The following is a 57,671-nucleotide window of genomic DNA, read 5'->3' on the forward strand; positions in this document are numbered from 1 at the left end:
ATCCGCGCATGCGCAGGTGCTCCTCGGCGAGGGTGAGCGGGTCGGGCTGGTCGGGGTCGGTGGGCGGGCGGTCGAGCAGGACCGTCACGTCCGGGCGCAGCCGGCCGGTGGCCCAGCCGGCCAGGCTGTCCAGCTCGGCGGCGTCCAGCTCGGCGGGGTCGGGGGCCAGGCGGCTGGACAGGAACCTGTCCACCACGACGATGGCGCCGGACCGCAGCGCCGGGAGGATCTCGCGCTCCACCACGTCGGCGCGCACTGCGGCGGCGGCCAGCGCGCGCGCTCGCGGGCCGGTCAGCTCGCCGGCGAGCAGGGCGTCGGCGCCGGGCTCGGCGGGCTCGGCCACCGGGTGGCCCTCGGCGCGCAGCCAGTCGGCCAGCCGCGCGGCCTGTTCGGCGGACTCGTCGGGGGTGCCGCCCTCGACGGCGACCAGCACGCCCGTCGGGGGGCGGCGGGGGCCCCTGCGCAGCGCGCCGAGCAGGTCGGGGAGCAGCGGTTCGGAGCGCCTGTCGTCCATCTGGTGGTAGGCGAGCACGCCGACCAGGGAGGCGATCAGGCCGGCGGCGCCGAGCACGGTGCGGGTGCCGTCCACCGGCAGCGTGGTGCCGAAGACGTGGACGGTGCGGGTCTGGACCAGGCCGACGGCGACCGGGACCACGGACATCGAGGCCAGCAGGTCCAGGCGGACGATGGACTGCACGAACGCGACCACCCGGCCGCGCACCTCGTTGGCGACCTGGGAGCCGATGATGGTCAGGCCGGTCAGGAACGCGGCGCCCGCGCAGGCGCCCACCATCGCCACCGTGACCAGCGCGACGAACAGGTGCGGGGCCAGCGCGACCAGCACCAGGCTCAGGCCGGCCGCCACGATCGCGGCGCCGAACAGGCGGTTGTGCGGCAGCCGGCGGGCCAGCCGGGGCGCGGCGCCCATGCCGGTGGCCATCCCGATGAACACCGAGACGAACAGCATCCCGTACGCCGCGTCGCCACCGCCGAGGTTGGTGGCGTACAGCTTGGCCAGCGCGATCACCGCGCCGCCGGCCGCGAACGCGCCCATGATGCCGATCACCAGCCCGCGCATCAGCGGCGTCGACCCGACGAACCGGGCGCCGTCGCGCAGCAGCGCGAGCAGGCTGGTGCCGGGCTCCCTGGCGCGGCCTGGCGAGCGGCCGGAGATCTCCGGGATGGCGGCCCAGACGGTCAGCGCGGTGAGCAGGTAGCCGCCGCCGTTGATCATCAGTGCGATGTAGACGGTGGTGGTGGGGCTGGGGTGCTCGCCGATCAGCTTGCCGACCGTGGACACGGCGGTGAACAGGCCGGACGCGACGATCACGGCGACGCCGTAGGTCATCGCCAGGCTCAGTTGGTTGGCGGTCTCGACCTGGTCCTTGCGGCGCAGCAGGTTCGGGATCGAGGCGTCCTTGGCCGGGATCCAGAACATCGAGCAGATCTCGATCAGGAACGTGGCCGCGAACAGCCACCACAGCGACCCGACCAGCGGGATCGAGAAGAACAGCCCGAACCGCGCCAGGTCGCAGATGACCATGAGCTTGCGCCGGTCGAACTTGTCGGCCAGCGCGCCGGCCAGCGGGCCGAGCACCAGCGCGGGCAGCAGCCTGGTGGCCACCACGCCGCCGAGCGCGAAGCTCTGCGCCTGGTAGCCGGTGGTCAGCTGGGTGGCCAGCGCGGACAGGGCGAGCAGTGACAGCCAGTCACCGGTGGAGGCCAGGGCGGTGACCAGCCAGAGCCGCCGGAACGAGGGGATCGCGAGCACGCCGCGCACCCGGTGGGTGACGGAGGAGGGCAGCTCGAGGGCGCCGGCGGGCGCGTGGTCCGGGCCGATCGCGCCTCACCTCCTTGCGGCGGTGGGCCGCACCGTCGGCGGCCCCCTAGGGGTGCACCCAGGGTAGCCGTCGAACCTAAGTGTGCTCTTAGGTGCTAGTGGGTGGTCAGCAGGCTGACGATGGTCTCGATCACGATCACGAGGAAGATCACGACGAATACGGCGGTGAACAGCAGCGAACCGAGGCGGCTGCGGGACCCTCGGGTCAGGCCGGTGAGGCCGGGGTCTTCGCGGCTGCGGCCCACGGGCGGGCGGAAGTCGCCGAACGCCGAGTGCACCACCGGGCCGATGGGCGAGGGCTCGGGGCGGGCGCGGTGGGGCCGGCGCGGGGTGGAGCGGCTCGGGTCGGACGAGTGCGGGGCCGCGCGGCCAGGACGGGTGGCGGACCGTTGAGGGGCGGCCTGTGCGGGCTTGCTGGCCTTGGGTTCGGCGGCCCTCGGCTCGGGTGCTCTTGGTTCCGGGGCTGGGCGTTCGGGGGCCCGGCGTTCTCGGTGTGGAGCTGACGCACGGGGTTCGGCGGGGCGGGGTTCGGGGACGTCGTCGCTGTCCAGCTCGGCCAGGAGGTCGGCGAGGGTGTCGTCGTCCAGCTCGGGGACTCGGGGGTCCCAGAGCGGGGGCAGCGTGTCGTCCGTGATCCGGGGCAGCAACGGGTCGGTGCGCTCCGATGGCCGGATGGCGCCGCCGTCGAACCGGGACTCGCTGCTCACAGCGGTCGAGGGTAACCCCGGACACGCCCGGTTCGTGGCAAGTTCGCCGAACCGGGCGGCCCGCTAACGGGTCACGCGGGGGTGGTCGCCTTTTTGCGGCGGGTGGTACGGGCGGTGCGCTTGGGTGCGGACCCGGCCTTGGCGCGGCGCTCGGCGAGCAGCTCGGCGGCGCGTTCGTCGGTGAGCGTCTCCACGCTGTCGCCCTTGCGCAGCGACGCGTTCGTCTCGCCCTCCGTGACGTATGGGCCGAACCTGCCGTCCTTGACCACCATCTGCTTGCCGGTGGCCGGGTCGTTGCCCAGCTCGCGCAGCGGCGGCGCGGCGGCGGCCCGGCCTCGTCCGCGCTGCTTGGGCTGCGCGTACAGCTTGAGCGCCTCGTCCAGGGTGACCGTGAAGATCTGGTCCTCGCCGGACAGCGACCGCGAGTCGGTGCCCTTCTTCAGGTACGGGCCGTAGCGACCGTTCTGCGCGGTGATCTCCTCGCCGGACTGCGGGTCGGTGCCGACCACCCTGGGCAGCGACAGCAGCTTGAGCGCGTCGTCCAGCGTCACGGTGTCCAGGGTCATGGACTTGAACAGCGAGCCGGTGCGTGGCTTGGGCTGCTTGGACTTCGGCGTGTCCGCGTCCGGCTCGGGCAGCAGCTCGGTCACGTACGGGCCGTAGCGGCCCTCCTTGGCCACGATCTCGTGACCGGTCACCGGGTCGGTGCCCAGCGAGCGGCCCTCCTGCGGCACCGAGAACAGCTGCTCGGCGATCTCGGCGGTCAGCTCGTCGGGCGGCAGCTCGTCGGAGAGGTTGGCCCGCTGGGACTGGCCATCGACGATCCGCTCCAGGTACGGCCCGTAGCGGCCCACCCGGACCACCACCTCGCGGCCCTCGGCGTCGCTGAACAGCGGGATCGCGTTGATCTCCCTGGCGTCGATCTCCTCCAGGTTCACCCCGACGAGCTTCTTCAGCCCGCCCGAGCGCGCCACCGAGCTCTCCGGGGCGCGGTCCTCGGACGCGCCGAAGTAGAACCCGGACAGCCAGTCGGTGCGCTGCTGGGCGCCGGCCGCGATGGAGTCCAGCTCGTCCTCCATGGCGGCGGTGAAGTTGTAGTCGACCAGCCGGCCGAAGTGCCGCTCCAGCAGCCCGACCACGGCGAACGCCACCCAGGACGGCACCAGGGCGCTGCCCTTCTTCCAGACGTAGCCGCGGTCCTGGATGGTCTTGATGATGCTGGTGTACGTCGACGGGCGGCCGATGCCCAGCTCTTCGAGGGCCTTGACCAGCGACGGCTCGGTGTAGCGGGCCGGCGGGTTGGTGGAGTGGCCCTCCGGGTTGAGCTCCTCGGCGGTCAGCGGCTGGCCCTCGGTGAGCGCGGGCAGCCGGCGCTCGGCGTCGTCGGCCTCGCCGCCGGTCTGCTCGTCCAGCGACTCCACGTAGGCCTTGAGGAAGCCGGCGAACGTGATGGTGCGCCCGGACGCGGCGAACGTGCACTCCTCGCCGGTGGCCGCGGTGCCGGTGACCCGCACGGACACCGTGGTGCCGCGCGCGTCGGCCATCTGGGAGGCCACCGTGCGCTGCCAGATCAGCTCGTAGAGGCGGAAGTCGTCGCCGTCCACCTCGTTGGCGATCTGGCCGGGGGTGCGGAAGGTCTCGCCGGCCGGGCGGATCGCCTCGTGTGCCTCCTGGGCGTTCTTGACCTTGCGGGTGTACTGGCGGGGCTTGTCCGCCACGTAGGCGTCGCCGTAGAGCTGGCGGGCCTGGGAGCGGGCGGCGGCGATGGCCGACTCGGACAGCGTGGTCGAGTCGGTACGCATGTAGGTGATGTAGCCGTTCTCGTACAGCCGCTGCGCGGAGCGCATCGTCCGCTCGGAGGAGAACCGCAGCTTGCGGCCGGCCTCCTGCTGCAGCGTGGAGGTCATGAACGGGGCGTACGGGCGGCGGGTGTACGGCTTGGACTCGACGCTCGCGACCTCGAAGGGCCGCCCGTCGAGGGCCTCGGCCAGCCGGCGCGCGCTCGCCTCGTCCAGCGCGAGTGCGTTGCCGCGCAGCTGGCCGTCGGGGCCGAAGTCGCGGCCTGTGGCGACCTTGGTGCCGTCCACGGAGACCAGCCGGGCGCCGAAGCTGCGCGGCTCGTCCGTGCTGGTCGCCTTGGGGTCGGTGCCGAGCACTGTGCCGAAGACGCTGGAGATGTCCCAGTAGCCGGCGGAGACGAACGCCATCCGCTCGCGCTCGCGCTGCACGATGATGCGGGTCGCCACGGACTGCACCCGGCCCGCCGAGAGCTTCGGCATGACCTTCTTCCACAGCACGGGCGAGACCTCGTAGCCGTAGAGCCGGTCCAGGATGCGGCGGGTCTCCTGGGCGTCGACCAGGTCCTGGTCCAGCTCGCGGGGGTTCTCGGCGGCGGCGCGGATGGCCGGCTCGGTGATCTCGTGGAACACCATGCGGCTGACCGGGACCTTGGGCTTGAGCGTCTCCAGCAGGTGCCAGGCGATCGCCTCGCCCTCGCGGTCACCGTCCGTCGCGAGCAGCAGCTCGTCGACGTCCTTGAGCGCGCCCTTCAGCTCGGTGACGGTCGCCTTCTTCTCCGGCGTGATCACATAGAGCGGTTCGAACGCGTTGTCCACGTCCACCCCGAGCCGCGCCCAGGACTCGCCCTTGAACTTGGCCGGCACGTCGGCGGCCCCGCGCGGCAGGTCCCTGATGTGACCTCGCGACGACTCGACGACATAGTTCGAGCCCAGATACGACGCGATCTTGCGCGCCTTCGCGGGCGACTCGACGATCACCAGCCGGCGGCCGCCGGCTCCGTTCGCCGTGCCGTTCCGCCGCCCGCTCGCGCCGTTGCCCGCGCCGGACTTACCGCCGCCCGAGGCCTTGCCGCTCTTCCGGGCCGCGCCCCCGCTCGTCCTTCCCGCTGCCACTTCCGCTTCCGTTCCCTTTCCTCCGGCGCTTGCTCGCAGGTTCGTCAAGCGCCACCAGCCGCCCCCCGCAAGGCAGCACTCGCCAGATTGGCACATCCGACCCGGCTCCCGCACACCGCCTTTGTTCGCGTATGCCGACCGAGGCGGAGCGTAACCTCAGCGTCAACCCGTCACACTCGTCTCGTCATCCTCAACCTCACCGCCGTTCCCGTCTAGACCGACCGTCGGTCTAGTCCGCGGCGGCTCCGAACCCGGCCAGTGCGCCTCCGATGCGTGCTCCGGCGGAGGGCCGACCAACTCGGCCAACCGGCGCAGTCGCCGTAGCCCGGACAACCGCAACGCCGGCCCGGCGCCGCGCGGACCCAGCCGCATGTTCGGCAGCCCGATCCGGGTCACCGCCTCGGCCAGTGGAGCGTGGGTCTGCGGGGCGTGCGGGTCCAGCTTCAGCAGGTACCCGGAGCGGCGGTCGGGTATACCGGCCGCGAGCACCCACATCCTCAACAACGCGCCGTCCAGCGCGAATTCCTCCGGCACCGCCTTGACCGCGCCGTGGCTCCACTGACCAGCCAGTTCGACCAGGTCGCGGCGGAACGCGGTGCGCAGGACCAGCGAGCCCGACTCGGTGCCCGCCAGCTCGGTCTGGATGCCGCGCGCGGCCGCCTCGGCGGCCAGTGGCCGGGCCCGGCCCGGGTCGGTGAGCACGATGCTCAGCCGGGCGGTGTCGCTGGCGCCGAACCGGACCACCTGGGCCGGCCCGCAGAGCAGCCCGGCGAGGTCGTCCAACCGGACGTCCCGCGCCTCGGCGGAGAAGAAGGAGAGCTGCGCCACGGCGAGCACGGTAGAACACCCGTTCGATGGTTGGGTGAAGACGCGCCGGTGCGGCTCATCCATCTGACGAGGCGGCGGACGGCCGGCGAAAATGAGTCACAGATCACACCTGATACGGGGTGCCGCACGCCACGTTTCTGCGCCATAGCGTGCCGACGCACGTGCGAGTGCACGTTCACGCAGGTAGAGGGCTCGCTCGCACACCCACTCTGTGCCTCGCACACGCGCTGAAACAGGTGTGCGGGGTACGAAGTCGGTGTGTGGGCGCCCACCCGAAAACGCCGCGCCGCCCGCCCCCTGGGTGGGGACGGGCGGCGCGGCGGGTGCGGTTAGACGTGGGACTCGGCGGGGGCGTCCGCGATGGACGTGGACCGCCGCTTGGAGACCACGATCGCCGCGACGATGATCGCCACCGCGATGATGGCGATGGCGTACCGGAACGGCGCCGAGGCGTCGGTGCCGACGGAGAACGCCACCACCGCCGGGGCGATCAGCACCGAGACCAGGTTCATGACCTTGATCAGCGGGTTGATCGCCGGGCCGGCGGTGTCCTTGAACGGGTCGCCGACGGTGTCGCCGATGACGGTGGCCGCGTGGGCCTCGGAGCCCTTGCCGCCGTGGATGCCGTCCTCGATCAGCTTCTTGCCGTTGTCCCAGGCACCGCCGGAGTTGGCCAGGAAGATGGCCATCAGGGTGCCGGTGGCGATGGCGCCGGCCAGGTAGCCGGCCAGCGGGCCGACGCCGAGGCCGAAGCCGACAGCGATCGGCGCGAAGATCGCCAGCAGCCCGGGGGTGGCCAGCTCGCGCAGCGAGTCCCGGGTGCAGATGTCGACCACCCGGCCGTACTCCGGCCGCACGGTGCCCTCCATGATCCCGGGGTTGTCCCGGAACTGGCGGCGCACCTCGAACACGATCGCGCCGGCCGCGCGGGACACCGCGTTGATGGCCAGCCCGGAGAACAGGAACACCACGGCCGAGCCGATCACCACGCCGACCAGCGTGTTCGGGCTGAACACCTGGAAGTTGAACGAGCGCGGCAGCTGGGCGAGCGTGACCCCGGTCTGGTCCAGGGCGGTGGAGATCGCGTCGCGGTAGGAGCCGAACAGCGCGGTCGCGGCCAGCACGGCCGTGGAGATCGCGATGCCCTTGGTGATCGCCTTGGTGGTGTTGCCCACCGCGTCCAGCTCAGTGAGGATGTCGACGCCCTCGCCGGTCACGTCGCCGGACATCTCCGCGATGCCCTGCGCGTTGTCGCTGACCGGGCCGAAGGTGTCCATGGCCACGATCACGCCGACCGTGGTGAGCAGGCCGGTGCCGGCCAGCGCCACCGCGAACAGCGCGACCGTCACCGAGACGCCGCCGAGCAGGAACGCGCCGAACACCGCCGCGCCGATGACCAGCGCGGTGTACACGGCGGACTCGTAGCCGATCGCGATCCCGGCCAGGATGACGGTGGCCGCGCCGGTGCGGGCGGAGTCGCCGACCTCCTTGACCGGCTTGTGCTCGGTGCCGGTGTAGTAGCCGGTCAGCCACAGGATGATGCCGGCCAGCACGATGCCGACGATCACCGAGACGGACGCGATGACCTGCGGGTTCGACCCGGCGGCGTCGGTGACCACGGTGGTGTCGGTCGGGCCGTTGAGCTTGGCGAAGCTGTTCGGCAGGTAGACGAACGCGGCGATGACGCACAGCACCGCGGAGATGACCGCCGAGATGTAGAAGCTGCGGTTGATCGCCTTGAGGCCGCCCTCGCCGGTGCGCGCCTTGGTGATGTACACCCCGATCACGGCGGTGACCACGCCGATGGCCGGCACGATCAGCGGGAACAGCAGCCCGTGCAGGCCGAACGCCGCCGAGCCGAGGATCAGCGCGGCGACCAGCATGACCGCGTAGGACTCGAACAGGTCCGCGGCCATGCCGGCGCAGTCGCCCACGTTGTCGCCCACGTTGTCGGCGATGGTGGCGGCGTTGCGCGGGTCGTCCTCGGGGATGCCCTGCTCGACCTTGCCGACCAGGTCGGCGCCCACGTCGGCGGCCTTGGTGAAGATGCCGCCGCCGACCCTCATGAACATGGCCAGCAGCGCGGCGCCGAAGCCGAAGCCCTCCAGCACCTTGGGCGCCTCGCCGGCGTAGACGAACACCACCAACGCGGCGCCGAACAGGCCGAGGCCGACGGTGAACATGCCGACCACGCCGCCGGTGCGGAACGCGATCCGCATCGCCTTCTCCCGGCCGCCGTCCTCCCGCGAGGCGGCCGCGACCCGGATGTTCGCCCGGGTGGACAGCCACATGCCGAGGTAGCCGATGGCCGCGCTGAACGCCGCTCCGATCACGAAGAACAGCGAGCGTCCGATCCGCTCGCCCCAGTTGTCGGCCGGTAGCGCGAGCAGCAGCAAACACACGATCGCGCCGAAGACACCGAGCGTGCGGAACTGACGGTTGAGGTACGCCGAGGCACCCTCCTGCACCGCGCGACCGATCTCCTGCATACGCTCGGTGCCCTGGCCGGCGGCCAGCACCTCCTTGCGCAGCACGAAACCGATCACAAGCGCGGCGAGGGCGACCACGGCGACCACACAGACCACTGTGCGGTCACTCCCGGAGAGCTCCAGTGAGCTCGCCGCGAGAATGTGCCGGGACATCCGTCCTCCTGGTTGAAATCGCATTCACCAACGGGGGGACGGTGAGATCAGTACTGACCCTGGACCGATCCCTCACGTTGCTCACGTGGCGGCGCCGACTAGTTGAGCTGGTCAGCGACACCTGATGCCGCCGCAGTGTATGTGTGTGCCCTGTGCGCTCGCGGCACGGGTGTAGCAGTTCCACCCGGCCGTGCGGCCGAGAGTGACGGCCGCCATAGCCCGCCTACGGCTTGCGCCCGATCCCGCCGTACTGCGCGATGGGCTCGATGGTGCCGATCTCGACCGGGTCCGGCCGCCACTGGGTGACCGGCACCAGGCCGGGCTCGACCAGCTCCAGGCCGTGGAAGTAGCCGCGCAGCTGCTCGACGGTGCGCAGGTTGTAGGCGACGGCGCCGGTCTCGGCGTACTGCTCGGCGGCCTCCCGGTGCGCCCGGCCGGAGTCGGTGCCGTCGGCCACCACCAGGAAGCTTCCGGGTACGAGCGGGGCGGTCAGCCGGTCGATGATGCCGACGGCCTCGTCCGCGTCGGCGATGTGTCCCATGATCCCCATCAGCATCACCGCGACCGGGCGCCTGAAGTTCAGCACGTTGCGCGCGTCGGCGAGGATCCGCGCGGGGTCCTCCAGGTCGGCGTCGATGTAGGTGGTGACGCCCTCGGCGGTGGTGTTGCGCAGCAGCGAGCGGGCGTGGGTGAGCACCACCGGGTCGTTGTCCACGTAGATGATCTTGGACGCCGGGGCGACGGCCTGGGCCACCTCGTGGGTGTTGTGCATGCTCGGCAGCCCGGCGCCGATGTCCAGGAACTGCCGGATGCCGACCTCGCCGGCCAGGTACCGCACCGCGCGGACCAGGAACTGCCGGGTCTGCACGGCCACCGTGCGGATGCCCGGGTACACCCGCGCCCAGGCGTCACCGGCCTCGCGGTCGACGGCGTAGTTGTCGGTGCCGCCCATCCAGTAGTTCCACACCCGTGCCGAGTTCGGTGTCACGTAGTACTCCCTCGGGAGGTAGCGCAGCGAGAAGTCGATCGGCTCGTTCGGCATCGGTGGGGTCATCGCGTGGTCCTGACGTACATCACGCTCACGGCCAGCGCCGCCGCGACCGCCACCGCGCAGGCGGCGAACGCGGTGGTGTATCCGGACGCTTCCGGCGATCTGGTGGCCGCGTTGACCGAGCCGGCCAGGATGGCACCGACGGCCGCCGAGCCGACCGAGTTCCCGACCGCGGACGTGATGCCCAGGACGCCCGTCGTGACGCCCGAGCGCTCCGGTCCGACCTGTTCCAGCAGGACGATCTGGGCCGAGGTGTAGCAGGCCAGGTTCCCCATCGCGTAGATGCCGACGCCGATCATGAACGCGATGACCGAGGCGTTTCCCGTGGCGAACACGAGGTAGGCGCAGATGCACAGGGCGGCGCCGATGCGCAGCGTGACGTCGTACCCGATGCGGCCGCCGAGCCGGCGCAGCGGGCTGGCCGCCAGTAGCGCGCCGAGCGCGGTCGGGATGGCGTAGAGCGCGGTGTGCGGGCCGTCGAACCCGAACCCGTAGCCCACTCGTGCGGGGCTGGCCTGGCTGAACTGGGCGACCGCCGAGATCGCGCCGTAGACCCCGAACGCGACGAGGAACGTGGCCAGGTTCGGGCCCCAGACCGCCCGTTCGCGCAGCGACGCGGTGTTTACCAGCGGTTCGGCCACCCGGCTTTCGACCAGCCACCATGCGGCGAGCGCGACCACCCCGCCGGCGAGCAGCGCGACGGTGCGCGGGGCCGACCATCCGGCGGTGCCACCGCTGCTCAGCCCGAGCAGCAACGCCACCAGGCCGATTGCGAGCAGGACCCCGCCTATGAGGTCGAACCGCCCTTGCTCGGGTGTGGGGGACTCCGGGACGACGGCCCATACGCCGAGGAGCCCGAGTACCAGGATGCCGGCCGCTATCCAGAAGAACACCCCGATGCCCAGGTTCGCCGTGCCCGCCAGGCCGCCGACGGCGATGCCGCTGGCCACCCCCCAGGTGGTCATCACGTGCGTGATGACGATCGTCCGGCGTGCCCTGGCGGGCGGCATGGTGTCGCGCGCGGTCGCCGCCGGCATCTGCAGCAGGGGCATCTGGGCGCCCATCAGCGCGCGGCCGACCAGCAAGATCGCGAACGTCGGCGCCAGGGCGCATATGACCGCTCCGAGCAGCGCCACGGCCAGGCCGATCAGCATCAGCCGGCGCTTGCCATAGAGGTCGCCGAGCCTGGTCATCCAGGCGAACGCCACCGCTCCGACCAGCAGCTCGATGGTCAGGACCCAGGACACCTCGGCTATCGAGAGCTGAAACGTTTTTGCCGTCTTGACCAGCAGCGCGACGACGCCGACCTGGAGGAGGTACGTCGAGTAGCAGAGGTATCCGAGGACGAGCGCGGTGACGCGGTCCTTGACGCCCCATGACGTGTCGGCGCGGTTGTCCATGCTGTCGGTGGCGGCCATGAGCGCGCCCTACCGCCCGCCGTGGCCGGCGCGCGCTCGCCCGGTCGTCATCGACGACACCTTTCCCCGGTGAGGCCGGATAGTTGCCTTCCAAACTAGGGGTTGCCTCGCGGAACCTCCAGCGGCGTCGATCTTCCGTGGTGGGGGTGCGCGAACAACGGGGCGGCGGGTTGTCGGGGGTGCGGGCCACAATGTTGCGGTGTCCGCCTGCCCCGGTTCCTGGCCCGCCGTACCGCCGAGGGCGTCGCGCCGTGGCGACTCGCTGTTGGACAGGGTGCTGGCGGGCGTGGCGCCGGGGGAGTCGCCGCTCACGCATGTGGCCGCTTTGCCTGCTCAGGAGGCGCGCGAGGTGGACTGGCCGGGCTGGGCGCACCCGTCAGCGGTGTCCGCGCTGGGGCGGGCGGGGCTGCGCCGGCCGTGGTCGCATCAGGCCGAGGCGGCTGAGTTGGCGCACGGCGGTCGGCACGTCGTGCTGGCCACCGGCACGGCGTCGGGCAAGTCGCTGGGCTATCAGCTGCCGGTGCTGACCGCGCTGCTGGAGGACCCGAAGGCCACCGCGCTCTACCTCGCGCCGACCAAGGCGCTCGGCGCCGACCAGCTGCGGTTCGTGACGGGGCTCGGGCTGGACGGGGTGCGGGCGGCGCCGTTCGACGGCGACACCGGGCTGGCCGAGCGCGACTGGGCGCGGACGCACGCGCGGTGGGTGTTCAGCAACCCGGACATGCTGCACCGCACGCTGTTGCCTCGGCATGCGCGGTGGGGGCACTTCCTGCGGAGGCTGCGTTATGTGGTGCTCGACGAGTGTCACGCCTACCGGGGGGTGTTCGGCTCGCATGTGGCGCTGCTGCTGCGTCGGCTGCGTCGGCTGTGCGCGCGTTACGGGTCGGCGCCGACATTCGTGTTGGCCTCGGCGACGGTGTCCCGGCCGGAGGAGTCGGCGTCCCGGCTGACCGGGGTGGATGTGACGGCGGTCACTGAGGACGGCTCGCCGCGCGGCGCGCGCACGGTGGCGCTGTGGGAGCCGCCGCTGCTGGACGAGCTGCGCGGGGAGAACGGCGCCCCGGTGCGCCGGTCGGCGGGCGCGGAGGCCGGCAGGATGCTCGCCGACCTGGTGGTGGAGGGGGCGCGGACGCTGGCCTTCGTGCGGTCGCGGCGGGGCGCGGAGTTGACCGCGCAACGTGCCGCGCGGGCGCTGGCCGAGATCGACCCGTCGCTGGCCGAGCGCGTCTCGGCGTACCGGGCGGGGTTCCTGCCGGAGGAACGCCGCGCGCTGGAGGCCGCGCTGGACTCCGGCGAGCTGCTCGGCGTGGCCTCGACCAACGCGCTGGAGCTGGGCATCGACGTGATCGGGCTGGACGCCGTGCTCGTCGCCGGCTTCCCCGGCACCCGGGCGTCGTTCTGGCAGCAGGGCGGCCGGGCCGGGCGCGCGGGCCGGGAGGCGCTGGTGGTCCTGGTGGCCAGGGACGACCCGCTGGACACCTACCTGGTGCACCATCCGGACGCGCTGCTCGGGCGGCCGGTCGAGGGCTGCGTGCTGGACCCGACGAACCCCTACGTGCTGGCCCCGCAGCTCGCCTGCGCGGCCGCCGAGTCCCCGGTGACCGAGGCGGAGGTGGCCTCGGAGTCCGCGCTGTTCGGCGGCGAGCGCGCCCGTGCCGTGCTCGACTCGCTGGTCGCCGACGGGGTGCTGCGCCGGCGACCGGCCGGATGGTTCTGGCCCCGGCCGTCCGAGCGCCCCGCCGCCGAGGTGGACATCCGCGGCTCCGGGGCCGGCCAGGTCGTCGTGGTCGAGGCGGACACCGGGCGGATGCTCGGCACCGTGGACGGCGGCACCGCCCCGGCCACCCTGCACCCCGGCGCGGTGTACCTGCACCGGGGCGTGAGCTTCGTGGTCGACGAGCTGAACCTGACCGACGGCCTGGCCCTGGTGCACGCCGAGGAGCCGGACTGGACGACGTCGGCCCGCTCGGTGGTCGACGTCGCGGTGGTGGACGCCCCGCCCGTGGAGGCCCCGCCGGCGGGCGGCGTCACCGTCCGGTTGGGGGATGTCACGGTCACCTCCCAGGTCGTGTCCTACCTGCGCCGCCGTCCGAGCGGCGAGGTGATCGAGACGGTTCCGCTGGACCTTCCCGCGCAGACCCTGCACACCCGCGCGGTGTGGTACACGATCGAGGAGTCGCTGCTCGCGGATGCCGGCCTGGAGCCCGCGCGAGTGCCCGGCGCGCTGCACGCCGCCGAGCACGCCGCCATTGGGCTGCTGCCGCTGTTCGCGGTGTGCGACCGCTGGGACATCGGCGGCATGTCGACCGCGCTGCATCCGGACACGGGCATGCCGACCGTGTTCGTGCACGACGGCCATCCCGGCGGCGCCGGTTTCGCCGAGCGCGGCTATCACGACGTGGTGCCCTGGCTCACCGCCACCCGGGATGCGATCGCCGGTTGCGAGTGCCCGGCCGGCTGCCCCTCGTGCGTCCAGTCACCGAAGTGCGGCAACGGCAACACCCCGCTGGACAAGGCCGGTGCCGTGATCGTGCTCGACATCGTGCTCGCGGCGCTGTAACCCGAACCGCCGTAACCCGAACCGCCGTCGGCTCCGGCGGGGGGTCAGCAGCGAACGCCGGTGCCGACCGAGCCAGGGACGGAGCCCGCCGAGGCGAGACCGGGACGTTGGCCGAGCACGTCGAGGAGTGCGACCTGGAGGTGGTACGGGTCGGGCAGCCGCCAGCCACAGGCGGCCGGCGGCACCCGCCAGTGCACGACGCCCTGCGGCCCCTCCGACGGCGGCGCCGCCACCCAGGAGCCCCGGCTGTGCAGGACCACGTCCGGCCGCGATGCGAGCTCCGGCCGCAGCGCCTCGCCGGCGCGGACCGCGAACCACCAGCGCCCGGTCGGGGTGGCCGCAACCGGGATCACCTGCTCGGCCTCCCGGAGCTGGCCGCAGACACGACGCCCGACCAGGGCGGACACCTCGATCACGTCCACGGTGACGCCGGTCGCCAGCAGCACGGAGTACGGCCGCGCCGACCACCAGGACTCGATCGCGTCCAGGTCCAGCGTGGCTCCGGCCGCGCCGTCGGCGAGCGCCGGGACCGGGCCGGACTGATCGGCGTCAGGGCCGCCGGTCCAGCGGCCGGCCTGCCGGTATGTCCCTGGAAGTACTGGCCATCCGTGATCCGCCAACTCGATCGCGCTGACCTTCAGCTCGGTGCGGAATACCGCCCTGTAGCTGCTCCACCACGACATTGCAGCGTCCTCGTCCTTCGTCGACCACCCGGCGCATCGCTCGCTCATCTAGGTTTACAGCGCACCGGATTAGGATAAGTAAGGGGGTTGGGAGCCCGATCTCGCTAGCCGTCGTCGCCGATCGGTGTCGTGTCGACGATGAGCGCCACATTCTGGTCCAGTGAGCGGGCGAACGCCCGGGTAACCGTCGGCATCATGCCTCCTTTCTGGCTAACGCCCGTTCGCAGATTCGGGGGAACCATTCGCCGCCGGACATATCACTCTGGTCACATTTGTCACTCTGATACCGGTCCGGCGCGGGCTCGCCCGTGCGCGGTGGGGCCTGGCAGCATCGAGATCGGAGCTCGTACCTCGGTCTCCACGAACGCCTCCCATCCGGAGAGATGGCAGCTGACCAGCGGCGCGGCCATCGCGTCCGTCACTCGGGAGCCCTGGGCGCAGGCGGCGGGTTCACCGTCCGCCGCGTGGCCGGCGGCCGCCAGCGCGGCGAGGTCGGCGGCCGCTTCGGCGCGGTGCCGGCCGGACACGGCTGCCCCCAGGTTGATGCCGAACGCGGCCAGCGCGAGCAGGGCCGCGACCGCGCCGGCGGCCCATACGGTGGCCAGGCCTCGGTCCCGTTCAGTGCGGGAGCTGCCTTTCGTGCGGGTCGTGATCATGGTCGCCCGCCCGGCGTTTCCGGGTTCTGGCCGCCGGTCGTGGCGTGCTCGCCGGGATCGCCGGCCAGGGTGCCGGGTTCGAGAACGCCGACCGCGCTCGCGGACACGGTCAGCGCGGGCAGCGGACCGGCGATCCCGCTCGACACCTCGACGGTCACCAGATCGCCGACGATGCCGATCGTGATCGACGCGCCGGCCGGAGCGATCGATGCGCCGGCCGAGCGCGCCCGATCCGGCTCACCGCGCGCCACGAGACGGGCCGTCTCTCGGGCGGCGTCCAGGCAGCGCAACTGCGCCCCGGCCGCCGCGATGGCCCCGATGACCAGCGCGAGGACCATCACCAGCGAGCACAGCGCCAGCGCCGCCTCGACGGTGACGGTGCCCCGGTCGTCGCCGACGGCCCACTCCGCGCGCGCCATGGCCTCAGAAGGTGACCGAGAGGGCGCGCTGCACGATCGAGGTGAGCGCGCCGACCACCGAGTCGCCGCGAACGACGGCGTAGAGAACGGCGGCGAACGCGGCGGCGGCGATCGTGCCTATGGCGTACTCGGCCGTGGACATTCCGGCGTCACCGGCCAGGCCGGCCCGCAGCCGGGTGGTGAGCCACCGACTGAGCCTGTTCATGATTTCCTCCTTGATGTGTCCGACCGCGTCGGCGTCTCCGACACGGAAGCGTTGGGCCGGCGATCACCATTGCGTCGACAGGCCGGTGGCGAGGCCGATCACCACGGGCACCACGCCGAGGGAGAGGAACGCCGGCAGGAAGCACAGGCCGAGTGGGCCGGTGATGAGGACCCCGGCTCGTTGACCTCGGGCGGTCACCAGGTCCAGCGCGCTCGCGCGGATCTCCGCGGCGGCCGCTTCGGCCACGGCGGCCAGGCTCGCGCCACTGCGCGCCGAGCGCCGGGCCGCCCGCGCGAGCTTGTGCACGGGCGAGGAGTCGGCCACTTGCCAGGCCTCTTTGGGGTCTGCTCCGAGCGCGAGCCGGTCGGCGATCGTGCGCAGCTCGTCGGCGGTGGGGCCAGCGACCCGTGCGGCGGCGGCGCGCACGGCCGGTGCCACCGGCAACCCGGCCCGCAGGCACGCGGCCAGCAGGTCCCAGCCGCCGGCGAGCCGCAGCGGGGACACGGCCGGGGCGGTGGATCGGGCGAGCAGCCGGCGCGACAGCACGGCGGCCCCGAGCCCGAGCGGTAGCGCGAGCACCGCGCCGGTGATTCCGCCGAGCGTGCTGGCGGTCAGCAGCGCGATCGCCAGCCCACAGCCGGCGGCGAGGAGCGGCCGGCGGGTCTGCGGTGTGGGGCCGGGCGGTGTGTCCGGCGGGTAGAGCAGGAGCAGTCGGGAGCGCCCGGGCGAACTGGACGGGGCGATCACCAGCGCGGCCGCGAGCAAGAGCAACGACGTCATTCCGGCACCGCCTTCGACATGATTCGTCCGCTCCAGGTGACTCCGGCGCAAACCAGCGCGGTCCCGACGACCAGGAGTAGCTGGCCGACCGGGGTCGCGGTGAGCACGTGCCACGGGTTCGCACCGATTCCTTGGCCGAGCGCGATGCCCAGCAGCGGCAGCCCGGCCAGCACGGCGGCGCTGGCTTTGGGGCCGGCGAGCTGGGCCGTCACCTGGCCGGTCAACCGGATGCGCGCGTCGAGGTCGGCCCGTACCGCGTCGAGGAGCTCGGCGAGCGCGACGCCGTGCCGTTCGGCGAGCGCCCAGGCGCCTGCCAGTCGTTCGAGCTCGCCCGGGAGGTCGGGTTCCGCGGTGGCGTACCGCCCGAGCAGCGCGGGCACGTCGGCGCCCAGCCTCGCTCCTGTTGCGACGGACGCGAGCACCCGGTGTACGGCGGCGGTTCCGGAGGTGGCCGCGTCCGCGGCGGCGTTCGCCGGGTGAGCGCCGGCGCGGAGCTCGGTCGTCATCACCCCGAGGGCGTCCACCAGCGCAGTCAGCTCGGCCTCGGTGCGCCGCCGGCGTGCGGCGACCCGTCGGCGGTGCAGCCACAGGCCGCCGAGCATCGAGCCGGCGAGCGCCCCGGCGGGGCCCGCGAGCGCGAGGCCGAGCAGCGCCGTGGCGGTCAGTTGCAGCGGGGCGCTGGTCCGCACCCGTGCCGACCGATGGAGCAACCCACGGGCCCACGACCGGGCGCCACCTTCGTCGGTCGGCAACACCGCGGCCAGTCGGTGCCGCTCGGGTCGGGCCGGCCAGCAGCCGACCGCCACGGCGAGTGCCAGCGCGGCGCCGACCCAGGACCAGTGTGCGGCGGACGATGCGGTCACCATGGCGGGCGCACCCCTCGCTCGCGCAGCAGCACTTCCAGCGCGGGGCGTCCGTCACCCCAGCCCCGGCGGTACTCCCAGACCGGACGGATGGCCAGCTCGCCGTCGGCTCGGTCGATCACCGCGACCGCGGCGAGTCGGCGGGCGCCGTCGGCGGTTCGGACGACGTGCAGGACAACCTGAACGGCCGCCGCCAACTGGCTGTGCAACGCCGTCCTGGACATCCCGCCGAGCGCGGCCAGCGCCTCCAGCCGGGCCGGTACCTCCCGGGTGGAGTTGGCGTGCACGGTGCCGGCGCCGCCCTCGTGGCCGGTGTTGAGCGCGGCGAGCAGATCACACACCTCGGCCCCGCGTACCTCGCCGACTATCAGGCGATCGGGGCGCATTCGTAGCGCCTGGCGCACCAGATCCCGGAGAACCACCTCGCCGGCGCCCTCGATGTTGGGCGGCCGCGCCACCAGGCGAACCACGTGCGGGTGGGTCGGCCGGAGCTCCTCAGCGTCCTCGACGCACACCACTCGTTCGTGTCCGGGAACGCAGCCGATCAGCGCCGACAGCAGCGTGGTCTTCCCGGACGCGGTGCCACCGGCGATCAGGAACGCCAGCCGGGCGTCCACGATCGTCCGGAGCAGTTGCCAGCCGGCGCCGTCCACGGTCCCGAGCCGATGCAACGTGGCCAGGTCGTGCACGGCCGGGCGCAGCGTGCGCAGCGACAGGCAGGTGCCGTCGGCGGCGATCGGGGCGAGCACGGCATGCATCCGCACGCCGCTGCCGGGAAGCCGGGCGTCCACGTACGGGCTCGCGTCGTCCAGGCGCCGCCCGGCGGCGAGCGCCAACCGTTGGGCGAGCCTGCGCACCGAGGCTTCGTCGGGGAACCGCACCTCGGTGCGTTCCAGGCCGTCTCCTCGATCGACCCAGACCGCGTCCGGGGCGGTGACCAGTACGTCGGTGGTGCGGGAGTCCCGCAGCAACGGCTCGAGCGGGCCTGCTCCGGTGAACTCCTGCTGGAGCAGCCGCAACGCCGACAACACATCGACGTCCGAGACGACACCGCCCGCCTCGGCCCGCACGGCCGCCGCGACCACCGACGGCGTGACCTCGCCCCCGGCGCTGGCCAGCCGCTCCCGTACCCGGTCGACGAGCGTCGGCGCCGTCACCCCGACCCCTCCGCTCGCGTCTGGCTGTGCAGCTCATCGAGCACCGCCCTGGCGGCCACGGCGAGCGGGCCTCGGCCGGCGCCGGGGGGCGTGCCTCGATCCAACGCGCGGGCCAGCCCCGGTTGCGGGCGCATCGCGTGCAGCAGCGGCAAGCCGAGCGCGCCGGCCACGTCCCGGGGCGACAGGCCACCCGGTGCCGGCCCTCGCACCACCAACCTCACCGGCGCGCCCCGCTGGCTGAGCACCGAGGCAACCCGGGCCGCGGCGGCCGTCGAGCGCACCTCGGCGGGGACCACCAGGACGCTCAGATCGGCGTTGTCGAGCGCGGCGAGCGCCGCCTCGGTCGGGTACCGGGGCAGGTCGCAGACGACCGTCTCGCCGGCGCGCCGGCCGGCGTCCAGAACCGACGCCACCGCTCCAGGCCTGGGGCCCGAGCCGGACCGATCGCACGACAGCAGGGTGAGCTCGCCCGCGCCTCCTCCGCCCACCGCCGGGATCGGCAGCGCGGACCGCAGCGAGGCAGCCGGCACCCGTCCCTCGGACAACGCCAGGTCCGGCCAGCGCAGCCCTCGCACCTCCTCGGCGCCGAGGAGCAGGTCGAGCCCGCCGCCGAGCGGGTCGCAGTCGACCAGCATGGCCCGCTCACCGTCGGCCACCCCGGTGACCGCCACGGCCGCCGCCAGCACCGAAGCTCCGGCGCCACCCCTCCCGCCCACCACGGCGAGAACCCGGCCCCGGTTGCTGACGCCTTCGGCGGCGTCGGCCAGCGCCGATACCAGCCAGGCCTCGCCGTCCGGCAACTCGACCACCTGCTCGGCGCCGATGGCGACCGCGTGCTGCCACAGCCCGTCCGCGGTCTGCCCGCGACTGACCACGACGACCCTCGGCCGACGCGCCAGCCCGGCCCGCGCGCAGTTCTGCGCCGCCGGCTCGTCGAGCAGCACCAGCGGTGCCGACGCCCATCGCAGCCGGGCCGCCGAGGCGTCCGGCACCCGCTCCAACTCGCAACCGGCGGCCGCCGCGAGCCGCAGGACGTCGTCGAGCAACTCTCCGTCGGCGACCAGGACCAGAGCTCGTGGTTGCTCCACGGGTGCCTCCAGGTTCGGATGGGGCGGCGCGGAGGTGGCGCGCCGGGACCCCTCCACCTTCGGCGAGGGAGGGTGATCGCGGCGGCAGAGTTGATCAAGCTTGTGGATAACTGCCGGGTTGTGGACAGGTGACGGCGTGCGTGGTTCCGCGGCGCGGAACTGTCGGTGTCGCACGGCATGATTGGAAATGGGGGTCCCCCCTTGCGTGCGCGCGGGCGCGGGCGGGCGACGCGCGCGCGGACGCAGGCTGGCGCGTACAGGCGCGGACTGGCACAGGCGCGGACTGGCGCGAGCGCGGGCTGGCACGGGCTGAGCGCGGCCACGGGTTGACGCGAGAGCCCGTGCGTGCACACGGGCTATGTGGGCGCGCGCAGGCGACGGCAGCGAGATCACTGGCGCGGCCCCACTGACAACGATTGTCAAACGCGCACGGACGAGATCGCCTCCCGCGGGCCCGGACGCCGCAACCGCGCCCGCCACGAACGCACCTCGCACGAACGCACACCAAGACCCAAAACTTGACCACAACCCCGCTGGCGAAGCCGCCCTCTGTACCGCAGAATTTCGGCGCGGGGAACGAGCCCGACCGTCGAACAAGAAGGCGCGCCAATGACGACCGCCAGCGACCGCACCACCTCGGGCGCCGAAACGAAGTTCAAGCGCGTCCTGGGCCTGCCCTCACTGCTGTTCTTCGGCCTCGCCTACATGGTCCCCCTGACCGCATGGACGACCTACGGCGTAGTCACCACCACCACCGAAGGCCACCTCCCCACGGCCTACGTCATCACCACCATCGCGATGCTCTTCACCGCCTACAGCTACGGCCGCATGGTGATCGCCCAACCGATCGCCGGCTCCGCCTATTCCTACAGCTCACGAGCCTTCGGCCGCCCCGTCGGCTTCATGGTCGGCTGGGCACTCCTACTCGACTACATCTTCCTGCCGATGATCAACTACCTGGTCACCGGCCTCTACCTCGGCGAGTACTTCCCCTCCGTCCCCCGCCCCGTCTGGATCATCCTCGCGGTAATCCTCGTAACTTCCCTCAACATCCTCGGAATCAAGCTCCTGACCAGCATGAACGCAATCCTGGTCGCCGCACAGTTCATCTTCGTCGCGGTCTTCGCGGCCCTGGCCCTGCACGCCATCGCCACCGGCACCAGGGTGCCCTCGCCCCTAGCGCCCTTCTACCAACCCGGCATGAGCACCCACCTCGTCGTAGCGGGAGCGGCGATCCTGGCGCTGTCGTTCCTGGGCTTCGACGCGGTGTCCACCCTCGCCGAGGAGACGAACGACCCCGCGCGGCGGATACCCAAAGCGATAGTGCTGTGCGCCCTGGCCGGCGGGATCGTCTACATCGTCCAGTCCTACCTCGGCCACCTGATCTTCCCGGACTTCGCCTCCTTCGCCGACCACCAGGACGTGGCCGCCGCCGACGTCATGCGCTCCCTCGGCGGCGACCTGCTCAACACCTTCTTCACCGCCACCTTCGTCTCCGCCGGGTTCGCCTGCGCGATGGCCAGCCAGGCCAGCGTGGCGCGGGTGCTGTTCGCGATGGGCCGGGACGGCAGCCTGCCCAGGCGGGTGTTCGGCTGGCTGCACCCTCGGTTCCGGACCCCGGTGACGGCGAACCTGGTGGTCGGCGTGTTCGGGCTGACGGCGCTGGTCATCGACCTGGCCACGGTGTCGTCGATGATCTCCTTCGGCGCGCTGGCCGCGTTCTCCTTCGTCAACCTGTGCGTGATCAAGCACTACATGATCGACAACGGTCGGCGGGAGATCTTCAGGTACGGCGTGGTCCCGGCGGTCGGCGTGCTGGTCACCCTCTACCTGTGGATGCAGCTCAGCGGGCTGACGTTCGTGATCGGGCTGAGCTGGCTGGTCGTCGGGCTCGGTTACCTCACGTGGCTGACCAGGGGGTTCCGCCGCCCGCCGCCGGCGATGTACACCGGGGACGAAGATCAGAACTGATAGCGCCGCAGCCCGCCGTCCACCGGGATCACCGTGCCGGTGATGTAGCGGGCCAGCGGCGAGGCCAGGAAGCACACCAGGTTGGCGATGTCCTCGCCCCGCCCGTACTCGCCGACCGGGATCTCGTGCTCGGACTGCCACGCCCGGTACTCCGGGGTGTAGTTCCGCTCGATCTGCTCGCTCATGATCCGTCCGGGCGGGATCGAGTTGACGGTGATGCCGTGCGTGCCGACCTCGCGGGACAGTCCCTTGGCCCAGGCGTGCAGCGCGGCCTTCGCGGAGAACGCCCCGTTGATCCCCTCCGGCTCGGACTTGCCGGTGATGTTGACGATCCGCCCCCAGCCGCCGGCGACCATCGGTTCGAGCAGCCGACCGGTGAGCTGGCGGTGCCGGGTGAAGTTGAGCGTCAGCGCCTCGTCCCACTCCGCCTCGCCGGTGTGCCGGGTGAACGGGCGGCTGCCGCCGGCGTTGTTGACCAGGATCTGGACAGCGCCGAGCGCGTCCAGGGCACCGGACGCGATCCGGTCGGCGGCGTCGGCGGCCAGGAAGTCCTGCGCCAGCACCGTCGGCGCCGGCCCGCCGGCCTCCTGGATATCGGTAGCGAGCTCGGCCAGCCGGTCCGCGCGCCGGGCCGTGATCACCAGCCGCACCCCCTCGCGGCCCAGCGCGAGCGCGACCGCCCTGCCGATCCCGCTGCTGGCTCCGGTGACCAGCCCGGTGCGGCCGGCGATGTCGAGCTCCATGTGGAAATCCTCTCTGGCGCGTGATCGCCCATCCTGTATACCGTCATTCGTCGTACCCCGAGACGTCGACGTCCACGGGAGGGCGTAGTGAGCACAGCCGCGGAACTGGGCGCGCGACTGGACAGGCTGCCGGTCGGCCGGTTCCACCGCAGGGTGCTCTACGCGCTGGCGTTCGGCTTCTTCTTCGAGCTGGCGGACCTGAACACGTTCGCCTACGCGGCGCCGGGGCTGCGCGAGTACCAGCACCTGAGCGTGGCCGACATCGGGTACGTCACCTCGGCCAGCTTCCTGGGCATGTTCCTCGGCGCGACCGGCGCGGGCTGGCTGGCCGACCGGCTGGGAAGGCGCCGCGCGCTGATCGTCTCGGTGCTCTGGTACTCGCTGTTCTCGCTGCTCAACGCTGGTGCCTGGGAGACAACCACGCTGCTGGCGGCGCGGCTGCTCACCGGCGCGGGGCTGTCCGCGATGACGGTGGTGGCGATCACCTACCTGTCCGAGACGATGCCCAGGGCACACCGGGGCCGGATGCAGGGCGCGGTGCTCGCCACCGGGCTGGTCGGCATCCCGGTGATGGCGTTCGTGGCCCGCGCGGTGGTCCCGACCGGGCCGAACGGCTGGCGCTGGGTGTTCCTGTTCGGCGCGCTCGGGGTGTTCGCGGTCGCGCTGATCGTCCGGCTGCCCGAGTCGCCCCGGTGGCTGCTCGGCGCCGGCCAGGCCGAACGGGCCGACGCGGTGGTCACCGACATCGAACGCGACGCCGAGCGAGAGCACGGCACGCTGCCGCCGGTCCAGGTCGTCGCCGACGCGAGCGCGCCGGCCCGGATCGCGGTGCGCCGGATGTTCACCCCGCCGCTGCGCAGGCGCACCGGGATGCTGCTGGTGGCCTGGATCTTCCAGACGCTGGGCTTCTACGGGTTCGTGTCCTGGGTGCCGACGCTGCTGGCCGAGCACGGCTTCAGCGTGGCCACCAGCCTGACGTTCTCCGCGCTGACCACCATCGGCGCGGTGCCCGGCGCGCTGGCCGCGTGGCCGGTCTCGGACCGGTTCCGCCGCAAGGCGCCGGCCGCGGTGGTGGCGGTGCTGGTCGCGGCCTGCGGCATCGCCTACGGGCTGTCGTTCAACGCGGTGGCCATCGTGGCGTTCGGGTTCGCGGTGTCGTTCCTCATCCAGACCTTCGCCGCGCTGCTCTACGCCTACACCCCCGAGCTGTACCCGACGGCGGTGCGCAACACCGGCAGCGGGTTCGCCTACGGGGTGGGCCGGCTGGCCAACATCCTGGGCCCGCTGGCGGTGGCGGCGATCTTCAGCGGTGCCGGGTACGCGTGGGTGTTCGTCTACATCGGTGCGTGCTGGCTGGTGGTGGCGGCCGCGATCGCGCTGTTCGGCCCGCGCAGCGGCCAGGTCGGGCTGGAGGAGTTCGAGCTCTAGCTCGCGAATCGAGGTGGCGTTGGCGGGACCGGACACGGCATGCTGTGCGCCGCCGTGAGATGGGACGGCCCCCGCCAGGGGGGAAGGCGGGGGCCGTCGGACGGCTCAGCTCCGGGGGGTCGAGCTGAACCTATCCGGCTATCGCCGGACGATACGTACTGTAGCGCCATCTCGGCGAGTACGCCCAGATTCTTATCTTCGGCCTCCGTACCTGATCAGAGGCCTGTCAGTGACGCTGACGGTCGGCACTGACGGTGAGTCCGCTCGCCGCCGCTCTATGCTCGCTGGCGTGCCCGGCCCCGCCCCGATCGCCGCCTTCTTCGACCTGGACAAGACGATCATCGCGGGCTCCAGCACGCTCGCGTTCAGCGGCCCGCTGCGCGACCGGGGGCTGATCGGCCGGCGCGCCCTGCTGCGCAGCGGATACGCGCAACTGCTGCTCATGGTGGCCGGCGCGGACGCGGACTTCATGGAGCGGATGCGCGAGCGGGTCAGCGCGCTGTGCGCGGGCTGGGACGTGGCCGAGGTGCGCGAGGTGATCGACCAGGCGCTCGGCGAGATCCTGCACCCGATGATCTACGCCGAGGCCGCCGCGCTGATCGACGACCACCACCGCCGGGGCCACCATGTGGTGGTCGTCTCCGCGTCCGGCGAGGAGATGGTCCAGCCGATCGCCGCCGCGCTGGGCGCCGAGCACGCCGCCGCCACCCGGATGACGGTGGTCGACGGCAGGTACACCGGGGAGATCGACTTCTACTGCTACGGCGAGGGCAAGGCGACCGCCGCCAGGGCGCTGGCCGCCGAGCACGGCTACCGGCTCGAGAGCTGCTACGCCTACTCCGACTCGATCACCGACCTGCCGCTGCTGGAGGCGGTCGGGCACCCGCACGCGGTCAACCCGGACCGGGCGCTGCGCCGGATCGCGCGGGACCGGGGCTGGCCGGTGCACGAGTTCGTCGCGCCGATCCCGCTGCGCGACCGGATGCGCGACCGGGTCCGTTCGCTGCTGCCGGCCAGGGCCAACCCGGTGGCCTTCGCGGCCGCGCTCGCCGCCGGCCTGGTCGCGGTCGCGGTGCTCGGGGCGTGGTGGCGCGGGCGTCAGCCCCGTGCCGTAACCCAGAATTAACAATCCGGTCGCTGCCCGATCTGGTGAACATTTCGGACGGCGAGAGTAGCGTCGCGAGACGTAACGGACGGATGCACGAGCGTTTGCACGTACGCCGCGTTTCCGCAGTACAGCGGGGGGTTTCGAGGCCGGGGTGCAAGGCCCTGAAGGTATGACTACTCCTCGGTTGGCCGAGCTGAATCGAGCACGTTGTGTGTCTGAAACGGTGCACTTCCGGCGGCCCCTTGCTGTGACCGCGACCACCCAGTAGGAATGAGTCACGGACTTCTGGAAGGCCAGGGGCGTCGCGGAAGAGAAGTGGCGTCCACCCCATCCAGGGCTCCGGGCATGAACGCCGGGCACTCCACGCACAGCACGCCGCGGGAGGCATGTCGTCGTGGGCCTGCGTACTGGGACGCCGGACGCCGAGGCCATGGGCACGACACGTAGTGCACGCCTGGACCCCGGTCGTTCATGCGATGTCGGGCGGCGCTCCGTTTCGGGGCGCCGCCCGACTCATGTCCAGGGCCGGTGAGAACTAGGACGCCGCCTTGGCGATCGACAGCGCCTCCCGGGCGCCCAGCTCCCACGCGTCGCAGCAGTGCAGCAACCAGCGGGCCAGCCCGTCCGGTGAGCCACCGGCGAACCCGGCCGCCGCCTCCCGGTACTCCGACGAACGCCGCAGGTGCCCCACCTCCGGCACGGCCAGCCCCTTGGGGTCCAGCCCGGTGCTCAGCGCGGTGAGGCGGGCGGCGGCGCGCGCGACCACGCCGTTCCCGGCGTCGAACGGGGCCACCGCGAGCAGCTCCCCGTGCACCACGGCGACGAGCACGGGCGCCGGCGATCCGCCGGTCGTCACGATCCGCGCCAGCAGCTCCAGCCGCTCGGCCACCCCCGCGCCGGAGCGGGGACGGCCGAGCACGGACTCGCGGTCCGGTTCGGGCACCAGGTCGGCCGCCGCGAGCACGTGCAGCCGGGCCAGCGCCTGCAGCGGCGCCCGCCGCCACACCGGCAGCAGCCGGCCAAGGTCCTCGGCCACCCGCAGCGCGCCGGCCAGGATCGGATCGGACACCACGCCGTCCTCGGGCAGCGCCGTCACCGCGGCCGTCCCCGCGCCGTCCAGCGCCGCCGACGCCCTGGCCGCGCGGACGCTGGCCTCGGCCGCGGTGCTCGCCCAGCCGTGCCGGTTCGTCGGGTGCGCGTGCACGGTGGCCACCGTGTCCCGAACCCGCGCCACCGCATCGGCCACCCCGGGCAGCTCGACCAGCGGCGCCAACGGGTCGCCGGTATTGGGAGAACTCACGGCGGGCCATCCTGCCAGCCCGGACTCGGTTTCGACGGCATCGGCTGCAACCGCTACGGTCGGCGATTACCTTGCTTACAGGGTCCATGCCTGGCGCGCACCGCCAGCGATTCGTCGCGCCCCGGGCATGGGAACCACAAGTTAGGACCACCGGAATCAGCCCGGCGGCCCGTCCGACGAAGATCATATTCGGGAGGTCGGAGTTGACCGACTCCAACGTGACACTGAGCAACCTTTCTACCGAGAACCGCAGCTTCGCCCCCAGCCCGGAGTTTGCCGCGCAGGCGAACGCGACCGAGGCGTTGTATGCCCGAGCGGACGCCGACCGGGAGGCGTTCTGGGCCGAGCAGGCGGACAAGCTGCATTGGGACAAGCGCTGGGACCGGGTGCTGGACTGGGACAACGCGCCGTTCGCCCGCTGGTTCGTTGGCGGCAAGCTGAACGTGGCCTACAACTGCGTGGACCGGCACGTGGAGGCCGGCCACGGCGACCAGGTGGCCTTCCACTGGGAGGGCGAGCCGGGCGACGGCCGCACGATCACCTACGCCGACCTCAAGCGTGAGGTGTCCAAGGCGGCGAACGCGCTGACCCAGCTGGGGCTCAAGGCCGGCGACCGGGTGGCCATCCAGCTGCCGATGATCCCGGAGGCCGCCATCTCGATGCTGGCCTGCGCCCGGCTGGGCATCGCGCACAGCGTGGTGTTCGGCGGGTTCTCCCCGGCGGCGCTGCGCTCGCGGGTGCAGGACGCCGAGGCCAAGGTCGTGATCACCTCCGACGGGCAGTTCCGGCGGGGCAAGCCGGCGCCGATGAAGGAGAACGTCGACCAGGCGCTGACCGACACCCCCACGGTCGAGCACGTGATCGTGGTGCGGCGCACCGAGACCGAGGTGCCCTGGACCGAGGGCCGCGACCTGTGGTGGCACGAGCTGGTGGACGCCCAGTCCGATCAGCACACCCCGGAGGCGTTCGACGCCGAGCACCCGCTCTACATCCTCTACACCTCCGGCACCACCGGGAAGCCGAAGGGCGTGGTGCACACCTCGGGCGGGTACCTGACCCAGGCCGCGTACACCCACCGGGACGTGTTCGACCTCAAGCCCGACCGCGACGTCTACTGGTGCACCGCCGACATCGGCTGGGTCACCGGCCACTCGTACATCGTGTACGGGCCGCTGGCGAACCGGGCCACCTCGGTGATGTACGAGGGCACGCCGAACACCCCGCACGAGGGCCGGCACTGGGAGATCGTGCAGAAGTACAAGGTGTCGATCTACTACACGGCGCCGACGCTGATCCGCACGTTCATGAAGTGGGGCGTGGACATCCCGGCCAAGTTCGACCTGTCCAGCCTGCGGGTGCTGGGCAGCGTGGGCGAGCCGATCAACCCCGAGGCGTGGATGTGGTACCGCGAGCACGTCGGCGGCAACCGCTGCCCGATCGTGGACACCTGGTGGCAGACCGAGACCGGGGCGATCATGATCTCGCCGCTGCCCGGGGTGACCGAGACCAAGCCCGGGTCGGCGATGCGCCCGCTGCCGGGCATCTCGGCGAAGATCGTCAACGATGAGGGTGTGCCGGTGGGCAACGGGCAGGGCGGCTACCTCGTCCTGGACCAGCCGTGGCCGTCGATGCTGCGCACCATCTGGGGCGACGACGAGCGCTACCGGGAGACCTACTGGGCGCGGTTCGCCGAGCAGGGCTTCTACTTCGCCGGGGACGGCGCGAAGTACGACGAGGACGGCGCGATCTGGCTGCTCGGCCGGGTGGACGACGTGATGAACGTGTCCGGGCACCGCATCTCCACCACCGAGGTCGAGTCCGCGCTGGTCTCGCACCCCACGGTGGCCGAGGCGGCGGTGGTCGGGGCGTCGGACGCCACCACCGGGCAGGGCATCGTGGCGTTCGTGATCCTGCGCGGGAACGTGGCGAAGGACGAGGCCACCGGCGCCGGCGCGATCAAGGCGCTGCGTGACCACGTCTCGACCGAGATCGGGCCGATCGCCAAGCCACGCCAGATCATGGTCGTCGAGGAGCTGCCCAAGACCCGCTCCGGGAAGATCATGCGCCGGCTGCTGCGCGACGTGGCCGAGAACCGCGAGATCGGCGACGTCACCACGCTGGCCGACGGCTCGGTGATGGACCTGATCTCCGCGGGCCTGCGCGAAGGCAAGGGCGAGGAGTAATCAGCACCGGACCGGATGCCGGGGCCGGGCAGGGCGGTGTCGCCGTGCCCGGCCCCGAACCGTTCGTCATTCCCGACCGGGAGCTGCGCTGGCGCTTCTCCCGCTCGTCCGGCCCCGGCGGCCAGGGCGTGAACACCACCGACTCGCGGGTCGAGCTGTCCGTGGACCTGGCCCGCTCGCCGTCCATCCCCGACACGCCGAGGGAACGCATCCTGCGCCGGCTGGCCACCCGCCTGGTCGACGGCGTGCTCACCGTGGTCGCCGCCGAACACCGCTCCCAACTGCGTAACCGCGACGCCGCCCGCGACCGCCTCGCCGCCCTGCTCACCGCCGCCGCCCGCCCGGACCCGCCCACCCGCCGCCCCACCCGCCCGTCCAAGCGCGTGCACCGCCGCCGCCTCGACGAGAAGTCCCGCCGAGGCGAACTCAAACGCCTCCGCCGCCGCCCCGAGGACTGAACCACCTGGTCAGAGGCCGTGAGTGGTTAGCGTTGCCATAGCAACGCTAACCACTCACGGGTTCTGAGCTGGGCGTTTGCGGTTGTCTAATACGCGAGCAGTAACCGACGGATCGCCCGTTCGGTTGATCCGGGTGAGGTCCGCCCACCCGAATCGAGGTCGTTGGTGTTCTCCAGGTTGTTGATCGGCATTGCCGTCGTGCTGGCCCCGCTCGTTGCCGCGCCCTCGGTGGCGCACGCCGCGCAGGCGCCCGGCAAGCTGGCCTCCGGTGCCACGTTGTGGGCGAACCAGTCGGTCCGCTCGCCCGGCGGCAGGTACTTCCTGACCCAGCAGGCGGACGGGAACCTGGTGTTCTACCGCGCGCCGCGCACGCCGGTCTGGAGCACGAAGACCGGCGGAAACGGTGTGCGCACGGTGATGCGGAAGGACGGGAACCTGGTGGTCTCCACGGCCGCCGACAGGACGCTGTTCGAGACCCACTCCTCGGGCGCCCCGGGCGCCTGGCTGTCGGTGTCGGACGACGGCGACCTCAAGCTCTACACGCCCGACCGGCGGGTGCTGTGGCAGCCGGTCACCGGGTGAGGTGCAACCTCGGCGGGCGCGGCGGTGTTCGGGGGGCATGGATTTGCAACTTGATGGACGAGTAGCGGTCGTGACCGGTGCGTCGAAAGGGATCGGGCTGGCCGTCACCGCCGCCCTGCTCGCCGAGGGCGCCCGGGTGGTCGCGGCGTCGCGCAAGCAGAGCCCGGAGCTCGAGCGCCTGGCCGGGAACAACCTGCTGCACGTCCCGGTCGACCTGATGGACCCGGACGCGCCCGGCGAGGTCGTCGCGGCGGCGGTGCGGGCCTTCGGCGGGCTGGACATCCTGGTCAACAACGCCGGCGGGCCGCCGCCGGGGGAGACGCTGCCCCGGTTCTCGTTCCTGGATGCGGACGACACGGCGTGGCGGGAGATGTTCGAGTTCAACCTGTTCTCGGCGGTGCGGGCGGTGCGCGCGGCCGTCCCGGTCATGCTCGAACGCGGCGGCGGGTCGATCGTCAACGTCTCGTCGGTGCACGCCCGGCAGGGCACGGCGATCAATGTGGACTACGGCGCGGCGAAGGCGGCGATGAACAGCTTCGGCAAGTCGCTGTCCGAGGAGTTCGGCCCCCAGGGCATCCGGGTGAACACCGTCTCGCCCGGCCCGGTGCGCACCGCGTGGTGGACCGACGAGGGCGGCGCCGCCGACGTGCTGGCCGCGAAGGTCGGCGCCGACCGGGATGCGGTGATGGACACCGTCGCCCCGGAGATGATGAACCTGGTCACCGGGCGGCTGGCCGACCCCCGGGAGATCGCCGACGTGGTCGTGCTGCTGGCCTCGCCGCGATCGGCCAGCACCACCGGCTCCGACTTCGTGGTCGACTCCGGCTGGCTCAAGGCGGTCTGATCCGGGAGGCCTTGAGGACAGGATCCGTCCTCAAGGCCTCCTAGCCTGGGCGTCATGACGAACTTCGTACTCGTTCCCGGCGCCTGCCACGGCGGATGGTGGTACCAACCGGTGGTCGACGCGCTCCGGTCCCTGGGCCACACGGCGCGCGCGCTCACCCTGGCCGGGCTCGACGGTCAACGGCCGGCCGGGCAGGTCAACCTGGACACCCACATCGAGGAGGTCACCGCCGAGGTCGGCGACGACGTCGTGCTGGTCGGCCACAGCTACGGCGGCAGCGTGATCACCGGGGTGGCCGACCGGGTGCCCGAGCGGGTGCGCGCGCTGGTCTACCTGGACGCGTTCGTGCCCGAGGACGGCGACTCCTGCTACGCCATGATCGACGACGAGCTGCGTCGCTGGTACATCGAGGGCTCCGGACGGACCGGGTACGGGCTCGAGCCGATGCCGTTCTTCGACCCGCGCGCGGTGCCGCACCCGACCGCCAGCCTGTTCCAGCGCATCCGGCTCACCGGCGCCTGGCGGAAGGTGCCGGTCAAGCACTACGCCGCCGCGACCTGGCCGGGCCGCTCGCCGCTGGCGGACACCATCGAGCGGGTACGCGCCGACCCGAGCTTCGTGGTCCACGACTGGCCGACCCCGCACAACGTGCTGCACGACGGCCCCGGCCGGGTGCTCGACCTGCTCGACCTCACCGCCGGGCGGTAGCCGCCAGGGCCGCCGCCAGCTCGGTCCGGGAGGCGATGGAGAGCTTGCGGTAGGCGTTGCCGAGGTGCTTCTCGACGGCCTTGCGGGTGACGAACATGCACTGGGCGATCTCGGTGTTGGTCATGCCGTCGGCGGCCAGCTGCGCGATGCGGTGCTCGGAGGCGGTGAGGGCCTCGACGCCGGTGACGGCGCGGCGGCGCGGGCGCGCCCCGGTGGCGCGCAGCTCGTCGGCGACGGCGTCGGCCAGGAACGGCGTGCCGCACTCCCCGGCGAGGCCGAGCGCCTGGCGCAGCGGCTCCCGGGCGTCGCGGGGGTGGCGGTTGTGCCGCAGCAGCATGCCGAGCTCGTGCAGCGCGTGGGTGTGTTCGAGGCGGCCCTCGGACGGTTCGAGCACCGCGACCGCCTCGCGCAGCAGGTCGATGCCGTCGTCCCCGCCGAGGACCGCGCCGTGGGCCCGCAGCGACTGCCCGAGCCAGGGAGCGGCGCCGAACGCGCGGGCGTCGCGGACCTGCTCGGCGGCCAGCTCCTCGGCCTCGTCGCGGCGGCCGAGCACGGCAAGGCACCGGGCGGCGCCGGCCCGCCAGCCGAACAGCGCGCTGCTGCGGCTGTGCAGCTCCTCCAGCCGGCGCCCGCAAGCCAGCAGGTCGGCCAGCGCCGCCTCGGGGCGGCCCAGCGCCAGGTTCAGCCAGCCTCGGGCCTCCACCTCCGGCAGGTCGAGCACGTTCGCGTCCGGCGCGTCGGGGCCGTGGCCGCGCGCGGCGAGGGCCTCCGCGGCGCGCATCGGGCCGTACCGCTCGGCCAGCACGCCGATAAGGACGGCGGTCTTGCGGGAGCGGCCCAGCACCCAGCCGTACTCGTCGTCGGCGCTCACCGACGCCTCGGTGTCGGCTTCCGCCTCGCTGAGCCGGCCCCGCTGGAGCTGGACGATGGCGCGCAGGGTCGAGTGGATCTCGAACGACGCCATCGAGCCGCCGCGCACTGCCTGCCCGAGCGCCTCGTCGACGGCCTCGAACGCGGACTCCATGCGCCCGGCGCGCTGCAGGCACCAGGCCGCGAACGGGTGCGCGAACGCCTCCGGGTTCTCGGCGAGCAGCACGCCGCCGCGCAGCGCGCCCTCGGCAAGCTCGATGACCCGGGTGGCGGGCGCGCGGTCCATGAGCGCCTGGAACGCCGCGATCGCCAGCCAGGTGCACTCGGGCCAGGTCCTGCCGGTCGGCATCTCGCGCCGGGGCCGCTGTGCGGGCGGCGCGGGACGGTTGCCCCAGAACCCGTACTCGGCGATCGTGCGCAGCGCCTCCAGCGCTGGCGGCTGGTCGCCCTGGCGAGCCCAGAGGGCCTCCCATGCCGTGTCCGGAAGGTCCTCGCCCCGGTATCCGGCGGACTCGACCAGCGCGAACACGGCCTGCGCGCGCTGTACCGGGCTCGACGCGGTCCGCGCCGCGACGTCCAGCCACCGGGTCGTGTCCGGGTGGCGGGAACGCAGCCCGGCCGCTCCCAGGTCGAGCAGGATGTCCACCCGCTGGCCGTCCGGCGGGTTCTCGGCCATCGCCCGCTCCAGGTAGCCGATGGCCGCCCGGGGCGCCCCTCGGGCCAGCGCGACCCCGGCCCCGGCGCGCAGCACCTCGACCATCCACGGCTCGGCCCGCGAGCGCACCGCCACCACGTGCTGGGCGACGGCCTCCGGGCCCGCGTGCCGGCCGGCCAGCAGCACGGCCGCGCGCCGGTGCAGCTCGGAGCGGGCACCGGGCGCCAGCTCGTTGATCACGGTGGCCCGCATCAGCGGATGGGTGAAACCGGGCGAGCCGTCCGGGCGCAACACCTCGGTGGCGACCAGCGCATCCGTGGCGGCCGCCGCCGGCCCCGGGTCCAGCCCGGCCAGCTCACCGGCGTCGCGCAGCTGGCAGGTCTCGCCCAGGATCGCCGCCGCCCTGGCCAGCGCCACCGCGTCGGGGCCGAGCCGGTGCAGCCGGGGCAGCACGATCCGGCCGATCCGGTCACCGCCGGCGGCCTCGACGCGGTCGGCGTTGCGTTCGGTGGGCTCGACCCCGGCCGCGAGCAGGCTGCGCACCAGGGTGCGCACCAGCAGCGGGTTGCCCGCGGTGGCGCGGTGCACCGAGGCGGAGAAGGCCTGCTCGGCGTCGCCGGCGAGCTCCTCGACGACGGTGGCGGTGCCCTGCGCGGTCAGCTCACGGGGCTCGAGGACCACCAGGTCGTGCAACGAGCCCAGCGCGGCGGCCAGCCGGCTGGCCGGGTCCAGCTCGCGCGGGCGCACAGTGAGGGCGAGCAGGATGCGTTCCCCCTCGATCCGGGGGATCAGGTAGGCCAGCCAGTCCTGGGAGGCCTCGTCGGCCCACTGCGCGTCGTCGACGGCCAGCACCAGCGGGCGGGCCTCGGCGAGATTGGCGGCCAGCCAGTAGAGCCCGTGCGTGACCGAGAACGTGGACGCGGACACCTCGCCGCGCCCGATGCCGAACACGGCGGCGGCCAGCCCGGCGGCGCCGGCGAACAGCCGCTCGCGCGCCCCCGCCCGCGACACCGGACGCTCGAACAGCTCCCGGACCACCCCGAGCGGGAACTGGCGCTCCTGCTCGCCGCCGCGCGCCCGCAGCACCAGCGCGTCCGTGCCGGCCCGCGCGCACACCGCGTCCAGCAGCCGCGTCTTACCGATCCCCGGCGAGCCCTGGATCAGCGCGACGCGTCCGCTGCCGGCGAGCGCATCGGCGAGGGCGGCACCCAACAGGGCCTGCTCGGCGTCGCGCTCGAGCAGCGGCGACACCAAGCCGACGCCCATACCTGAGAATGCTAGCCAGCGCGGGCGGCACGGTCACGGGGACCGTCACGCCCGGGCGGCCACGCCCGACCAGTGCGGTTCCCGCAGCTCGCGCTTGAGCGGTTTCCCCGCGCCCGACCTGGGCAGCGGCTCGCGGCGCCGCTCGACGGTCCTGGGCACCTCGTGGCCGGCGAGCAGGGACCGGCAGTGGGCGATCAGCTCCTCCTCGCTCACCTCGGCCCGGAGCACGACCACGGCGTGCACGGCCTCTCCCCAGCGCTCGTCGGGAACGGCGACCACGGCGGCCTCGAGCACCGCCGGATGGCGGTAGAGGGCGTCCTCGACGTCGGTGCTGTAGACGTTCTCGCCGCCGCTCACGATCATGTCCCGGGCCCGGTCGACCAGGTAGACGAACCCCTCCTCGTCCTGGTAGCCAAGGTCGCCGGTGCGGTACCAGCCGTCGACCAGCGCGATGGCGGTCTCCGCCGGCCTGTTCCAGTACCCGGCCATCACGTTGGGGCCGCGCACGGTGAGCTCGCCGACCTCGCCCGGCGAGCAGCGCACGCCGTCGACATCGAAGACGACGACGTCCACCCCGAGGGCCGGCTGCCCGCACGACCGCTCCCTGGCGGTGCCGAGCCGTCGCTCCTCGCGGGGCAGCAGGGTGGCGATCGGGGCCGTCTCCGTCGCCCCGTAGAAGTGCAGCAGCTCGGCCGAGGGGAAGGCGGCGTGCGCCCGGTGCAGGGTCTGGGTCGCGCAGGGGGAGCCGCCGTGGCCGAGCAGGCGCAGCGAGGACACGTCGCGCGGGCGGGCGAGCTGCTCCTCGCTCATCGCGGCCAGCATGCTCGGCACCACCATGGTCGCCGTCACGCGGTGGCGTTCGATGAGGTCGAGCGCGCGGGCCGGGTCGAACTCCGGGAGCACGACGTGGGCGCCCGCGCTCCACACGGTGGTCAGCACGGCCAGCGATCCGACGACGTGGAACAGCGGGGCGGTGACGAGCCAGGTGGTCTCCGGCGTGAACGGCCAGGACATCGCGAGGTGCGAGGCGTTGGCGAGCAGGTTGCGGTGGGTGAGCATCACGCCCTTCGCCGAGCCGGTGGTGCCGCCGGTGTAGAACAGGCCCGCCACCCGGTCCTCCGGGCCGTCCTCGGGCAGGTCGGCCGGGACCGCCGAGGCCAGCAGCCGCTCGTACCCGTCACCCAGGTCGAACACGTGCTCCACGGTGTGGCCGGGGCCGATGTCGCCGATACCGGTGAACAGGGCCTTGGCGCCGGAGTCGGCGAGCGCGTGGCGCAGCTCGGACGGCGGGAGCTCGGGGTTGAGCGGCACGACAGTCATGCCCGCGCCCGGCAGCGCCTGGTAGATCTCCAGGTAGCGGTGGCAGTTCGGGCCGACCACGGCGACCCGGTCGCCCTCGTCGACCCCGATGTACTGCAGGGCGTCGACCAGCCGGCGGCACCGGTCCCAGGTCTGGGCGTAGGTCAGCTCCAGCTCGCCACAGGTCACCGCGGTGCGGGCCGAGCCGACCTGGGTGGCCCGCCGCAGCGGGGTGAGTAGGTTCGCCATCCGGGCACCCCTCCGCTCGTCCGATCCACCGGCGCGTCCATGGTGTCGAGCCGGGGCGGCCCGGGCAGTGGGGTGGCACCCCCCAAAATCATCCGAGATCGACGCCACCCGGCCGCGCCGGGCGGATGGCTACACTGGGTAGCGGTGTGCCGGGAAGGCTGGTCGGCGAACGTGTCCGCCGACCCCTCTGGAGCCGCCCGTGCGCCGCCGTCACGTCACCGCGCCCGCCGCCGAGTTCGCCCGCTTCCTGCGTACCGAGACCGTGGGCGGGATGGTGCTGCTCGCGGCGGCGGCCGCCGCGCTGGTCTGGGCGAACTCGCCGGCCGGGGACGTCTATCGGTGGCTGCGCGGGCTCACCGTGGGCCCGGCCGCGCTGCACCTGGACCTGAGCCTGGGCCAGTGGGCCACCGACGGGCTGCTCGCGGTGTTCTTCTTCGTGGCGGGGTTGGAGCTCAAGCGCGAGCTCACGGTCGGTGAGCTGGCCGGGGTGCGCCGGGCGGTGCTGCCGGTGGCCGCGGCGGTCGGGGGGATGGTGGTGCCGGCGGGGCTCGCGCTGGCGGTCGGTAGGGGCGCGCCGGGCATGGACCAGGCCTGGGCGATCCCGGTGGCCACCGACATCGCGTTCGCGTTGGGCGTGCTGGCGCTGGCCGGGGCGGCGCTGCCGGCCACCGCGCGGGTGTTCCTGCTCGGGCTGGCCGTGGTGGACGACCTGGGCGCGATCGCGCTGATCGCCGTGCTGTTCACCGACCACGTGGCGCTGGTCGCGCTGGGCGCCGCCGTGGTGCTGTGCGTGGCGTACTGGTGGCTGCAGCGCCGGCGGGTGACGTCGCCGCTGCTGTACGTGCCGATCGCGGTGGCCACCTGGCTCGCGGTGCACGAGGCGGGCATCCACGCCACGGTGGCCGGGGTGGCGCTGGGGCTGCTGACCCGCTCGCGGCCCGACCCCGGCGAGGACGAGACGCCGGTGTGCCGGCTGGAGCACCGGCTGCAGCCGTGGTCGGCGGGGCTGTGCGTGCCGCTGTTCGCGCTGTTCGCCGCCGGGGTGCCGATGGGCGGCGAGGCGCTGCGCGGGGTGTTCACCGACCCGGTCGCGCTGGCCGTCGTGGTCGGGCTGCTGGCCGGCAAGCTGGTCGGGATCTTCGGCGCGTCGTTCCTGGTGGTGACGCTGACGCCGGCGGTGCGCCCGGACGGGCTGGGCTGGCGGGACATGCTGGCGGTGTCCATGCTCGGCGGCGTCGGGTTCACCGTCAGCCTGCTGCTCGCCGAGCTGTCGCTGCCGGACGGGCCGGGGGTGGACACGGCCAAGGCGGCGGTGCTGCTCGCGTCGGCCGCCGCGTCGCTGCTGGCCGCCGCGCTGCTGGCGGTGCGCGGCCGGGCGCACCGGGCAGACACGCCGTCAGGGCCGCGTTAGGACGCCGGCCTCGCGGCCCTGACGAGGCCTACAGTTGACCGCGTGAAGGCGCGTGACCTGGCTCAACAGCTTCCCACGATCAGCATGGACGACAGCGCGTACGAGGCCGCCCAGCTGATCGCCGGCGAGCGCCTGCCGGCGCTCGCGGTGTTCGCCGCCGACGGCAGGCCGGTGACGGTGCTGCCCGCCTCGGACGTGCTGCGCGCGGTGATCCCCGGGCCGATCCTGGAGGACCCGTCGCTGGCCGGCGTGATCGACGAGCAGGGCGCCGAGGCGTGCGCCGACGAGCTGGGCCGCAAGCGGGTCCGCGACCTGATCCGCCCGGAGCGCCACCGCGTCGAGCTGGCGGTGGTGGACGGCGACGACACGGTGGTGGAGTGCGCGGCCACCATGGCCCGGCTGCGCAGCCCGCTGCTGGTGGTCACCGACCCGGCCGACCGGCACCGGGTGCTCGGCCTGCTCACCGCATCCCGGCTGCTCGCCGCCCTGCTCGAACGCCTGCCGGCGCCGACTCAGCCCACTACGAAGTAGCGCAGCCACACGTACACCGCGGACACCAGCAGGGTCGCGCCGGTGACCACCAGCCCGTACCGGGTGAACCGCCAGAACCCGATCTGGATGCCGCTGCGCGCGGCCACCCCGGCCATCACGATGTTCGCGCTGGCCCCGATCAGGGTGGCGTTGCCGCCCAGGTCCGCGCCCAGCAGCAGCGCCCACCACAGCACCCTGGGCTCGCCGCCCGCGTCCAGCAGCCCGGCCACCACCGGGCTCACGCTGGCCACGTACGGGATGTTGTCCACCACCCCGGAGAGCACCCCGGACCCGCCCAGCAGCACCATGGTGAAGCCCAGCAGGTTGGACCCGGCGAACCCGGTGATCGCGGCGGCCAGCGCGTCCAGCACCCCGGCCCGCACCAGCCCGCCGACCATCACGAACAGCCCGGCGAAGAACGCCAGCGTCTCCCACTCCACGTCCTGCAGCGCGGTCCGGGTGCCCACCCTGGCCACCGCGACCAGCAGCCCGGCGCCGAGCAGCGCCACCACCGAGGGCTCGTAGTGCAGCACCGGGTGCAGCACGAACACGGCCAGCACCACGGCGAGCACGCTCAGCGAGATGACCAGCAGCCGCCGGTCCCTGATCGCCTCCCGCTCGCGCAGCGCCATGATCTCCTTGATCGCGTCCGGGTCGGTCCGGAACGCGCTCGCGAACAGCCACCGGCACAGCCCGATCAGCACCGCGAGCAGCACCAGCGAGATCGGCGCCAGGTGCACCAGGAAGTCGTTGAAGGTCAGCCCGCCCCGGCTGGCCACGATGATGTTCGGCGGGTCGCCGACCAGGGTGGCGGTGCCGCCGATGTTGGACGCCAGCACCTCGGCGATCAGGTACGGCGCCGCCGGCAGCCGCAGCCGCTGGCAGATCAGGATCGTCACCGGGCCGACCAGCAGCACGGTCGTCACGTTGTCCAGCAGCGCCGAGGCGACCGCCGTGATCAGCACCAGCAGCACCATCAGCGGGAACGCCCGGCCCTTCGAGCGTTTCGCCGCCCAGATCGCCAGGTACTCGAACACCCCGCTCTCCCGGAGCACCCCGACGATGACCATCATGCCGAGCAGCAGGAACACCACGTTCCAGTCCACGCCGGTGTGCTCGGAGAAGAACGCCGCCTTCGCGTCGCTGATGCCCAGCGCGAGGACCAGCGCGCCACCGGTCAGGGCGGCGGCCATCCGCGACACCGGCCGTTCCAGCGCGATCACCAGGTAGGCGGCCAGGAAGATCGTGCACGCGGCGACGGCGGAAAACACGGGTGTCGGCCTTTCGGTCGGCGGTCTCTGGCGTGCACGAGCCGCGCAGGCTCGTTCCTCGCGCCGACCAGACTTCCCGGCTCACCCTGGCCGTGAAGCCTACCTGCTCGTCAGGTGGGGTATGACGACGTGGCACGATAGCGCCCACGATCTTTGGTGACCGTAGGACAGGCAGGAGGACATCGAGGTGGCCAGCCCGAACCACGGGACCGACGTCCCGCCTGTCCTCCCGTCGATCCCGCTGTCCGAGGAGTCCGCCCGCAACGGCGACGCGTCCATCGGCGGCCTCGTCGGCGAGGCCACCCGGCACCTGGAGACGATGATCAAGGGCCAGCTGGAGCTGGCCAAGGCCGAGCTGAAGACCGAGGCCAAGAAGGGCCTGCAGGGCAGCATCTTCTTCGTGATCGCGCTGGCCATCCTCGGGTTCAGCCTGTTCTTCCCTTTCATCGCGCTGGCCGAGGGGCTCACCGAGTGGCTGCAGCGCTGGGCGGCGTACCTGGTGGTGTTCGGCATCATGCTGATCGCCGCCGGGCTGGCCGCGTTCATCGGCTTCCTGCGGGTGAAGCGGATCCGGGCGCCCTCGCGCACCATCAGCAGCGTCCGGGAGACCACGGAGGTGCTGTCCAGGCGCGGCCGGGGCGACGCGCTGGAGCGCTGACGTCCTGAGCTCGTGGACCGGGCCCGACCCGTCCACGGTGTGCGTGTCCGGCCCGTGGCGGCATCGCGGGGTGTCCGCGAACGGCATCCGGCTGCACGTGGCCGAGTGCGGGGACGGGCCGCTGGTGGTGCTCGCGCACGGGTTTCCGGAGTTCTGGTGGTGCTGGCGGCAACAGCTCGTCGGACTGGCCGAGGCGGGGTTCCGGACTGTTGCGGTGGATCTTCGGGGTTATGGGGACTCGGACAAGCCGCCGCGCGGGTACGACCTGTGGACCCTCTCCGGTGACCTGGGTGGGTTGATCCGGGCGTTGGGGGCGCGGGAGGCCGCCGTGGTGGGGCACGGGTGGGGTGGGCTGGTCGGTTGGACGCTGGCGGCGCTGCATCCCCGGCTGGTGCGGTCGTTGGCGGTATTGGGCGCGCCGCATCCGCTGGCGCTGCGCCGGGCGGTGTGGACGGATCCGCGCGGTCAGGGAGCGGCGGTGGCGCGGTTCGCGGCGGGGTTCCAGGTGCCGATGTGGCCGGAGCGGTCGCTGCGGGCGGACGGTGCGGCGCGGGTGGAGCGGCTGGTGCGGTCGCTGGCCGGGTCGTCGTGGGTGGCGTCGCCGGAGTTTGCCGAGGTCGCCGCCCGTACTCGCCGGGCGATGCTGATCCCGGGGGTGGCGCACTGCTCGCTGGAGTACTTCCGGTGGGCGGTTCGCTCGCAGGCCAGGCCGGACGGGCGGCGGTTCGCCTCGGCGGTGTCGCGGCCGGTGCGGGCGCCGGTGCTGGCGGTGCGCGGCGTGGACGATCCGTTGGTGTCGGAGCGGGCGGTGCGGGGGTCGGCGCGGTGGGTGGCTGGTGAGTACCGGTACGTGCCGCTGGCCGGGTGCGGGCACTTCCCGCACCAGGAGGCGCCGGGCGCGACTACCGCCCTGCTCGTCGAGTTCCTTCGCTCTGACGAAATCCGCGACTCACCCTGACAAAATCCCCGACTCGCGGGCGGTTTACGAGGCGCACGAGCCGGTGGATACGGACTCGGACAGGCCGGGGGCGGCGCGGAGCATGGGGGCGATCTGTTGGGCCGTGAGGACGTAGCCGGTTTCGTTGTCGTCCAGGGCGGCGCCGAAGACCATTCCATAGACGGAGCCGTCGGGGGCCAGGAGGGGGCCGCCGGAGTTTCCGTTGCGGACCACGGCGCGGACCGTGTAGACGTCGCGGACGACGGTTTTGGCGCTGTAGATGTCGGGGCCGCGCAGGTCGATCTGGTCGCGGATGCGGGCTGGGGTGATCTTGAACGGGCCGTCGAGGGGGTAGCCGAGGATGATGGCGTCGTCGGCCACGGACGCGGTGCGCGGGGCCATCCGCAGCGGGTCCAGGTCCAGGCCGGGCACGGCGAGCACCGCGACGTCGGCCTCCGGGTCGTAGGAGACCACCCTGGCCGGGCGGGTGCGGCTCTTGCCGTTGCGGCCGACCTCCACGGCGACCTCGGCGGTGCCGGCGACCACGTGCGCGTTGGTCATCACCCGCTCGGGGGCGATCACGAAGCCGGTGCCCTCCAGCGCGCGTGAGCAGCGGGTGGCCTTGCCGCGGATCTTGAGCACGCTGCCGCCGGCCGCGCGCGCCGCCGGGCTGTTGGCCAGCGCCACGTTCGGCGGGCCGACCTCGGTGATCGGGGTCTGCGCGAACGGGCTCAGGACGTCCGGGAAGCCGGACGAGTCGAGCAGGGCGCGCAGCTCGTTGGGCAACTGGCGCGCGGACGGCAGCAGCTCGCCGACGATCGCGTCCACCCCGCCGAGCACCTTCGAACCCCGGATGCCGGCGGCAAGGCCGGGGAAGCTCGCCGAGGCCAGCGGCAGCGCCACCAGCCAGGCGGCCAGGATGACGGTGAGGCCCTGCAGGATCGAGCCCAGCGTGGAGTCGATGCGCAGGCTGTGCACGCCGGTGATCCGGTCCCGGATGCGCCGGCCGAAGAACACCCCGGTGGTCTCGCCGATCGCGACCAGCAGCACCACCACGCCGATGCTGACCATCACCCGGCCGGTGGGGTTCTCCACGTTCTGCGCCAGCAGCGGCGCCAGCCGCACGCCGATGATCGCCCCGCCGAGCACGCCCACGAACGACAGCAGCGCCACCGCCAGCCCGTGCCGCCAGCCGGACACCCCGGCGAGCACCGCGAGCAGCAGCACGAACACGTCGACCCAGCTCATGCCGCTCCAGCCTCCGTCACGAGCGAGATCCGCGCCTGGCCGACGCCCAGGCCTCGTCGAGGTCCCGGATCCGGCCTTCCGGCCAGTCCCGTTCCCACCCGCCCATGCGCAGCAGCGCGTCCACCAGGCCCCCGGTGAAGCCCCACACCACCAACCCCGCCACCTCGAACGCCGGGCCGACCCAGCCCGACGGATGCCTTACCAGGAACCGGTTGCTCGGCTCGGCCAAATCGGCCACCGGGACCCGCACCACGGCGGCGGTCTCGGCCGGGTCGACCGGTGCGACCGCCACCGGATCGCGCCAGTGTGCCAGCACCGGCGTGACGTGAAACCCGGACGGGGTGATGTACAGCTCGGGCAGCAGCGCGAGCGGGTCCACCCCGGCCGGGTCCAGGCCGGTCTCCTCGGCCGCCTCGCGCAGCGCGGTGGCCACCGCGTCGCCGTCGCCGGGCTCCATGCCGCCGCCCGGGAAGGACACCTGGCCGGCGTGGTTGCGCAGGCCGGCGGCACGCTCCTGGAGCAGCAGGTCGGGGCCGTGCTCGTCGGTGTGCCCGAAGAGGACCAGCACGGCGGCGGGGCGGTGGCCGTCATCGGGTGGCTCGGGCTGCTCGGGGAGGGTCGCGGACGCGCGCAGCAGCGGCACCAGCCAGCCCGGCGCGGCCTCGGGGACCAGGGTGGGCGACCCGTCCTCGGTGCACTCCACGCTCACGGCCGCTCCGATCGCAGCCGGGACACCGCGGCGGCCACCTCGCCGGCGCTGTGGAACGGGAGCTGCGGCTCGACCTTGGTGACGCTGCCGTCCGCGCGCAGCAGGTAGCTGGCCGGGAGCGCGGGCGGCAACCTCAACGCGGCGGACAGCGCGCCGTCCGGGTCGGCCACCGCCGGCAGCCGTACCCGCAGCTCGGCGAGCAGGGCCAGGGCGGCGTCCGGGCGGTCGCGGACGTCGATCGTCAGCACCGGCACCGCGCCGGGGCGTCCGGCGTACTCGGCCAGCGCGGGCAGCTCCGCCCGGCACGGCCCGCACCAGGACGCCCAGACGTTGAGCAGCGCGTCCTTACCGGCCAGCGCGGCCGCCGGCTCGACCTGGCCGGGCGCGCCCAGGCACGGCACCCGCACCCCGGCCAGCGGCCCGCTCGGGTTCGTCCCGTCTGCCCCGGCCGGGCACGGGGGCAACCCGGCCGCCGCCCGTGCCGGCCCGAGCGCCGCCTCGTCCCACCTCGCGGCCACCGGCGTGTCGTTCTCACTACCCCCGCCCGAGCCGAAAGCGTGCGGCCACAGCGCGACCACGCCGGCCACCGCGAGCACCACCACGACGGCCGTGACCACGAGCTCGCCCCTGGTCAGGCCGGTCCGGGTGGTGCGGGTCACGAGCTGCCGAACCCGGCCATGGCCAGCAGGTGCTCCGTCTCCGGCCCCTTGACCAGCTTGGCGGCCTGCTCGGGTTCGGTGGGCCCGGCACCGAACGACGGGCACTCGGCCGCCAGCGGGCACACCCCGCACGCCGGCTTGCGGGCGTGGCACATCCGCCGCCCGTGGAAGATCACGTAGTGCGAGACGATGGTCCACTGCGCGCGGGGCACGATCCGGCCCACCGCGTGCTCGATCTTGACCGGGTCCTCCTCGTCGGTCCAGCCCCAGCGGCGCACCAGCCGCGAGAAGTGGGTGTCCACCGTGATTCCCGGCACGTCGAACGCGTTGCCCAGGATCACGTTCGCCGTCTTGCGGCCGATCCCGGGCAGGGTGACCAGGTCCTCGAGCCGGTTCGGCAGCTCGCCGCCGAACTTCTCCTCCACCGCCGCGCCCAAACCCATCAACGACGACGCCTTGTTGCGGAAGAATCCGGTGGTCCGGATCATTTCCTCCAGCTCGGTGCGCTCGGCGCCCGCGTAGTCGGCGGCGCTGCGGTACCGGGCGAACAGGGCGGGGGTGACCTCGTTGACCCGCTTGTCGGTGCACTGCGCGGACAGGATGGTGGCGACCGCGAGCTCCAGCGGGTTGGTGAAGTCCAGCTCGCAGTGCGCGTCCGGGTACGCCAGCGCCAGCGTCCGGATCATCCGCCTGGCCCGGCGGGTGCGGCCCAGCTCGCTCTCCCCGGCGGCGACCCGCGCGGCGAGCTTCTTGCTCCGCTGCTGTGTAGACGACTGCTGTGTCGACGATTGCGTACGTGAAACAGCCGATAGAGTCGACGATCGCGAGGAGTTCGTCACCCGGTCCAGGGTACGGATAGCGCTCCGAACACGGGACAATGGGCCATCCAGGCGAACCGGCGCGGCACGCCGACCCCGCCGCGGGCGCCGCCGCTCGGGTGCGAGAGGATTCGCCTCGTTATGACTGCCTGGTTGTCAGTCCTCGTGCCGCTCCTGGTGATGTTCTTCGCCCTCGGTATGGAGCGGGTCGAGGCACGGATGAGGGAGTCGGCGGTGCGCCAGGATGAGCTCGACGACTTCCTGGAGCGCGCCCGAGCCGACGAGGTGAAGGCGTTGTTCCGGTCGGGAACGGGACGCGCGCTGGAGTTGTTCCGGCTGCGCAACCGGGACGGCCGGCAGCCCCGTGCCGAGCGGCGGGCGACCGCCGAGCGGCGGCAGCGGGTCGCGTCCTGAGCGGCTGGTCGGACGCCTTTGGGTAGCGTCCGGATGGCCTCTGGGTAGCCCAGAGGACTTGTGTTCGCGTGTCGTAGGTGGGTCGCAGTGGTCAGGGCCGCCAAAGGGCGCACTAGACTGCCGTCCGATTGATCGGTTCCGGTCGGTGGTGACCCCTGGGTCTGTAGGCATGGGGTCGACGGCCGCGAGTTGAGGAGTGGCTGTGGACGAGGTCTTGCTCCGCGCGGGCATATTCCAAGGCGTCGAGCCGGGCGCCGCCGAGGCGCTCGCCGGGGAGCTCGAGCTGGTGGACTTCCCCCGGGGCCACGTGATCTTCTCCGAGGGCGAGCAGGGTGACCGGCTGTACATCATCGCCAGCGGCAAGGTGAAGATCGGGCGCAAGTCGCCGGACGGGCGGGAGAACCTGCTCGCCGTGTTCGGCCCTTCGGACATGTTCGGCGAGCTGTCCATCTTCGACCCGGGGCCGCGCACGTCGTCCGCGACCACCATCACCGAGGTGCGCGCGCACAGCATGGACCGCGCCGCGCTGAAGGAATGGATCGCCAAGCGCCCGGACATCGCCGAACAGCTGCTCCGCGTGATCGCGCGCCGGCTGCGCCGGACCAACAACTCGCTGGCCGACCTGATCTTCACCGACGTCCCCGGCCGGGTGGCCAAGGCGCTGCTCCAACTGGCCCGACAGTTCGGCTCCCAGGAGTCCGGCCTGCTGCGCGTGACCCACGACCTCACCCAGGAGGAGATCGCCCAGCTCGTCGGCGCCTCCCGGGAGACCGTGAACAAGGCCCTCGCCGACTTCGCCCAGCGCGGCTGGCTGCGCCTGGAGGGCAAGTCCGTGCTCATCCTCGAACCAGAACGCCTCGCCCGCCGAGCCCGTTAACCCAGGTCACCACCCGTGAGTGGTTAGAGGTGCTATGGCACCGCTAACCACTCACGGGTTCTGAGCTGCGGTAACCCGGTGGATTGGGGCGGGCGGGTGCGGTATGGCTAAGGGATGTCGACCTCCTTGGCGGATTACCGTGCGGCGCTGCGGGCTCCGGGCGCGGCCGGGCCGATGCTCGCGTCGGTGTTCGGGCGGTTCCCGATCGCGATGCTCGGGTTGGCCTCGCTGTTCTACGTGCAGCGGGCGTACGGGTCGTTCGGGCCGGCCGGGTTCGTCGCGGCGGCCACATTGGTCGGCGAGGCGGTCGGCTCGGTCGTGCAGGGGCGGATCATCGACCGGCACGGGCCGACCCGGCCGCTGCTGATCGTCTGCGGGGTGTTCGCGGCCACCGCGGGCGGGCTGACGCTGGCCATCGAGGCGCGGCTGGCGGTGCCGGTGCTGGTGGCGGCCGGGCTCGCGGTCGGGTTGAGCATGCCGGCGCTGCCGGGGGCGTCGCGGGCGCTGTGGACGGTGCTGGTGCCGGCGGGGTCGCGGCGGGAGGCGGCGTTCACCTACGAGGCGGTCAGCATGGAGGTGTTCTTCATCCTGGGCCCGGCGGTGGCCGCCGGGCTGATCGCCGCGCCGTGGGCCGGTACCGGGTTCGCGGTGGCCACCGGGTCGTTGCTGGTGGGCAACGTCGGGTTCGCGCTGACGCGGACGGTGCGGGGGCGCCGGCCGGCGGGGGCCGACGGCGGCACCGGGTGGGGCGCGCTGGCCAGCCCGGGGATGCGGGTGGTGGTGCTGGCCGGGATGGGGTTCGGCTGGGTGGCCGGGTCGGTCGAGGTCGGGGTGCCGGCGGTGACCACCCGGGCCGGCTGGCCTGCGCTGTCCGGGCTGCTGCTCAGCGCCTGGTCGATCGCGTCGGTGCTGTCCGGCCTGCTCTACGCGCTGCGGCCGTGGCCGAGGCCGCTGCACCTGCGGATGCCGGCGCTGCTGGCCGGCTTCGGGCTGGGCGCGGTGGCGATGGCGTTCGTGCCGGGGCTGGTGGGGCTCGGTGTGGTGATGCTGATCGCCGGCTGCCTGATCACCCCGCAGGTCACCGGGCACTCGCTGGGCGTGGAGCTGACCGCGCCGGCCGGGACGGCGACGGAGGCGTTCGGGTGGGTGGTCACGGCGATCACCCTGGGGCTGGCGTGCGGTCAGGCGCTCGGCGGCGCGCTGATCGACGCCTACGGGCCGAGCGCGGCGTTCCTGGCCGGTGGGCTCGCCGGGGTCGGGCTGGCCGCCGCCATGTGGTTCATGCGCCGCGCGTTGGCGAGCGGGGGGTACGGCTACAGCCCGTCACGCAGGTAGTCGAGCTGGGCCTTGACGGACATCTCGGCGGCCGGCCAGAGGGCCTGGTCCACGTCGGCGTAGACCAGCTCGACGACCTGGCGCGGGGTGGCGTCCGGGCCGAGCTGGGCCAGCGCGCGGCGGACCTGGTCGAGGCGTTCCTCGCGGTGGGCCAGGTACTGGCGTGCGATGGTGCCGGCGTCGGGCAGCTCGGGGCCGTGCCCGGGCAGCACCGCCAGCCCGTCCGGCAGCTCGGCCAGCCGGCGCAGCGAGCCCAGGTAGTCGCCGAGGCGGCCGTCCGGGTGGGCGATCACGGTGGTGCCCCTGCCCAGGATCGTGTCGCCGGTGAGCAGCGCGTCGTCGAGCACGAAGCACAGCGAGTCCGAGGTGTGCCCGGGGGTGGCCAGCACCCGCAGCTCCACGCCGGCGGCGGCCACCACGTCGCCCTCGCCAAGCCCCTCGTCGCCGAGCACCAGCGCCGGGTCCAGGGCGCGCACCGGTGCGCCGGTCAGCTCGGCGAGGCGGCGGGCGCCCTCGGAGTGGTCGAGGTGGTGGTGGGTGAGCAGGATCTGCGCCACCGGGCCGTTCTCGGCGATCAGTTGCAGGTGCCGCTCGTCCGCCGGGCCGGGGTCGATCACGATGACGTCCTCGGATCCGGGCGCGCGCAGCAGCCAGCTGTTGGTGCCGTCCAGGGTCATCATCGACGGGTTCTCGGCCAGCAGCACCGACGCCGTCGGGGTGACCGGCCGCAGCTTCTCGTACACCGGGTGGTTCGGGCGGGCGGGCAGCAGCCCGGCGGCGTCCGGCGCGGCGGGCGGCGGCGTGGCGCGCGGGCGGAGCTGGTACGCGGCCCGTTCGTAGCCCAGCTCGCCGGGCAGGCTGAGCACCAGCCGGTCGCCCTCGCGGCGCACCTTCGGGATCAGCGGTGTGATCGTGCGGCCCGCGCTGGCGTCCAGGGCGGTGGCCACGTCGGGCTGCTCGGTGAGCTGTTCGAGCGTCACCCAGGTCGGCGGAAGCAGCTCGATGCGGTCGTCCTTCCACTCCTCCAGGGCGTCGGCGGGGCGACGCCAGGCGGCCGAGCGGACCTCGCTGGTCCCGGCGTCGGCCCGTTGCCCGTCCGGCAGCGCGGCCAGGAAGAAGAACGTGTCGTAGCGCCGCCGCCGGCCCTTCTCCGGGGTGACCCAGTTCGCCCACGGCCGCAGCAGGTCCGCGCGCAGCACCCAGCCCCTGGCGGTGAGCACGTCGGCCAGCGCGCCGCGCCGGTCCACCAGCTCGGCCCGCGCCTCGGCCAGCTCGTCGGGGTCGGTCGTCAGCGCCTGCCCGTCCGAGGGGCCGGCCAGCAGCACGCCGCACTCCTCGAACGTCTCCCGCACGGCGGCGCACACCATGGCGCCGGCCAGCTCCTCCGCACAGCCCATCCGGCCGGCCCACCAGGACGGCGGCGGCCCGGACCAGCCGATGCCGTTGACGCGGTCCCGGTCGTCCACCCCGCCGCCGGGGAAGACGTGCACGTTCGGCGCGAACGCCATCGCCCCGACCCGGTGCTGCAGGAACACCTCCAGACCGGCCTGGGTATCGCGCAGCAGCACCACCGTCGCCGCTGGTCGGGGCACTACCGGGGCGTCAGGGGGTGACATGGGCCGACTCTAACCGCTGGCCGGCGAGCCCACCCGCCGAACGGATCTCAGCCGGCCTGGTCGGGCGGACCCAGTTGGCGCGGCCCCCGGGGCTTGCGCCCGCCGTTGGTGCTCCGGAACATCTGGCCGGAGTGCTGCTCGGGGTGCGAGTCGCCGTCCTCGCGGGCGGCCAGCTCCTCGTGCAGCTGGCGCAGCAGCCGCTGCTCGACGTCGGACAGCCCGGGCGGGGTGTCCGGCAGGTTGGCCTCGTCGGCGCGCGCGGGCTGGCGCTTGGGCTGCGACTGCCTGGCCTGCGGCCGCCCGTTGCCGGGTGCGCCCCCGGCCGCCGGGAACCCGCCGGACGCGTTCGGGCCCGGTGGCTCCTGGCTCGGCGGCAGGGCGGGCAGGTCTCGCGGCGAGTTCCACAGCCCGTCCCTCGGCCGATCGCCGCCCCGGCGGTCGGCCGCTGGTCTATCCCCCGGCGGTTCGTCCTCCAACGACCCGTCGGCGCCGTCCGGCGGGAACGGCGAGCGCTCGCGTCCGGGTCCGTCGTCGAGGTCGGAACGGTCCGGTTGCGGCCGCAGCGGCGCCGAACCCCGGGCGGTGATCACCCGGTCCACCGGGCGGAGCGGGGCGCGGCGGGTCTCGTCCCGCGCGCTGGCCTCCTGGCCGGATCCGGAGCCGGAAGCGCGCCGCTTGTCCGGCCGGCGCTGCTTGTCCCTGTTGTCCCGGCCGTCCCGGTTCCTCGGGTCCTGCTCGGGGCGCCCCGCCGGCTGCCGGCGGGGCAACGGGCCGCCGCCACCGCTACCGCCGGCGGGCGGCCCCGTGTCGACCAGCTCCAGCCGGCGCGCCTCGGCCAGCGCGGCGCGGTGGTAGTCGCCGAGCTGGTGCTCGGCCGCGAACACCTCGACCGAGGCGAACACGCCCGCCCTGGCCAGCACCTCGCCGACCTGGTAGGCGAGCACGTCGGCGCCGGCGGTCTCGGCGGTCTCGATCAGCACCAGCGGGTGCGGCAGCGGGCCGGGCGCGCCGCCGGCCGGCGTGGTGCGCCAGACCAGCAGCACCTGGCAGTCGCGCAGCAGCCGGCCCGGCACGGTGCGCAGCGCCGCCTCCGGGTCGTGCTCGGCGCCGGCCGCCGGGAACCCACCGGTGGCCGGGTCGGCCAGGAACCGGTGCCGCATCCGGGGCGAGGTGTCCGCCGGCGGCAGCGACTCGCCCTGGACGAGCAGCTGGCGTCGTCCGGCGGCGGCCGCCAGCGCGTCGTGCGGGCCCGGTGGCAACCGCACCCGGTCGGCCTGCACCGTCGAGGTGGCCAGCTCGATGGCGTAGTCGCCCTCGCCGACCGCGACCAGCTCCCGGCACCAGCCGAGCAGCTCATCGTCGATCAGCCCGGCCAGCGAGAGCAGCAGGGTGTGCGTCTCGACCGTGACGTCCACGGCTTCTCGGCCCTCTGGCATCTCGCCTCCCTTCCTCAGGCGTCTCAGGCGTCGACCAGCGCGCCGGTCGAGCCGCGACGGCCCCGCGCCACCGGCTCCCGGTCCGGCGAGCGCCACAGCGATACCGACTCGCGTAACGCCAGCCGGTGGTACGGCGGCAGGGCCAGCGGCGGGGACACCACTTCCACGGCCGGCGTGAGGTCGCCGTGCGCGCGCAGGATGCGCTGCATGACGCCGGTCAGCGCCGGCAGGTTCTCGGTCACGTGCGCGAGCACGATCCGCTGCGGCCGGGGGCGGTCCACCCGCCAGCTTCGGCGCAGCTCCTTGGCGCCGGGGTGGCCGCGCACCACGGCGGCCAGCATCAGGTCCACGCCGTCGCGCCAGCCGGCCAGGGTCGCCACGTCGGCGCACTCCTCGCCGGGGCCGAGGTCGGCCTGGAAGCTGGCGTTGACCTCGACCGGGTCGGACGCCGGGAGCACCGCGTCGAGCAGCCGGGACGGCGCGCCCCACCGGGGCAGGCAGACCTCCATCAGCTCCCGCTCGGCGTCGGTCAGCCCGATGCGGTGGCGCAGCAGGGCCTTCGGCAGGCTGCGCACCAGCGCCGGGTGCGCGCCGGCGGCCAGCCAGTCGCGCAGCCGCCAGAGCAGCCGCTCCGGCAGCCGACCGGCCAGCCGGACCAGCAGGTCGTGACAGGCCCGCTCGGCGGTGGGATCGGACTGCGCTGGCGTCACGCTCATCAGGACACCTCTGTTGTGGTCTCGACTTCAACCACGATTTCGACCTCGACGGGCGAGTTCTTGGGCAGCTCGGCCACCCCGACAGCCGATCGGGCATGCCGGCCCGCGTCGCCGAACACCTCGCCGAACAGCGCCGAGGCACCGTCGATCACGGACGGCTGGTCGGTGAACCCGGGCGCGGAGGCCACGAAACCGGTGACCTTCACCACCCGCCGCACCGCGTCGATGCCGACCAGGGAGTGCACCGCGGCCAGCGCGTTGAGCGCGCAGGTGCGGGCCAGCCCGGCCGCTTCGCCGGCGTCCACCTCGGCGCCGACCTTGCCGGTGGCCGCCAGCGCGCCCGCCACCACGGGGAGCTGGCCGGCGGTGAACACCAGCGAGCCCGAGCGCACCGCCGGCAGGTATGCCCCCGCCGGCTTGGTTACCTCGGGTAACGAGATTCCCAGGTCGTCGAGCCGCTGGCTGGCCGACATCAGCCGGGACCGCCGCTCGTCTTGGGCCGTTTGAGGTAGGCGACCAGCTGTTCTCCGGTCGGTCCGGGCAACACGGTCACGAGTTCCCACCCATCGGCGCCCCATTGGTCCAAGATTTGCTTGGTGGCGTGGGTCAGCAACGGCACGGTCGCATACTCCCAGGCGGTGGGCGAGGCGCTCATGGTTCGCCAGCTTATCTCCGGCCCAACCCTGACCCCCCGTTGGGCCAGCCCCGTTACGCCGACCGGCCGGCTGCGCGCGACGGGGCGACATTTACTACCGGGACGTAGGCTGCACAGGCATGTGGCCCGAAGAGCTCGAGCAGGCTCGGTTACACGTTGTGACCGGCAAGGGCGGCACGGGCAAGACCACCGTCGCCGCCGCGCTCGCCCTCGCGCTCGCGGCCGGCGGCCGGCGCACGCTGCTGGTCGAGGTCGAGGGCCGCCAGGGCATCGCCCAGCTGTTCGACACCAGCCCGCTGCCGTACGCCGAGGAGCGGATCGCCGTCGCGCCCGGCGGCGGTGAGGTGCGCGCGCTCGCGATCGACGCCGAGGCCGCGCTGCTGGACTACTTCGAGACGTTCTACAACCTGGGCCTCGCCGGGCGGACGCTGCGCCGGATGGGCGCCGTGGAGTTCGCCACCACGCTCGCCCCCGGGCTGCGTGACGTGCTGCTCACCGGGAAGGTCAAGGAGTGCGTGGGCCGCTGCGGCGACGACGGGCGCTACCTCTACGACGCGGTGGTGCTGGACGCGCCGCCGACCGGGCGGGTGGTCACCTTCATGGACGTCACCAAGGCGATGGCCGACCTGGCCAAGACCGGCCCGATCCACCGGCAGAGCGAGGGCGTGGTGCGGCTGCTGCACTCGGCGGACACCGTCGTGCACCTGGTCACCACCCTGGAGGACCTGCCGGTCACCGAGGCGCTGGAGACCGTGCGCGAGCTGGATGCCGCCCAGCTGCGCACCGGCGCGATGATCGTGAACCGGGCGGACCCCCGGCGACTGCCGACCCGCTCGGTGGACAGCGCCGCCGACGGGCGGGTGGACAGGGCGCGGGTCCGCTCCGGGTTGGCCTCGGCCGGCGTCGAGCTGACCGACGTCCAGCTCGACGGCCTGGTCGCGGAGACGGTGGAGCACGCGGTGCGGGTGCGCGCCGAGGCGGCCGCGCTGGCGCGCCTGGACGCCGGGCCGCCGGACGGCCCGGCCGAGCCGATGCCCCGGCTCACGCTGCCCGAGGTGATCGACGGCGTGGAGCTGGGCGCGCTGTACGAGCTGGCCGAGCGGCTCACCGAGCAGGGCGTCCGGGCGCGCCCGGTGCCGAGGCCGGCCAAGGCGGGGCGGTGACCCGGTGACCCCCGCCAAGCGCACCCCCCGGCTGGACCTGGACGCGGTGCTGGACGACCCGGGCACCAAGGTCGTGGTGTGCTGCGGCTCCGGCGGGGTGGGCAAGACGACGACGGCCGCCGCGCTCGCGGTGCGCGCCGCCGAGCGCGGCCGGCAGGCGGTGGTGCTGACCATCGACCCGGCCCGGCGGCTGGCCGAGGCCCTGGGTCTGACCACGCTGAGTAACGAACCGAAGCGCGTCGCGGGCGTCGGAAGCGCGCCCGAGGACGCCGGGTCCGACGGCGAGTGCAGCCGCACGTGCAGCGGCACGGACGGCGAGCTTTACGCCATGATGCTGGACATGCGGCGCACCTTCGACGAAATGGTGTACGCCCACGCCGCCCCGGACCGCGCGGAGAAAATTCTCTCGAACCCGTTCTACCAGACAATTTCCTCGTCGTTCTCCGGAACGCAGGAATACATGGCGATGGAGAAGCTGGGCCAGCTGGTCGCAACCGACAGGTGGGACCTGATAATCGTCGACACGCCGCCGTCGCGGTCCGCGCTGGACTTCCTGGACGCCCCGCAGCGGATGTCCTCGTTCCTGGACGGCCGGATGATCCGGCTGCTCTCCGCCCCGGCCCGGGCCGGCGGCCGTGGGCTGCGCCGGCTGGTGGGCGCCGGGTTCGGGCTGTTCGCCAAGGCGGTCGGGACCATCCTGGGCGGGCAGATGCTGGCCGACGCCTCGGCGTTCGTGCAGGCCTTCGACACCATGTTCGGCGGCTTCCGGGAGCGCGCGGCGACCACCTATGAGCTGCTCCGCTCGCCGGGCACCGCGTTCGTCGTGGTGGCCGCCCCGGAGCCGGACGCGCTGCGCGAGGCCGCCTACTTCGTGGACCGGCTGGCCACCGAGGAGATGCCGCTGGCCGGGCTGATCCTCAACCGCACCCACCCGGTGCTGGCCGACCTGCCGGCCGGGCGCGCCCGCGACCTTGCCGACCTGGTCGACTCCGCCGGGAGCGGCCGGCTGGCCTCGGCCGTGCTGCGGCTGCACGCCGACCGGGTGGACCGCGCCGACCGGGAGCGCCGGCTGCTCGCCAGGTTCACCAACGCCCACCCGGACGTGGCGGTGACCCAGGTGCCCGCCGTGGCCGGCGACATCACCGACCTGGCCGGACTGCGCGAGATTGGCACCCGGCTGGCCGCCGCGCCGCCGTCCGACCGGTCCGGCGCGGCGAAGCCGGCTCGTCCCCGCGCCGAGGTCGAAGGCGCCACCGGCTGAGCCGTTCGTCCTTACGCCGCCTTGGTGGCCAGTGCCGCCACCTCACTCGTGGTCGTCGTCGCTGCCCTTGCCGCGTCCGCCCGCGCCGCCACCGCATCCAGCCGTGCCCGCCGCGCCGCCGCCCGCAGCAGCGGCTCCCAGGCGGTCACCTCGGGCCGGCGGCGCAGCATGGCCCGGCGCTCCCGCTCGGTCATCCCGCCCCAGACGCCGAACTCGATGCGTTCGTCCAACGCGTGCGCAAGGCACTGGGTGAGCACCGGACAACCTCGGCAGACCGACCGGGCGTCGCGCTGCTTCGCGCCGGTCACGAATAGGCGATCAGGATCACCGTTACGGCAGTTGGCGGACACACGCCAATTCCCGGCCGCATTCATTACCTACTCCCAAGGTTGCCGTTGAAAAGCCCGTCATCGGTATGGACGCAAGTCAACCGAACACGGTTCCCTGGGCCAAGCCGGGAAAACTACTCAACTACGCTCGGTGACCTACCTAGTCCGGCCATCGCGCCCGGAGCACGTTGGCGAAATGCCCCTGCCGTGCCCATGCCGCTTGACGCGGAACGTGCCCCCGCCCCGCGTAAGCTGACCCCCCGTGAGCAGCTCCGAATCGATCAAACGCCAGGTGGCGAAGCTGCTCGGACTCTGCGTGATCGGCGGCGTGCTGCTGGCCGGCATGGTCTACCCGTTCGCCGTCGCCGCCGGGATCGCGTCCAACAAGGCAGCCGACACGGTGGTGAACGCGTCGTCGGACCTGGCCGACGAGCGGTTGCCCTCGGCGACCACGGTGACCGACGCGGCCGGCAACCCGATCGCCTACCTGTACGACCAGAACCGCTCCATGGCGCCGTCCTCGGCGATCTCGCCGGCGATGAAGGCCGCCGCGGTGGCCATCGAGGACCGCCGGTTCTACGACCACCAGGGCGTCGACTGGCAGGGCACCATCCGGGCGATGATCGCCAACTCCGCGTCCGGCGACGTGGTGCAGGGCGCGTCCACGCTGACCCAGCAGTACGTGAAGAACTTTCAGCTCTACGTCGCCGCCCGCAGCGAGTCCGACCGGCTCAAGGCCACCGAGCAGACCACCGCGCGCAAGCTGCGGGAGATCCGGATCGCGCTGCAGCTCGAGCGGAAGATGAGCAAGGACGACATCCTCACCGGCTACCTGAACATCATCTTCCTGGGCAACAACGCCTACGGCGTCACCGAGGCCGCCCGCACCTACTTCAACACCACCCCGGACCGGCTGACCGTGCCGCAGGCCGCGCTGCTGGCCGGCATGGTGCGCAGCACCAGCGCGTACGACCCGGTGGCGCACCCGAAGGCGGCGCTGGACCGGCGCAACATCGTGATCAGGGCGATGGCCGAGCAGGGCATGATCACCGAGGCGGACGCCAACCAGGCGGTGGCGGCCCCGCTGGGCGTGGTGAACCCGCTGGCGTCGCGGCCAAACGGCTGCATCGGCGCCGGCGACGAGGGCTACTTCTGCAAGTACGTGGTGGAGTACCTGACCAAGGCCGGCTTCACCGCCGACCAGCTCAACCGGGGCGGCTACACCATCCGCACCACCCTGGACCCGAAGGCGATGGCCGAGCTCAAGGCCGCCGTGGACGCCGAGGTGCCGCCGCACCAGGCGCACGTGGCGAACGCGATGGCCCTGGTCGCGCCGGGCACGGACAAGCACAAGCTGCTGGCCATGGCGGCCAACCGGACCTTCGGGCTCAAGGCCGACGAGCAGCAGACCAGCTACGGGCTGCCCTACGAACCGGTGAACCTGGGCGCCGGCTCCATCTACAAGATCTTCACCGCGGCCACCGCGATGGAGAAGGGCATGGGCATCAACCACGAGATCGACGTGCCGCCCAGCGGGTACGCCTCGCCGGTGTACCGCGACGGCGCCGGCCGCCCCACCCCGGTGGGCAACGACGGCCGCTACGCCGACGAGATGTCCCTGCAGAAGGCGCTGGCGCTCTCGCCCAACACCGCGTTCGTCAAGCTGGAGGAGTTCACCGGGGTGCCGCCGGTGGTGGACATGGCGGTGCGCATGGGCATGCGCTCGCTGGCCACCACCCCGTTCGTGGACCCGCGCACCGGCAAGCGCACCGACCGCTCCATCGCCGAGGTGACCAAGGCGCAGAACCTCGGCTCGTTCACCCTCGGCGTGACCCCGACCAGCATCCTGGAGCTGGCCAACGTGGGCGCCACCCTGGCCAGCTCCGGCACCTGGTGCCCGCCCAGCCCGATCGAGCAGATCACCGACGCCGAGGGCAAGCCGGTCCCGATCACCGAGCTGCCCTGCGAGCGGGTGCTCGACCCCGGCCTGGCCAACACGCTGCTCACCGGCCTGAGCAAGGACGACACCGAGGGCACCGCCGCCGCCTCGGCGCGCGGCTTCAAGTGGAACCGCCCGATGGGCGGCAAGACCGGCACCACCGAGGAGTACAAGTCCGCCGGGTTCGTCGGGATCGTCCCGCAGGCGGCCGGCGCGGTGATCACCTTCGACGACTCGCGCTCGCCCCGGCCGCTGTGTGACCCGGGCGGCGCGTCGCCGCCGGTGGCGTGTTCGAGCGGCAACATCTACGGCGGCAAGGCGCCCGCGCGGACCTGGTTCCGGGCGATGACCGGCTACCTGGCCGGCCAGCCGGTGGCGCCGCTGCCGCCCACCGACAACCGGTTCACCGAGGGCGGTGACACCGAGCGGATCCCGGACGTCATCGGCAAGGACGCCGACGAGGCCAAGGACATCCTGGAGGACGAGGACTGGGACGTCGTGATCGAGCGGGTGGACAACCGGGCCCGGCGCGGCATGGTGGTCGGCCAGCACCCGCGCGGCACGGCGCTGCCCGGCGAGAAGGTCACCCTGCAGGTGAGCACCGGCAAGGTGCCGCCGCCCCCACCCCCGCCCGGGGAAGGCACGAACGCCGGAACCGCCGCGCCGCCGTCCGTCGCGCCGCCCGCCCCGCCCGGAGCCCTACCGCCCGGCCCGGCCAACGGTCCCGGCGGCTAGCCGATCAGGCGGGCCTTGACGGCGGCGGCCACCCGCGACCCCTCCGCCCGGCCGGCGGCCTCGGCGGTTGCGACCTTCATCACCTGGCCCATCTGGCGCGGGCCGGGGGCGGAGCCGGTCTCGGCGGCCACCTGGGCCACGGCCCGCTCGGCCAGCGCGTCCACCTCGGCGTCGGTGAGCTGCGAGGGCAGGTAGTGGGCCAGCACCTCGGCCTCGGCGCGCTCCTTGGCGGCCAGCTCGGTCCGGCCGGCGGCGTCGAACGCCTCGGCGGACTCCGCGCGCTTCTTGGCCTCCCTGGTCAGCACCTTGCGGACCTCGTCCTCGTCCAGCTCGCGCGCGGTGTCACCGGCCACCTCGCCGGCGGTGATCGCGGTCAGCGCCATCCGCAGCGTCGACTTGGTCAGCTCGTCCTTGCTCTTGATCGCGGCGGTGAGGTCGTCGCGCAGGCGCGCTTTGAGGCCCATGACGGCTCACTTTAGCCCTGGCGCGGCGCACTACTCTGGCCGCCGTGAACACCGTGACACGGACGGCACTGGGCACGGTCGGCCTCGGCGCGGCCGCGCTCGGTTACGCGGCGCTGATCGAGCGGCGGCACTGGACCCTGCGCACCGCGACCCTGCCGGTGCTGCCCGAGGGCCGCCCGAGCATGCGCGTGCTGCACGTGTCCGACCTGCACATGATGCCCGGGCAGCGGAGCAAGCAGCGCTGGGTCGCCGAGCTGGACGCGCTGGAGCCCGACCTGGTGGTGAACACCGGCGACAACCTGGCCCACCCGAAGGCGGTGCCCGCCGTGCTGCGCGGGCTGGGGCCGCTGCTGGACCGCCCCGGGGTGTTCGTCTTCGGCAGCAACGACTACCGCGGGCCCGTGCCCAAGAACCCGGCAAGCTACCTGCGCCGCCACCGCCGCCGGGTGCGTGGCGCGCCGCTGCCGTGGCGGGACCTGCGCGCCGCGCTGCTCGAACGCGGCTGGCTGGACGCCACCCACCAGCGGCTGCGGATCACCGTCTCCGGCCAGCCGCTCATGGTCGCCGGCGTGGACGACCCGCACATCGGCAGGGACGACTACCGCGCCATCGCCGGCCCGGTCTCCGAACCGGTGGCGCTGCGCCTCGGCCTGACGCACTCGCCCGAACCCCGGGTGCTGGACCGGTTCGCCGCCGACGAGTACGACCTGGTGATGGCCGGCCACACCCACGGCGGCCAGCTTCGGGTCCCCGGCTACGGCGCGCTGGTCACCAACTGCGGCCTGGACCGCTCCCGCGCCCGGGGGGCGTCCCGCTGGGGCGCACACACCTGGCTGCACGTGTCCGCCGGCCTGGGCACCTCCCCGTACGCCCCGGTCCGCTTCGCCTGCCCGCCGGAGGCCAGCCTGCTTACCCTGGTGCCGCGGCCGGTCGGCCCCGGGGCCGGCGGAAACGGCCAAGGCCGAGCCAGGTCATCGGCCGCCGCGGACGTCGGCTAGACTGACCACCGCACGTCA

General features: G+C 73.2%; 51 protein-coding genes (1 of these 51 cut by a window edge). 20 read left to right on the plus strand and 31 right to left on the minus strand.

Translation table 11 applies throughout. The features are described from left to right. The 7 genes from N912_RS0142045 to N912_RS0142075 all read right to left on the minus strand — a co-directional run. On the minus strand, nt 1-1,780 hold the 5' portion of the coding sequence (locus N912_RS0142045) for a bifunctional MFS transporter/dTMP kinase (RefSeq protein ID WP_425415380.1). The gene continues 143 nt to the left of window position 1, outside the view; the window shows 1,780 of its 1,923 coding nt (coding positions 1-1,780); the start codon lies at nt 1,778-1,780; its stop codon lies off the left edge, out of view. Nucleotides 1,781-1,935: 155 nt separating this feature from the next. Then, nucleotides 1,936-2,547 (minus strand): hypothetical protein, encoded by a 612-nt coding sequence (locus N912_RS0142050; protein WP_028927165.1) that lies wholly within the window; start codon nt 2,545-2,547, stop codon nt 1,936-1,938. A gap of 71 nt (nt 2,548-2,618) precedes the next feature. Continuing rightward, nucleotides 2,619-5,327 (minus strand): type I DNA topoisomerase, encoded by a 2,709-nt coding sequence (topA, locus tag N912_RS58045; RefSeq protein ID WP_051581568.1) that lies wholly within the window; start codon nt 5,325-5,327, stop codon nt 2,619-2,621. A 294-nt stretch (nt 5,328-5,621) separates the two neighbouring features. Then, nucleotides 5,622-6,287 carry a hypothetical protein gene (locus N912_RS58050; RefSeq protein WP_245645835.1) on the minus strand — a complete coding sequence of 222 codons (666 nt, stop codon included), beginning with the start codon at nt 6,285-6,287 and terminating at the stop codon, nt 5,622-5,624. A 329-nt stretch (nt 6,288-6,616) separates the two neighbouring features. Next, complete coding sequence (locus N912_RS0142065; protein ID WP_028927166.1) at nt 6,617-8,929, minus strand: sodium-translocating pyrophosphatase; 2,313 nt, start codon at nt 8,927-8,929, stop codon at nt 6,617-6,619. Nucleotides 8,930-9,152: 223 nt separating this feature from the next. Then, entirely contained in the window at nt 9,153-9,983 is an 831-nt protein-coding gene (locus tag N912_RS0142070; RefSeq protein WP_156994353.1) for an SAM-dependent methyltransferase, read from the minus strand. Then, nucleotides 9,980-11,398 carry an MFS transporter gene (locus tag N912_RS0142075; protein ID WP_028927168.1) on the minus strand — a complete coding sequence of 473 codons (1,419 nt, stop codon included), beginning with the start codon at nt 11,396-11,398 and terminating at the stop codon, nt 9,980-9,982. Before N912_RS0142075 ends, N912_RS0142070 begins: the two co-directional genes overlap by 4 nt. Nucleotides 11,399-11,597: 199 nt before the next feature. On the opposite strand from N912_RS0142075, the gene N912_RS58055 reads away from it, so the two are divergent. Next, complete coding sequence (locus N912_RS58055; protein WP_051581549.1) at nt 11,598-13,958, plus strand: DEAD/DEAH box helicase; 2,361 nt, start codon at nt 11,598-11,600, stop codon at nt 13,956-13,958. A gap of 44 nt (nt 13,959-14,002) precedes the next feature. On the opposite strand, the gene N912_RS58060 is transcribed toward N912_RS58055, so the two are convergent. From N912_RS58060 to ssd, 8 genes are all read right to left on the minus strand, one after another. Then, a complete protein-coding gene (locus N912_RS58060) occupies nt 14,003-14,641 on the minus strand; it encodes a bifunctional DNA primase/polymerase (protein ID WP_051581550.1) in 639 nt (212 codons plus the stop codon). A gap of 275 nt (nt 14,642-14,916) precedes the next feature. Next, a complete protein-coding gene (locus tag N912_RS0142095) occupies nt 14,917-15,297 on the minus strand; it encodes an Rv3654c family TadE-like protein (protein WP_051581551.1) in 381 nt (126 codons plus the stop codon). Continuing rightward, a complete protein-coding gene (locus N912_RS0142100) occupies nt 15,294-15,716 on the minus strand; it encodes a TadE family type IV pilus minor pilin (protein ID WP_028927170.1) in 423 nt (140 codons plus the stop codon). Before N912_RS0142100 ends, N912_RS0142095 begins: the two co-directional genes overlap by 4 nt. A 4-nt stretch (nt 15,717-15,720) precedes the next feature. Beyond that, nucleotides 15,721-15,921 carry a DUF4244 domain-containing protein gene (locus tag N912_RS0142105; protein ID WP_084211769.1) on the minus strand — a complete coding sequence of 67 codons (201 nt, stop codon included), beginning with the start codon at nt 15,919-15,921 and terminating at the stop codon, nt 15,721-15,723. A 63-nt stretch (nt 15,922-15,984) separates the two neighbouring features. Next, nucleotides 15,985-16,701 carry a type II secretion system F family protein gene (locus N912_RS58065; RefSeq protein ID WP_037069415.1) on the minus strand — a complete coding sequence of 239 codons (717 nt, stop codon included), beginning with the start codon at nt 16,699-16,701 and terminating at the stop codon, nt 15,985-15,987. Beyond that, a complete protein-coding gene (locus tag N912_RS0142115) occupies nt 16,698-17,567 on the minus strand; it encodes a type II secretion system F family protein (protein ID WP_051581552.1) in 870 nt (289 codons plus the stop codon). Before N912_RS0142115 ends, N912_RS58065 begins: the two co-directional genes overlap by 4 nt. Continuing rightward, nucleotides 17,561-18,721 carry a TadA family conjugal transfer-associated ATPase gene (locus N912_RS0142120; RefSeq protein ID WP_028927173.1) on the minus strand — a complete coding sequence of 387 codons (1,161 nt, stop codon included), beginning with the start codon at nt 18,719-18,721 and terminating at the stop codon, nt 17,561-17,563. Before N912_RS0142120 ends, N912_RS0142115 begins: the two co-directional genes overlap by 7 nt. Continuing rightward, nucleotides 18,718-19,809 carry a septum site-determining protein Ssd gene (ssd, locus tag N912_RS0142125; protein ID WP_084211797.1) on the minus strand — a complete coding sequence of 364 codons (1,092 nt, stop codon included), beginning with the start codon at nt 19,807-19,809 and terminating at the stop codon, nt 18,718-18,720. The genes N912_RS0142120 and ssd overlap by 4 nt, the downstream gene beginning before the upstream one ends. A 609-nt stretch (nt 19,810-20,418) precedes the next feature. On the opposite strand from ssd, the gene N912_RS0142130 reads away from it, so the two are divergent. Further along, a complete protein-coding gene (locus tag N912_RS0142130; RefSeq protein WP_028927175.1) occupies nt 20,419-21,780 on the plus strand; it encodes an APC family permease in 1,362 nt (453 codons plus the stop codon). On the opposite strand, the gene N912_RS0142135 is transcribed toward N912_RS0142130, so the two are convergent. Beyond that, nucleotides 21,771-22,523, minus strand: a complete 753-nt coding sequence (locus N912_RS0142135) for an SDR family NAD(P)-dependent oxidoreductase (protein ID WP_028927176.1) — start codon at nt 22,521-22,523, stop codon at nt 21,771-21,773. The genes N912_RS0142130 and N912_RS0142135 overlap by 10 nt on opposite strands. An 87-nt stretch (nt 22,524-22,610) precedes the next feature. Between N912_RS0142135 and N912_RS58070 the strand changes: the two genes are divergently transcribed. Further along, on the plus strand, nt 22,611-23,951 hold the full coding sequence (locus tag N912_RS58070; protein WP_037069418.1) for an MFS transporter: 1,341 nt from the start codon (nt 22,611-22,613) through the stop codon (nt 23,949-23,951). A gap of 277 nt (nt 23,952-24,228) precedes the next feature. Then, a complete protein-coding gene (locus tag N912_RS58075) occupies nt 24,229-25,077 on the plus strand; it encodes an HAD family hydrolase (protein ID WP_037069421.1) in 849 nt (282 codons plus the stop codon). Between the two features lie 517 nt (nt 25,078-25,594). On the opposite strand, the gene N912_RS0142150 is transcribed toward N912_RS58075, so the two are convergent. Next, a complete protein-coding gene (locus N912_RS0142150) occupies nt 25,595-26,359 on the minus strand; it encodes a hypothetical protein (protein ID WP_028927177.1) in 765 nt (254 codons plus the stop codon). Nucleotides 26,360-26,577: 218 nt separating this feature from the next. Between N912_RS0142150 and acs the strand changes: the two genes are divergently transcribed. The 5 genes from acs to N912_RS0142175 all read left to right on the plus strand — a co-directional run bounded on the left by acs (nt 26,578) and on the right by N912_RS0142175 (nt 31,134). Next, nucleotides 26,578-28,542 carry an acetate--CoA ligase gene (acs, locus tag N912_RS0142155; RefSeq protein WP_425415381.1) on the plus strand — a complete coding sequence of 655 codons (1,965 nt, stop codon included), beginning with the start codon at nt 26,578-26,580 and terminating at the stop codon, nt 28,540-28,542. A gap of 44 nt (nt 28,543-28,586) precedes the next feature. Next, nucleotides 28,587-29,000: an alternative ribosome rescue aminoacyl-tRNA hydrolase ArfB gene (arfB, locus tag N912_RS0142160; RefSeq protein WP_028927179.1), complete on the plus strand. Its 414-nt coding sequence runs from the start codon at nt 28,587-28,589 to the stop codon at nt 28,998-29,000. Between the two features lie 165 nt (nt 29,001-29,165). Continuing rightward, complete coding sequence (locus N912_RS58080) at nt 29,166-29,582, plus strand: hypothetical protein (RefSeq protein ID WP_028927180.1); 417 nt, start codon at nt 29,166-29,168, stop codon at nt 29,580-29,582. A 70-nt stretch (nt 29,583-29,652) separates the two neighbouring features. Beyond that, nucleotides 29,653-30,426: an SDR family NAD(P)-dependent oxidoreductase gene (locus N912_RS0142170; protein ID WP_245645839.1), complete on the plus strand. Its 774-nt coding sequence runs from the start codon at nt 29,653-29,655 to the stop codon at nt 30,424-30,426. Nucleotides 30,427-30,480: 54 nt separating this feature from the next. After that, nucleotides 30,481-31,134: an alpha/beta hydrolase gene (locus N912_RS0142175; protein WP_028927182.1), complete on the plus strand. Its 654-nt coding sequence runs from the start codon at nt 30,481-30,483 to the stop codon at nt 31,132-31,134. Here N912_RS0142175 and N912_RS0142180 read toward each other — a convergent pair. Together N912_RS0142180 and N912_RS0142185 are read right to left on the minus strand one after the other, a co-directional pair. Beyond that, on the minus strand, nt 31,118-33,925 hold the full coding sequence (locus tag N912_RS0142180; RefSeq protein WP_028927183.1) for a helix-turn-helix transcriptional regulator: 2,808 nt from the start codon (nt 33,923-33,925) through the stop codon (nt 31,118-31,120). The two genes, N912_RS0142175 and N912_RS0142180, sit on opposite strands and share 17 nt — an antisense overlap. A gap of 45 nt (nt 33,926-33,970) precedes the next feature. Beyond that, nucleotides 33,971-35,473, minus strand: a complete 1,503-nt coding sequence (locus N912_RS0142185) for a class I adenylate-forming enzyme family protein (RefSeq protein ID WP_028927184.1) — start codon at nt 35,471-35,473, stop codon at nt 33,971-33,973. Nucleotides 35,474-35,672: 199 nt separating this feature from the next. Between N912_RS0142185 and nhaA the strand changes: the two genes are divergently transcribed. Together nhaA and N912_RS58085 are read left to right on the plus strand one after the other, a co-directional pair. Continuing rightward, on the plus strand, nt 35,673-36,884 hold the full coding sequence (gene nhaA, locus N912_RS0142190; RefSeq protein WP_028927185.1) for a Na+/H+ antiporter NhaA: 1,212 nt from the start codon (nt 35,673-35,675) through the stop codon (nt 36,882-36,884). A 42-nt stretch (nt 36,885-36,926) separates the two neighbouring features. Further along, complete coding sequence (locus N912_RS58085) at nt 36,927-37,415, plus strand: CBS domain-containing protein (protein ID WP_051581554.1); 489 nt, start codon at nt 36,927-36,929, stop codon at nt 37,413-37,415. Here N912_RS58085 and N912_RS0142200 read toward each other — a convergent pair. Next, nucleotides 37,397-38,686: an ArsB/NhaD family transporter gene (locus N912_RS0142200; protein ID WP_028927186.1), complete on the minus strand. Its 1,290-nt coding sequence runs from the start codon at nt 38,684-38,686 to the stop codon at nt 37,397-37,399. The two genes, N912_RS58085 and N912_RS0142200, sit on opposite strands and share 19 nt — an antisense overlap. A 187-nt stretch (nt 38,687-38,873) precedes the next feature. Here N912_RS0142200 and N912_RS0142205 point away from each other — a divergent pair, with 187 nt between their 5' ends. Together N912_RS0142205 and N912_RS0142210 are read left to right on the plus strand one after the other, a co-directional pair. Then, on the plus strand, nt 38,874-39,344 hold the full coding sequence (locus N912_RS0142205; RefSeq protein ID WP_028927187.1) for a phage holin family protein: 471 nt from the start codon (nt 38,874-38,876) through the stop codon (nt 39,342-39,344). Nucleotides 39,345-39,387: 43 nt separating this feature from the next. Further along, on the plus strand, nt 39,388-40,302 hold the full coding sequence (locus tag N912_RS0142210; protein WP_245645841.1) for an alpha/beta fold hydrolase: 915 nt from the start codon (nt 39,388-39,390) through the stop codon (nt 40,300-40,302). A gap of 24 nt (nt 40,303-40,326) precedes the next feature. Here N912_RS0142210 and N912_RS0142215 read toward each other — a convergent pair whose 3' ends face one another. The 4 genes from N912_RS0142215 to nth are packed head-to-tail and all read right to left on the minus strand — an operon-like array spanning nt 40,327 to nt 43,583. Further along, a complete protein-coding gene (locus N912_RS0142215) occupies nt 40,327-41,529 on the minus strand; it encodes a MarP family serine protease (RefSeq protein ID WP_028927189.1) in 1,203 nt (400 codons plus the stop codon). A 16-nt stretch (nt 41,530-41,545) separates the two neighbouring features. Then, nucleotides 41,546-42,238 carry an NUDIX hydrolase gene (locus tag N912_RS0142220; protein ID WP_245645843.1) on the minus strand — a complete coding sequence of 231 codons (693 nt, stop codon included), beginning with the start codon at nt 42,236-42,238 and terminating at the stop codon, nt 41,546-41,548. Then, nucleotides 42,235-42,897, minus strand: a complete 663-nt coding sequence (locus N912_RS0142225; protein ID WP_084211775.1) for a TlpA family protein disulfide reductase — start codon at nt 42,895-42,897, stop codon at nt 42,235-42,237. Before N912_RS0142225 ends, N912_RS0142220 begins: the two co-directional genes overlap by 4 nt. Beyond that, a complete protein-coding gene (nth, locus tag N912_RS0142230) occupies nt 42,894-43,583 on the minus strand; it encodes an endonuclease III (RefSeq protein ID WP_028927192.1) in 690 nt (229 codons plus the stop codon). The genes N912_RS0142225 and nth overlap by 4 nt, the downstream gene beginning before the upstream one ends. Nucleotides 43,584-43,856: 273 nt before the next feature. On the opposite strand from nth, the gene N912_RS0142235 reads away from it, so the two are divergent. The 3 genes from N912_RS0142235 (at nt 43,857) to N912_RS0142245 (ending at nt 46,341) form a co-directional block, all read left to right on the plus strand. Further along, entirely contained in the window at nt 43,857-44,129 is a 273-nt protein-coding gene (locus tag N912_RS0142235) for a hypothetical protein (RefSeq protein WP_028927193.1), read from the plus strand. A gap of 202 nt (nt 44,130-44,331) precedes the next feature. After that, the gene (locus N912_RS0142240) at nt 44,332-45,006 is read left to right on the plus strand and encodes a Crp/Fnr family transcriptional regulator (protein ID WP_028927194.1); all 675 of its coding nucleotides are present in this window, start codon (nt 44,332-44,334) and stop codon (nt 45,004-45,006) included. 126 nt (nt 45,007-45,132) lie between these two features. Continuing rightward, a complete protein-coding gene (locus N912_RS0142245; protein ID WP_245645845.1) occupies nt 45,133-46,341 on the plus strand; it encodes an MFS transporter in 1,209 nt (402 codons plus the stop codon). On the opposite strand, the gene N912_RS0142250 is transcribed toward N912_RS0142245, so the two are convergent. From N912_RS0142250 to sp36, 5 genes are all read right to left on the minus strand, one after another. Further along, nucleotides 46,320-47,021: an MBL fold metallo-hydrolase gene (locus N912_RS0142250; protein ID WP_084211801.1), complete on the minus strand. Its 702-nt coding sequence runs from the start codon at nt 47,019-47,021 to the stop codon at nt 46,320-46,322. The genes N912_RS0142245 and N912_RS0142250 overlap by 22 nt on opposite strands. 983 nt (nt 47,022-48,004) lie before the next feature. Continuing rightward, nucleotides 48,005-49,393 carry a hypothetical protein gene (locus tag N912_RS0142255; protein ID WP_156994355.1) on the minus strand — a complete coding sequence of 463 codons (1,389 nt, stop codon included), beginning with the start codon at nt 49,391-49,393 and terminating at the stop codon, nt 48,005-48,007. A 23-nt stretch (nt 49,394-49,416) separates the two neighbouring features. After that, on the minus strand, nt 49,417-50,109 hold the full coding sequence (locus N912_RS58090; RefSeq protein WP_051581555.1) for a hypothetical protein: 693 nt from the start codon (nt 50,107-50,109) through the stop codon (nt 49,417-49,419). After that, nucleotides 50,109-50,582 (minus strand): RidA family protein, encoded by a 474-nt coding sequence (locus tag N912_RS0142265; RefSeq protein WP_028927198.1) that lies wholly within the window; start codon nt 50,580-50,582, stop codon nt 50,109-50,111. Before N912_RS0142265 ends, N912_RS58090 begins: the two co-directional genes overlap by 1 nt. Further along, entirely contained in the window at nt 50,582-50,764 is a 183-nt protein-coding gene (gene sp36, locus N912_RS0142270) for a Sp36 family protein (RefSeq protein ID WP_028927199.1), read from the minus strand. The genes N912_RS0142265 and sp36 overlap by 1 nt, the downstream gene beginning before the upstream one ends. A 119-nt stretch (nt 50,765-50,883) precedes the next feature. On the opposite strand from sp36, the gene bagA reads away from it, so the two are divergent. Next, a complete protein-coding gene (gene bagA, locus N912_RS58095) occupies nt 50,884-51,927 on the plus strand; it encodes an ATPase BagA (protein WP_037069429.1) in 1,044 nt (347 codons plus the stop codon). A gap of 4 nt (nt 51,928-51,931) precedes the next feature. Next, a complete protein-coding gene (bagB, locus tag N912_RS58100) occupies nt 51,932-53,188 on the plus strand; it encodes an ArsA family ATPase (protein ID WP_084211777.1) in 1,257 nt (418 codons plus the stop codon). Between the two features lie 11 nt (nt 53,189-53,199). Here bagB and N912_RS58105 read toward each other — a convergent pair whose 3' ends face one another. After that, nucleotides 53,200-53,562, minus strand: a complete 363-nt coding sequence (locus N912_RS58105; RefSeq protein WP_051581556.1) for a WhiB family transcriptional regulator — start codon at nt 53,560-53,562, stop codon at nt 53,200-53,202. A gap of 217 nt (nt 53,563-53,779) precedes the next feature. Between N912_RS58105 and N912_RS58110 the strand changes: the two genes are divergently transcribed. Continuing rightward, the gene (locus N912_RS58110; protein WP_245645847.1) at nt 53,780-56,191 is read left to right on the plus strand and encodes a transglycosylase domain-containing protein; all 2,412 of its coding nucleotides are present in this window, start codon (nt 53,780-53,782) and stop codon (nt 56,189-56,191) included. Here the strand turns inward: N912_RS58110 and N912_RS0142295 are convergent. Continuing rightward, on the minus strand, nt 56,188-56,655 hold the full coding sequence (locus tag N912_RS0142295; protein WP_028927200.1) for a GatB/YqeY domain-containing protein: 468 nt from the start codon (nt 56,653-56,655) through the stop codon (nt 56,188-56,190). The genes N912_RS58110 and N912_RS0142295 overlap by 4 nt on opposite strands. Before the next feature lie 53 nt (nt 56,656-56,708). Here N912_RS0142295 and N912_RS58115 point away from each other — a divergent pair, with 53 nt between their 5' ends. Beyond that, nucleotides 56,709-57,653 carry a metallophosphoesterase gene (locus N912_RS58115; protein WP_425415382.1) on the plus strand — a complete coding sequence of 315 codons (945 nt, stop codon included), beginning with the start codon at nt 56,709-56,711 and terminating at the stop codon, nt 57,651-57,653. Nucleotides 57,654-57,671 lie beyond the last annotated feature (18 nt).

Origin of the sequence: Actinospineispora acaciae DSM 45401 (assembly GCF_000620785.1) — a bacterium.
Taxonomy (GTDB): domain Bacteria; phylum Actinomycetota; class Actinomycetes; order Mycobacteriales; family Pseudonocardiaceae; genus Pseudonocardia; species Pseudonocardia acaciae.

Coding starts and splice junctions, on each gene's coding strand:
- N912_RS0142065 (WP_028927166.1), bottom strand. CDS start 8,929: ATGTCCCGGCACATTCTCGCGGCGAGCTCACTGGAGCTCTCCGGGAGT.
- N912_RS0142070 (WP_156994353.1), bottom strand. CDS start 9,983: ATGACCCCACCGATGCCGAACGAGCCGATCGACTTCTCGCTGCGCTAC.
- N912_RS0142075 (WP_028927168.1), bottom strand. CDS start 11,398: ATGGCCGCCACCGACAGCATGGACAACCGCGCCGACACGTCATGGGGC.
- N912_RS58060 (WP_051581550.1), bottom strand. CDS start 14,641: ATGTCGTGGTGGAGCAGCTACAGGGCGGTATTCCGCACCGAGCTGAAG.
- N912_RS0142095 (WP_051581551.1), bottom strand. CDS start 15,297: ATGATCACGACCCGCACGAAAGGCAGCTCCCGCACTGAACGGGACCGA.
- N912_RS0142100 (WP_028927170.1), bottom strand. CDS start 15,716: ATGGCGCGCGCGGAGTGGGCCGTCGGCGACGACCGGGGCACCGTCACC.
- N912_RS0142105 (WP_084211769.1), bottom strand. CDS start 15,921: ATGAACAGGCTCAGTCGGTGGCTCACCACCCGGCTGCGGGCCGGCCTG.
- N912_RS58065 (WP_037069415.1), bottom strand. CDS start 16,701: ATGACGTCGTTGCTCTTGCTCGCGGCCGCGCTGGTGATCGCCCCGTCC.
- N912_RS0142115 (WP_051581552.1), bottom strand. CDS start 17,567: ATGGTGACCGCATCGTCCGCCGCACACTGGTCCTGGGTCGGCGCCGCG.
- N912_RS0142130 (WP_028927175.1), top strand. CDS start 20,419: ATGACGACCGCCAGCGACCGCACCACCTCGGGCGCCGAAACGAAGTTC.
- N912_RS0142135 (WP_028927176.1), bottom strand. CDS start 22,523: ATGGAGCTCGACATCGCCGGCCGCACCGGGCTGGTCACCGGAGCCAGC.
- N912_RS58075 (WP_037069421.1), top strand. CDS start 24,229: ATGCTCGCTGGCGTGCCCGGCCCCGCCCCGATCGCCGCCTTCTTCGAC.
- N912_RS0142175 (WP_028927182.1), top strand. CDS start 30,481: ATGACGAACTTCGTACTCGTTCCCGGCGCCTGCCACGGCGGATGGTGG.
- N912_RS0142180 (WP_028927183.1), bottom strand. CDS start 33,925: ATGGGCGTCGGCTTGGTGTCGCCGCTGCTCGAGCGCGACGCCGAGCAG.
- N912_RS0142185 (WP_028927184.1), bottom strand. CDS start 35,473: ATGGCGAACCTACTCACCCCGCTGCGGCGGGCCACCCAGGTCGGCTCG.
- N912_RS0142215 (WP_028927189.1), bottom strand. CDS start 41,529: ATGAGCTGGGTCGACGTGTTCGTGCTGCTGCTCGCGGTGCTCGCCGGG.
- nth (WP_028927192.1), bottom strand. CDS start 43,583: ATGATCCGGACGCTGGCGCTGGCGTACCCGGACGCGCACTGCGAGCTG.
- N912_RS0142235 (WP_028927193.1), top strand. CDS start 43,857: ATGACTGCCTGGTTGTCAGTCCTCGTGCCGCTCCTGGTGATGTTCTTC.
- N912_RS0142250 (WP_084211801.1), bottom strand. CDS start 47,021: ATGATGACCCTGGACGGCACCAACAGCTGGCTGCTGCGCGCGCCCGGA.
- N912_RS0142255 (WP_156994355.1), bottom strand. CDS start 49,393: ATGCCAGAGGGCCGAGAAGCCGTGGACGTCACGGTCGAGACGCACACC.
- N912_RS58090 (WP_051581555.1), bottom strand. CDS start 50,109: ATGAGCGTGACGCCAGCGCAGTCCGATCCCACCGCCGAGCGGGCCTGT.
- N912_RS0142265 (WP_028927198.1), bottom strand. CDS start 50,582: ATGTCGGCCAGCCAGCGGCTCGACGACCTGGGAATCTCGTTACCCGAG.
- sp36 (WP_028927199.1), bottom strand. CDS start 50,764: ATGAGCGCCTCGCCCACCGCCTGGGAGTATGCGACCGTGCCGTTGCTG.
- bagA (WP_037069429.1), top strand. CDS start 50,884: ATGTGGCCCGAAGAGCTCGAGCAGGCTCGGTTACACGTTGTGACCGGC.
- N912_RS58105 (WP_051581556.1), bottom strand. CDS start 53,562: ATGAATGCGGCCGGGAATTGGCGTGTGTCCGCCAACTGCCGTAACGGT.
- N912_RS0142295 (WP_028927200.1), bottom strand. CDS start 56,655: ATGGGCCTCAAAGCGCGCCTGCGCGACGACCTCACCGCCGCGATCAAG.